Consider the following 53,811-nt stretch of genomic DNA (forward strand, 5'->3'; position numbering starts at 1 on the left):
GCAGGGAGACCTTCCCGGCGCGCTGTCATCCTATGAGGCGGGCCTTGCGATCGCAGAAGAGCTTGCCGGGCGTGACGCCGGGAACACGGAATGGCAGCGTGACCTGTCGGTCAGCCATAACAAGATCGGCGATGTCCGGAGAGCGCAGGGAGACCTTCCCGGCGCGCTGTCATCCTATGAGGCGGGCCTTGCGATCGCAGAAGAGCTTGCCGGGCGTGACGCCGGGAACACGGAATGGCAGCGTGACCTGTCGGTCAGCCATAACAAGATCGGCGATGTCCGGAGAACGCAGGGAGACCTTCCCGGCGCGCTGTCATCCTATGAGGCGGGCCTTGCGATCGCAGAAGAGCTTGCCGGGCGTGACGCCGGGAACACGGGATGGCAGCGTGACCTGTCGATTAGCCATGACAGGATCGGCGATGTCCGCGTGGCGCAGGGAGACCTTCCCGGCGCGCTGTCATCCTATGAGGCGGGCCTTGCGATCCGGGAAGAGCTTGCCGGGCGTGACGCCGGGAACACGGAATGGCAGCGTGACCTGTCGGTCAGCCATAACAAGATCGGCGATGTCCGCGTGGCGCAGGGAGACCTTCCCGGCGCGCTGTCATCCTATGAGGCGGGCCTTGCGATCCGGGAAGAGCTTGCCGGGCGTGACGCCGGGAAAACGGAATGGCAACAGGACATTTGGTTTGGTCTTATGAAACTGGCACTGCTGCCCCGAACGATAATACTTCGAGAGAAAGCCTTGGACTATGCCGAACGCGGGCTCGCCATTGGGAGAGTACTGGTTGATAGGGACCCTACGAACGTCGTTTGGGCGCGAGCGCTCGATTCCACAGTTCAGGTCCTCGAGGGTCTCAGGGCTGAATAGCCACCAACTTATCCCCGCTCCACCCCCATCCTCTAAAACACCATCCGTTGGCTGAAGGACGCGGGCTGAGCCGGTCGTTCCGTTTCTTGCTTCGGCTGCGGCGCCGGTGGGTGAGGGGGTGTCACGAGCCCTCGTGCCTGCTTGAGAGTTTGAAGTGCTTAGCCGCCGGGTCTCAAAGCCCCGCGGACATGGCCTCTCGCATAAAGCGCTGCCGGGCGCGGCTTTGGCCGTGTACCTACTAAACTTGCTGAGCACGGCCCAAACCGCGCCCGGACACCCGCATCCCCGCCGAGGCCCTGGCCCCGGGCGGCGATTATTCGTGCCTCAAACCAATCAGAAAACCCGCGTGCCTGCATCCACCGCAATGAAGGCCGCGACCAGCAGGATCATCCCTGCGAACAGCCGGCGCCCCAGCTGCTGCCGCCCTTCGAGCGCCGCTGAGAGCTTCATGCCGAGGAGGCCGCCCATCGCGCCGCCTGCCAGCATCAGCACGACGAGCCGAGCATCGACCAGCCCCGACACAGCATAGCTCGCCGACGTCGTCGCGCCGAACGCTGCCACCGAGACCAGCGACGCCGCCGCAGCATGGGTCAGCGTCATCCCTGCAGCAGCCATCAGCCCAGGTACGATCAGGAACCCCCCGCCAATCCCAAAGAACCCCGACGCTCCACCAACCACCCCGCCCACGGGAAGAAGCCGCGCAAGCCGGCCCTTGGTCATGGAAACCGAAGGATCACCAAGGCTCTTCGGCTTACGGAACATCGCGAGGGCCACCGCTGCCATCGCCCCTGAGAAAGCGAGCAGCAAAACATCATCCGCCGTCGCCTTGGCCAGCGAAGCTCCGATCAGTGCACCGCCCATCCCGGCAAGCGCAAAGGTCAAGGCACAGGCCCATTTTACCCTCCCCGCTCGCCAATGCCCTAAAAGACCAAAGAGAGCGATGGCAGCCACACCTGCTGCAGAAGTGCCAAGGGCGAGGTGCGTATCACCCACGCCCACCACATAGAGAAGGAGAGGAGCCGCCAGCACCGATCCTCCGCCCCCGAACGTTCCGAGCAGCACGCCAACCAGCGCGCCGCTCATCAGCGTCAGGAGCATCGCGGTGAGATCGAGGCTCAGCTCCATCAGGTCAGGCAGCCGCCGTCCGGTTCCAGGGCATCGCGCCCAAAAGCTTGGCCATGCCGCACCAGCCGCTGACGCCAGCAAAGGTCAGGCCAGCTCCGATGAAGGCCGACAGGCCAAAGAAGGCCGGGTTGACGAGGAAGCCGAGGATGACACCGAGAAGGGTGAGGCTGCCCGCTGTGATCTGCACCTGGCGCATGATCTCAAGGGGCGCACTCTCGTTCTTCTTTGTGGGAAGACCAGCGGCCTGCCAGCCCATGAGGCCGCCTTCGAGGATCATGGCATCGTCGCCGACCGCCGCTTCGAGCGCTGCGCAGTGCACGTCGGTGCGGTTGCCAGAGCGGCACATGAAGGCCACGCGTTCGCCATGCGGAAGGTCCGCCTCTCCCGACTGGATCTTAGTCAGCGGCACAGAGCGGGCACCCGCCACATGTTCTCGCGCGAACTCGTCAGGGTCGCGAATGTCGATCAGGGTGAGGCTGCCATCCGCCATGCGCGTCCTGGCTTCTTCGGCCTTGATTTTCGTGAGCGTCGTCATTTGAGCATCTCCGGACAATAGATCGAGGCAAGGGTCTCGATGATGGAAACAACCCCCGGGTTGGCAATCCTGTAGTACACTGATTGCCCCTGTTTGCGGGTGGCAACGAGGCCCTCCGCTCTCAAAACGGCCAAGTGCTGGGAAAGGGCAGATTGACTGAGGGGGAAACCCTCTCCCAGCGCCCCAACCGAGAGTTCCCCACCGCCGAGGCGGCAAAGGATCATCAGGCGGTTGGGGTTACCCATGGTTCGTAGGAGGCCAGCGGCGTCTGAAGCCTTGGCCGCGAAATCCTCCGGTAGTCGTTCGAGTACTGCGTTCATGAGATCAATATATAAGCCCTTGCTAATTTAGCAACCCCTAATATATAAGAGCTGCACACGGAGGCTCAGACCATGGCAAATCCTGACGTTCAGGCGTTCTTTGACGAGGTCACGAACACGATCAGCTACATCGTCTCAGACCCCGCCACGAAGAAAGCGGCGATCATCGACCCGGTGCTGGACTTTGATCTGGCGGCCGCCCGGACGTCGACGGAGAGTGCTTCCGAGATGCTGGGTGTGGTCGCAGAGCAGGGGCTGACCGTCGATTGGATCCTCGAGACCCACGCGCACGCTGACCATTTGACCTCTGCCAAGGTTCTTGCAGAGAAGACCGGCGCGAAGATCGGTATCGGCACGGATATCACCGAGGTCCAGACCAAGTTCGCGCCGCTCTTTGGTGTCGAAAGCGAGGAGGCAGCTGCGGATGTTTTCGACAAGCTGTTCGTGGACGGAGAGACTTTCCAGATCGGCTCATTGGACGTCCGCGTACTTCATACGCCGGGACATACACCCGCCTGCATCAGCTATCAGATCGGCGATGCGATCTTCGTGGGCGACACGCTCTTCATGCCGGACTTCGGGACGGCGCGATCGGACTTTCCGGGCGGCGATGCCCGGACGCTCTACCGCTCGATCCAAAAGATCCTCTCTCTCGCTGAGGAGACGCGGGTCTTCGTCGGACACGACTACCTGCCAAAGGGTCGTGAGACCTACCAGTGGGAGACGACTGTCGGAGAACAGAAACGCTCCAACATCCATGTTGGCGCGGGCAAGACGGAGGAGCAATTCGTCAGCATGCGTGAGACACGGGACAAGACCCTCGGCGCACCCAAGCTCATCCTGCCTTCGCTGCAGGTGAACATCCGCGGCGGTTCGATGCCCGAAGCCGATGATGACGGGACGGTCTACCTGCGCCTGCCCATCAACAAGATGGGCTGAGGTCAGATGATCTTGGTGGGGATCGAAAACCAGAACTCGTTCAGGCTGTCGCCGATCCGGTTGTAGCCAAGCTCTCCGCCCATCGACTCAGTCGTGGCGCGGGAGAGCGCGAGGCCGATGCCTGCGCCGTCTCTTTCTCTCGTGGAGGACATGTCGGCTTGGGTGAACGCTTCGAAGATGCTGGCCCGAAGCTCGCGAGGGATCTCAGCGCCGGGGCTCCTTACGGAGAAGAGGTACTCGTCGCGACCGGTCCAGTAGCGGCGCTCAACGCTCAGCGTGACTTGCGGCCTCGATCCGAACTTGAAGCCGTTTCCGATGAGATGGCGAAGGACCCGGCGAAGCTTCGTCATGTCTGCCTTAATGGTCTCAGGAACATCAGCCTCCGGAAGGAAGCGGACCTGCCCTGTCACTTCGCCAGCATGATCGATGCTCTCGACAACGTCATCCACGAGCTTGCTGAGCTCTACCGGTTCGAACGCGGAGCATTCATTGCCAGCTTCGAGGGCGGAATAATCCAGCACATCTTCAAGCAGGAACTGCAGACGCTGGGCGCATTTCAGCGCGATGGAGAGGCTGGCCTTGGCGGTTTCATCTTTGACCTGCTCAACGGCAAGGTCGACCGATCCGATGATGCCCGTCATTGGTGTACGGATCTCATGGGAGATCGCAGACAGGAAGCTCGACCGGGCGCGGTGCGCCATTTCGGCCTGCCGCGCTCTCTCGGTCAGCTCGCGGCGCAGGCGGATCTGGTCGGTGATGTCCTGAAACGATCCGTAGGCGGCCACGACCTGTCCATCGACAATCGAAGGCCTGCCAATGGCGCGCACCTGCTTCGGCCGACCGGTAGCATCGACCAGCGGCAGTTCGACTTCGTAGGGGACGCCTTCGTTGAGGCACCGCCCAACGGCCCGCGTGATCGTCTCGCGCGCCTCGGGAGCGTAGAAATCGATGGCACCGGAGAGATCGACATCGCCATTCGGATCGAGGCCGTGGATCACATAGGTCTCGCGCGTCCAGGTCAGGTCACCCGACGCCTTCTCGAGCCACCAGCCCCCGACATGCGCTGCCCGCGAGAGCGCATCGAGAAGTGCCTCCCGCTTGTCGCCCTCGGACGCGCCCGTTGCTTCGCTAGCAGTCTCGGCGGCAATCGACACACTTCCCCCGGCAATGATCCTCGCCGGGAGTTTTGCGCAGTAGGTTTGCTAAACGATGGACAGGCCGCACCGCTTTCTAGCGATGCTTTCACGATCCCGCGTGGCGGGAGCCTAGATCTTTTCGCTGACCTTGATGGCGACCTTGCAGCCAGCCGTGATCAGGCCGCGCAGGAGCGAATAGCCGGGTGCTTCCTCGGCGCCCTCGGCGATCGCAGTGTCATGGTGCCCGAGCTCGTCTTCGCGGAACTCGGCAAAGGTATCGCGGAGCTCGTCCTCGCCCTTGTTCTCGAGCTCGTCGACCTGCTCCTGGTAGTGTTTTTCGATGACGCTCTCGACCGCCGATGTGCAGGCCATGGCAGCCTTCTCGCCCATCAGTGCCGTGCCAGCTCCCAGAGCAAAGCCTGCGGCGTTCCAGAGAGGAGCGAAGAGCGTTGGCCTGACGCCTCGCTCGGTCAGCATTCGGTCGAAGGTTTCGAGGTGCTTCTCCTCGCCTTCTTCCATCTCGCGGAGGAGGTCGGTCATCCGCGCCTTGTGCTTGAGCTTCTCGAAGACCGCGCGCTGGCCCTTGTAGATCTGCACCGCGCCATACTCACCGGCATGATCGACACGCAGCATCTCCTCGGTCCTACGGCCGAGATGGGTCGGTTTCTTCGGCAGGGTTGCTGCTTCAGCCATGGCTACCTTCGGTGACGGCGGGGCCAGTCAGCCGATCTTGGCGGAGACCCTTCGCGATACGCATGCAGGAGAACCCTGTGATCATCGCGAGCGCAAGGGAAATCAGCGCGTTGTATCCGGCCATGGAAATGCCGAGCATCCGCCACGCCGCTTCGGAGCAGCTGGGACCTTCAGCGGGCCGTTCGAGTTCGGAGAGGAAATCCCCGGAGCTGATGGCTGTGGTATCAATGTTCCCGACGGCCGAGCATTGCTTGGGGCCTTCCCAGAAGCCCCATTCGACACCGGCATGATAGCCCGCGAGCCCGGTCGAGAAGACATAGAGGAGGCAGATCGCGCCGAGGGCGGCGGCAAGGATGCGGTCCACCTTCCCAAACGCAGCGACGAGGCCGAGAGTCATCACCGCGCCGGCAATCGCCGCCCAATGGGCTTCACGCTGGTCTAGGCAAAGGAGGCAAGGCGGCATACCGCCAACCCGCTCAAACAGATGCGCACCAACGATGAGCAGGCCGCTCGCGGCGAGGGCCGCGATGACTGCGTTGCGAGGCTCGATAAGGCGCGCAATCCGTTGATCCATGACTCAGACCTAGAAGCGTTCACGAGGCGAAGAAAGCGCTGCAAGCGCCACAGTGCGGGTAAGTCGCAGGCCCCTAGAGCCTTGAAACGATGAGGTCCTTCAACGCCGAAATCCCTTCGGCTCCCACGAAGATCAGAAGGAACACCCAGCAGACACTTGCCGTCAGCCCGAGGAGGATCAGGAACCCGTCGCGCTGGAGAAGGCCAACCGACGCAATTGCCACACCAATACCCGGAGGTGTGTTGGTCATGGGCAGAGGCACGAGAATTGACGCCGCAGGGATCAGCATCAGCGCCCCGATGATGCGCGCACCGACACCGTCTGAAAGAAAGGTCAGCCGAGGCGCTGAGAGGTTCTCAACGAACCCGATCGTCTTGCGCGCCCGGTCCACGACGTTCTTCAGCCCCTTCACGGAGATCTGCCGTTCGCCCAGTGCCTTGGGCAGCCAGGGATGCTCACGTCCCGCCGCCAGCTGCGCCGCAAGGGCGAGCATGGGCAGCGCCACGATCTGCGGAATGCCGTAGAGGAAAGGGATCGCACAGGGCAGGGCAAGGATCAGGATACCAAGACCAAACGCCCGCTCATCCAGCGCATCAATCAGCTCCGCCAGCGTGATCTTCTTCTCCTCACCCTCAGGCAGGGCCTCCTTCGGCTCGAAGCGCTCGAGCACGTTGGAGAGGAGAACAGTGACCCGCGGCGCGGCGCTGTCTGATGAGCTCATGGAAGGTCCCTTCGTCGAGACCCTTCGGTTAGCCCGCGTCCGTTAAGAAACCAAGCGGCTCTGACGGCTCTGGACATGCGCCGCAACGCGACTAAACCAAGGCTTCCGTGCGGGTATGGCGGAATTGGTAGACGCAGGGGATTCAAAATCCCCCGGTGGCAACACCTTGTCGGTTCGAGTCCGACTACCCGTACCATTTCTTTTATCTCACGGCGCGTGGCGCCTCCGATGGGGCGGGCCTGACCGGCCCGGACGCACGCTTGTGCGCCTTCCAGCGGAACCGTTGAGATGAAGGCACAGCGGCGCAACTTGCCCCTCCCTCTCCCTAGGGGAGAGGGACCGAGGGAGAGGGGCTTCTGTGCCACGCATTGGGCTCCTTCCCCTATCGCAGCATCGAAGATGCTAGTCTCTCCCAACGCAGAGACAGGCCCAGCGAACCATAGCTTGGATTTCCGCGTTCGCTCTCCACATCAGAACCAAGACTACTGGGAGCCAAGCCATGACCGAACAAGCCAAGGGCCTCGACAAGGCCGCTCTGCGCCGGATCATCGAATCGACCGTCGTTGCGGCTGGCGAGCCTGACCCCTCGACCCTCCCGCACCTCATTCGCCAGCGCCTCGAAGGCCAGGCGACGGGAGAGCTGGATCTCGACCAGTACATCCAGCAGGTGCTGCGCGAGATGAAGAAGGCCTGACGCTTCGGAACCCTCTCCTAACCGTATTCTCGGCCGCCTTGAGGTTGCCACACTCAAGGGGCAAAGAAGCGGCCATGCTGCGGACAGGGCTGATCATCGCATGGCTCTTCGGCGCGCTGCTTCCCGCAGCCGCGCAGGACGACGCGCCGCGTCCGCTCTGGTCGGGCAGCCAGACTCTCTCCGACGACAGCCTGTTTGAAGCCTTCCGCAGCTACCGCGACAAGACCCGCTTCATCAGTGAGCCGATCATCGAAGGCGAAGCGCTTCCAGACTTCCTCAAGCGCATGGGCGTGATGGACAGCGACGCTGAAGCTGCCAGCAAGGTTTTCTTTGAAGCGGCTGAGCTCGAGAGGCTTCCTGAAGGTACGACCGTCAGGGTCAAGTTCATGAACGGCCCCGCCACGGTCTATCAGGTGGCAGGCGGCCGCTACCCCCGTGCGCTCCTCGCCATGGAAGTCTTCCTCGGCACCGACCGCCAGATCGTCGTGGGACGGACGGCCGATGGCTTCGAAGCCCAGAGCCGCCCGGTTGAGCTTGAGACCCGCTACGCAGCTGCTGCTGGCGAGATCAACCGCTCGCTCTTCTCCGCTGCCTTCGGCGCCGACGTTCCAAGGGAAGTCATGCTGCGCTTCGCCGACGTCTTTGCCTTCGACGTCGACTTCGCGCGAGAGATCTTCCGCGGCGACCGCTTCGAAGTCGTCTACGAAATACTCCTCGACAGCGCAGGCAACGAGGTCGGCTATGGCGACATCGTCTTCGCAGCGCTGACCTGGCGCGGCGGGATCGAGGCGAAGGGCTATTACCGTTACAAGCCTGAGGGCGCAGAGGAAGCTTCTTACTACGACGCCACGGGCAGGGACCCGCGCACGCTTCTCATGAAGACCCCGATCAACGGCGCCCGCGTGACCTCGCGCTTCGGGCGCAGGCGGCACCCGGTCCTTGGCTTCGTGAAGGGCCATGCAGGCATCGACTTCGGCGCGCCCCGCGGCACGCCTGTGCTCGCCGCTGGCGACGGGGTCGTAAAGCTCGCAGGCCCACGGGGCACGTTCGGCAATTACGTCCGGCTTGAGCATTCAGGCGGCATCGAGACGGCCTATGCCCACCTCGACCGCTTTGCCCCGGGCCTCAAGGAAGGCGACAAGGTCAGGCAGGGCGAGGTCATCGCCTATGTCGGCTCCACGGGCCGCTCCACGGGGCCCCACCTCCATTACGAGGTCCTCCGCGACGGAGAGCAGCAGAACCCCGAAACCGTGAAGGTTGCCGTCGGTGAGACCTTGACCGGAGAGGGGAAGGCACGCTTCGAGGGCAGGAGAGAAGGGGCGGACAGCCTTCGCATCACGCCCTTCGCAGTTGCAGAGGCAAGACTTCCGTAACCATTTGCGGGCTGCTTCGGAGTTCAAAGTTTCAGGCAGGAGAACCAGCCATGTCGCAGCCCGTCGACGTCACCTTCGCATCGCTTCTCGCATCGCGGCTCTGCCACGACCTCATTAATCCAGCAGGCGCGCTCAATACCGGTCTCGACGTCCTGGCGACCGAGAGCGACCCTGAGATGCGTCAGCATGCGGAGAGCCTGGTCGCTGAATCGACCTCGCGGCTTCTTGCTACGATCGACTTCGCACGGACGGCTTACGGCGCATCGGGTGGAGCCGAGGGTTCTCTCGGTACGGACGACCTCAAGCGCCTGACGGAGAAGCTCTACGAGCACCTGAAGCCGACGCTGGTCTGGGCGCTCGATACGGGTGCAGTCTCCAAGCTCGAGGGCAGGGCGCTCCTCAACATGCTGCTGCTGGGTGAGCGGCTGGTCCCCCGCAATGGCTCTGAAGTCAGGGTCGAGCGTGAGGGTGATGCCATCCTGCTCGTCGCCACCGGACCTCGCGCGCGCCTGCCCGAAGACATCGACGCTGCCCTCAAAGGCGAGACCGTCGAGGAAGAGCCGAAGATCATGCCGGCGCGCCTGGCGCACAGCCTTGCAACGTCAGCTGGCAAGACGATCACCACTTCCGTTGGCGAAGAAGTCATAACCCTCAGACTTTCCTAAACTTTGTCCCTTATCCTTAAACGCGGGTTGAGCCTGTTTGGCTGACAACCGGCGAGAACAGGGAGAGGGCAAAATGAGCAAGTGTCTGGTCATCGAGGATTCCGAACGCGTCCGTGAGGTGCTGTCGGATATCGTCGGCAAGCTCGGCCTCGACGTGGAGACCGCGTCGAGCGCTGCCGAGGGGCTCGAGACGATTGCGGTGGATGAGCCGGACGTGATCCTCCTCGACTGGGACCTGCCAAAGCTTGGTGCGCTGGACCTGCTCGCAGGGCTCGCGGACCGCGGCGCTTCGCGGAGGCCTGCGGTCATCCTTCTGGCGACAGAGAATGAGCCCAAGCAATTCGCGCTCGCGCGGGCGGCAGGGGCCAGCCACTATGTCCTCAAGCCTTATGACCTCGACACCATTGCAGGCGCGCTGCAGGGCTGCGGCTTCGAGGTGAAGCGCGCCGCTTAGACCGAAAGCTCAATGCCGCGGAGGATCAGCCTCAGCGCTGTCCTCGCGGCCTGCATACGGATGAAATCGCGCGAGCCTGCGGGGAAGACCCGACGCTCGGTGATCGTGCCGAAGCTTCCCGACAGGCCAAACCAGACGAGGCCCACGGGCTTCTCATCCGTTCCGCCGCCGGGGCCAGCGACGCCTGTGACCGAGACTGCGATGTCAGCCGAGGCCCGCTGCCGTGCGCCGAAGGCCATGTCGAAGGCCACCTCGCGGCTGACCGCTCCGTGCTCATCCAGAATGTCCTCCGAAACGCCGAGCAGGCTCGTCTTGGCTCCATTTGCGTAGGTGACGAAGCCGAAGGTGAAGGCTGCTGACGATCCGGGTACGGAGGTGAGGGCGGAGGAAATCATCCCGCCCGTGCAGCTTTCGGCTGTCGCGATCGTCAGTCCCTCCGTACTGGCGCGGGCGATGATCTCGTCGACGAGGGCGATGCTCTGGCGGTCGGTCATGCGGGGAGTGCCACGCTCGCCACGGCCTGCGCCGCGATGCCTTCGCCCCGGCCGGTGAAGCCCAGCTTCTCCGTGGTCGTTGCTTTCACCGCGACCCGGCTAAGGTCGATGCCCATGATCTCAGCCAGCGCGGCGCGCATGGCTTCACGGTGCGGGCCGACCTTGGGCGCCTCGCACATGATAGTTATGTCGCAATGGATGATCTTCCCGCCGCGCTTCTTCACGAGCTCTGCCGCGTGGTTGAGGAAGACGTGGCTCTTCGCGCCCCGCCACTGCTCGTCCGAAGGCGGAAAATGTTGGCCTATATCGCCGTCAGCCAACGCGCCGTAGATGGCGTCGGTCAGGGCGTGCATTCCGACATCAGCGTCGGAATGGCCTTTCAGCTTGTGCGTATGCGGAATGCGTACACCGCAGAGGGTCACATGATCGCCTTCCTCAAAGGCATGCACGTCAAAGCCAGAGCCGGTGCGGGTCTCCATGGCGCTCTCCAGTAGCCGGGCCGCCAGGACGAAGTCCTTGGGCCGGGTGATCTTGATGTTGCTGGGGTCGTCCTCGACCAGAGCGACGTCTCGGCCTGCCGCCTCGAAGAGGGAGGCGTCGTCGGTCATGTCCTCACGCTCGGCATACTGACGATGGACGTCGTGTATGTCGGAATAGCGGAAGCCTTGGGGCGTCTGCGCTCGCCAGAGGCCAGCGCGGGGGACGGTCTCCTCGATCGTGCCCCCATCCTTCTCGCGCTTCAGCGTGTCGGCGAGGGGAAGGGCAGCGATGGCCCCGCCTTTCTCGCTCGCGGCTGAGATGACGTCGTCGATGACCCGCGCGCTGACGAGCGGTCTCGCGCCGTCATGGATCAGGACGATGTCTGCGCCTTCGCCTTCGAGAGCCTTCAGCCCACGGAGGACGGAAGACTGCCGCTCAGCGCCGCCCCGAACCGGCGGCAGGACGCCTTCGAGACCCTCAGCAGCAGCGGCGAACAGCTCCTCATGCCCTTCTCCAATCACACAGAGGACGGCGCTCACGGCAGGGTGCTGAGCAAACGCACGGAGCGTCCGGCGAAGCACGGGCTCTCCGCCCAGTTCCTGGTACTGTTTGGGAATCTCGCCCCCTGCACGGAGGCCTTTCCCGGCGGCGACGATGAGCGCGACTGACTTCATGGCCCGCCCTTCGCAGAAACCGCGGGGAGGGGGTAGTCTTTGTTGTTTCGGAAATGGCATCACCTCTCCCTGCGGGAGAGGTCGAAATCTCCGATTTCGGGTGAGGGCGGGCAGCGCCTGGCGACAAAACACCCTCACTCGGCATCACAGATGCCGATCTCTCCCACAGGGAGAGATGAAGCCTGGCTCAGCGCTCCTTCCTCCCGACTCGCTTCGGAACCCTGCAAATGTTAAACTGCTCGTCGGTGTCGAAACGATGCCGATGGAAGGGGAGCCTGATGGGGCTGATTGGCAACATTCTGCGCGGGATCGTCTTGGCGGTCATTATCGCTGTGATCGCTGGACTTGGCGGCGCTATGGCAGCGAAGTTTCTCTGCGCCAATGGCTGCGCCTGGGCCGTCCCGCCTGCCGATCTCGTAGCCCAGCCTGCGCCGGGTGCCGGCGGCGGGCTGACCATGGCCATGCTGTTCGGCGGCCTGTCGGCTCTTGGCCTTGCCATTGCGCTGATCCCTCAGGAGTCGGTCAAATCGCTCGCCACGGTCTTCACAGCGGCCATCGCCTTTCTCGCCTTCCTTGTCTGGCTGCCCCGTGCCGAAGCGGAAGCTGAGCCCGAGCCAGAACCCATTCTTGAAGAGCCTGAGGTCGAGCCTGACCCCGTGGCGCAAGTCGCATCCTGCTCTACCGGAGAATTCCAGCGCGCTGGCAACTGCGTGCCCTGCTATGTCACCGACACGGTCGAGGAACCTGCCAAGCTTGCCTTCGAGTCGATCGATACCGGCGCCTACTGGCAGTACGCCAAGGACGACCGCGTGATGATGAGCGGCAGTGGCCGCACAGTCGGCAGCGCCGCCTCGTACCTTGCCAGTGATACGGCCCTCTGCAGCGCCGAAGCGCTTCTCGTCTACGGTTCGGCATCCGCCGATGGCTCCCGTGAGCGGAACGTCCGCCGGGCCCGCGACCGGGCCGAGAACCTCGCGGAAGCCATCCGCCGGGCCTGTACGGGCAGGGCAAGTGGCCTCCGCATCTACGCCCTCAGCCTCGGCCAGTCCGAGGCTCCTGAGGACGTCCCGGAGGACAGGGCGCTGGCCGTCTCCCTGATCCAGAAGCTCGACACTGACGCAGAGCTCTCGGGCAGCCTGATCCTCGACGAGCTTGGCTACGCCGTGGCGAGCGGTGGCCTGAACGCCCCGCTCATCGAGCGACGCGAGCGCTTCCCGCGCCCTTGGGCCGGTCCCAATGGTAACTCGTCGGCGCTCGATGTCAGGGCGCGCCCGATGACCTCGGTCAGGCGACTTGCCGACGGCGCGCCTGCTTCCTGCACGGCCGATCGGCAGCAGGGGCTTGACCCGCGGACATCTCTGCGGCAGTAGCCCGGGCTCGCGCAGGTGAGCTGCGCCACGTCGAAGACCGCAGGCACACCATAAGCCCTGCCGAGACGGCTGATAGCCTTCCCGGGCGCGTCCCCTCTGCCAAGCAGAGACTCGCGCCGATCTCCGCCGCGGTGTTTCTTCATCTGCCCAATGCGGAGACCTCTATGCCCCTTACAAGGGATCAGAAATCGGATCAGGTCGGTTGGTTCGAAAATGTCCTCAACGACAACGAAGTCGTTGTGGTCATGAAGAACGCCGGCATGACCGTCGCCCAGGTCACCGACCTGCGGAACAAGATGCGTGAAGCGGGTGGCGGCGTGAAAGTCGTCAAGAACCGCCTTGCGAAAATCGCCATCGGCGATCGTCCGGGTTCGGACGTCAAACAGTACTTCTCCGGTCCGACCTTCGTTGCCTATTCGGAAGATCCCGTCACGGCTCCGAAAGTCATCGTCAAATGGGCCAAGGACAATGAGAAGCTCGAAGTTCTCGAGATCCTCGGCGGCCTGATGGGTGAGACCGCTCTTGATGCCGCTGGCATCGACAGCCTTTCGAAAATGCCCTCGCGCGAAGAAGTCCTCTCTCAAATCTCCGGCAGCCTCACCGCTCCGTGGACGAACATTTCCGGTGCCATCGGCGCTCCGGCTGCCAACATTGCTGGCTGCCTGAAGACGATGACCGAAAAAGAAGACGCCTAACCCAATCCTCTTTCTACTGACTACCTAAGGAAACAAAACCATGGCAGACATCAAAGCTCTCGCTGACCAGCTCGTTGGCCTCACCCTCCTCGAAGCCAAAGAACTCCAGGACTACCTCAAAGACGAACACGGCATCGAGCCGGCCGCTGGCGGCGGCGTCGTGATGGCTGGCCCGGCTGGCGGCGACGGTGGCGGCGCAGCTGAAGAGAAGACCGAGTTCGACGTCATTCTCACTTCGGCTGGCGACAAGAAAATCAACGTCATCAAAGAAGTTCGCGGCATCACCGGCCTGGGCCTCAAAGAAGCCAAGGAGCTCGTCGAAGGCGCTCCGAAGCCGGTCAAAGAAGCCGTTTCGAAAGAAGAAGCCGAAGAGCTCAAAGGCAAGCTCGAAGCTGCTGGCGCTGGCGTCGAGGTCAAGTAACCTCGCTGCGCATAAGCGTTTTATTGAGAGCCCCGCGGCAGCGATGCCGCGGGGTTTTCTTTTGTCCTGAGGGTTCCTCTCAGGCTGGTCACTTGCGCCGGGGCCCGGCGCGGGGTTCCCTTCCGTAAGAACTGTCCGGGGAGGGATGGGATGAAGCGTTTTCTGATCGCCGCTGCTGTGCTTGGTATCGCCGCTTGCCAAGAGCAGGGGGTCCAAGAGGTCATCGAGGCCGAGCCGATGATGGTGGCCGACGAGGCTATCCCTGTGAGCGGAGCCCGCAAGCGCAGTGCCGCAGCTGCGCCGCCGCCTTCCTCCGGTGAGGCGGAAGCTCCCGTCGGGCAATATCTCGCCTACAGCTATCGCGCGGAACTGCGCCTCCCGGTGGAAGTCGTGAAGCCCATGGTGAGCGTCCACGAGCAGGCGTGCCGCGAAGCGGGGCCATCCGTCTGTCAGGTGCTCAACAGCTCCGTGGGCGGAAGGGTCGAGGACAGCGTCTACGGCCAGCTCTCCTTCCGGGCGAGCAAGCCCTTCATGGAAGCCTTCCGGAGCGGTCTCGCTGCGGAAGTGAATGCCGCCGAAGGGGAGGTGATCTCTGAATCCTCCTCCGTCGAGGACCTGACGCGACAGATCACTGACACCTCCGCGCGTCTCGATGCCCAGAAGAAGTTGCGCGACCGGCTGCTGCTCCTCCTTGAGAAGGACACGGACGATATCGGCGACCTCCTGCAGGTCGAGCGCGAGCTAGCGCGGGTGCAGGGCGAGATTGAGAGCACTGAGAGCTATCTGAAGGCTCTTGAGGCGCGGGTCTCGATGGACCGGATGGACCTGCGCTACCAGTCGATCCGCAAGGCGGTTGCGCCAAGCACCGGTGAGCCGCTCACCCGCGCTTTCCGGGACTTCTTTGGCATCGTCGCCGAGAGCCTCGCATCGGTGATCACGTTCGTCGCCGCCGCGCTGCCTTGGCTGATCGTCGCGATCCCGGGCTTCTTCATCGCCCGGCGATTCCTCCGCGCTGTGTTCCGGCGGGGGTAGGATGCCGACAAAACAAGCGTCTATCGACCTGTAGATCTTCGGCGAAATGCGCCTTTCCGCCGGATGTTCCTGTGCTAAGCTTTGAAGCCGGGTAAGGGTAGGGCGCTATGTTATTGGTATTTGGGGACGGCACGCAGCAGGCTGACGTGTCGGAAGAGGGCATTCGTCAGGCCGTGGCGAAGCTCCATCACTACCGGCTTCGGATGCTGACGCTCGTGAAGACGCAGACCGAATGGCTAATCGTGATCGCGTTCGAGGACTCGTTCGATCTCTACTATCTCGACGAGCCGAGCGTGGATTACCGGCGTCTCGATAATCTCACGGCCGTCGATGACGTGGTGCGGGTCCTTCGAGACTTTGCCGAGGGAGGTGACGCTTGGTCGACCGGCTTCAAGTCGATCACGCCGATGGAGTTCGACGAGGCGCTCGAGGATGAGCCCAATGAAGCCCTGACGGGGATCGCGAATGTTCCGTTCATGGCGACGATCGTCGCTGCCTTCGCTGTGAGGACCGACCTCGGATTCAACGGTTTCGTTGACGGCGCTATCGAGGGCGGTGTGGCAGGCCTGATCGGGGCGCTCTGCTCTGCGGTGGCAGGAGCGATGTTCAACGCGCGGCTACCGATCGTTCTCGGATTGCTGGTCACCGGCTTTGCGACCGTCGCGAGTATAGCGATCTTCCTTGGCGTCCGCTGGCTGGCGCTCGGCCTTCTCGGTTAGTCGCTCTTGCTAGCCTGCATCTCGGCGATGAGTGCTGCGTCCCGTGCTTTGGCTTTCTTGAAGGCGTCTCGGTTGGCGAGGCGTTCGATGTAGGCCGTAAAGACATCCTCCTTCGGGAGGGTGCCGAACTGCGTGCCGAAACCGATCTGGCTGCCGAGATAGACGTCAGCCATCGCGAAGCGTTCGCCGCAGGCATAGCTGTCCCGCGAGAGCTTCTCCTTCACCACGTCGAGGATCATCTCGTAGCTGCCAAAGCCAAAGGTCGCGGTTTGCTCCTTGGTGGGCTTGAAGCCCGCGGAGTGAAACGAGATCGCGCTCTCCATCGGCCCAGCGGCAAAGAACATCCACCGGTGATAGTCAGCGCTTTCCTCTGCCGACGGCGCGAGACCTGACTGAGGAAAGGCACTGGCGAGGTAGGCGCATATCGCGGCAGCCTCTGTCACCACCGCGCCATTGTGTTTGAGGGCAGGCACTTTCCCCATCGGGTTGATGGCGAGGTAGGCCTCGCCTTTCATCTCCGGGCCGTAGCTGATGATATGCTCGTTGTAGGGAGCGCCGGTCTCTTCCAGAGCCCAACGCGCGATCTGCCCGCGGGACATTGGGTTCGTGTAGAAATCGAGGGTCATGGCGCTCTCCTGTTCGCACGGGAACCCTCTAGAACATAGAAAGAACGAAGCAAGCGGCGCCTGCAGTTGCGGTGACCCTGCGCCGGTCCTTTCTGGGAGGAACCGGCGCGTGCCGCCTGTCCACGGGGGGCCAGGCGGCGGGGCTGGCGGGGCTGGGCCCGGTCTCTATGCGGCAGGGCCGCCCGGACTCAGCTTACCGCCACGCCTGATGGTCGGGCCTGACAGGGGGCCGGCCCGGAGGACACCCTCAGGCGTTTTGCTCTTCCCGAACGAGGGCAGCGAAGGCCGGGCTGTCGAAGCTCTCAGCCGCCGAGGTCATGATCTCCACTTCGCAGGCCCTCTTCCGGGGCGCGAAGGTCTGGGTCGGAGCGGTGCTGCGGCAGTAGTGGTGGGCCGCGACGCGCAGGCGCTCATAAAGAGCCGTCCGGCCATCGGCGGTGAGAAGCTCTTCCTTCTCGTAGGAGAAGGAGAAATCACCTGCGTGGGCACCTGCGGTCAGACCCGCGGTAGCGACGGCGATGGCGGCTGCGATGGTTTTGAAGTTGGTCATGTGTCAGTCCTCTGTTGCGACAGGGAATGACCTGGGAAACGGCGGCGCTGGTGACCCGATGGAAAGAAGATGGATAGGCGAGGTCGCACTGATCATCGCCTGAGGTGGCGTAAAAACAGGGGCTTAGAGGGTGTCTTCAGCCCCATCCTCAGGTAATCATCAGGTCGCTATCACACCTTTTCTGCGTTGGGCGGCTGGCATTAGGGTGTCTGCATCCACAGTTTTGCCCTGAGGGCAGGAGGAATGAAGCGTTGGATCAAGTCGGCGGGCAAACAGACGAAGCGACAGGCACTTTCCAGATCGGTGCCTTCACCTTTGAACGTGACCGGAACCTTCTCATCGGGGAAGGCGGGGAAACCACGCTTGAGCCCAAGGTGGCGGACCTTCTCGCGCGCTTCGTCAGGAGCCCGGGAGAAGTTCTGTCGCGCGGCGCGCTGCTCGATGATGTCTGGGGCACTCGGATCGGCTCGGACGAAAGCCTGACGCGGGCGGTCTCGCTCCTCAGGAAGGCGTTCAAGTCGGACAGCGACACTCTCTATATCGAGACGGTCCCGAAGCGTGGCTATTGCCTGAGCGCACCCGTCAGCCTGGCGGAGAGCGCCGAGCCTGAAGCTGAGGCGGAAGAGATTGCAGAGGCGCCTCTCGATACCCCTCCGGCGGAAAGCTCCACGTCGGCCGATCTTCCATCGCCGGTTTCTTCGGACGACCTCACCGAAGCGGGCCATCAAGAAGCGATCGTTCTCGACCAAGCTCCGCAAGAACGGACAACGGCGCAGGAATGGCCCCTTGGCCGGGTCATCGCCTACGCGAGCAGCAGCCTTTTCAAGATGGTCGGCGTCATCTCCGTTGCCACACTGATCATCGGATCGATCTTCGTGGTCATGCTCGTCCGGCAGGAGGGCACCGGGATCGGCGGCGCGTCTGGTATCGCCATCGGTGAGATCGCTTTCGGCGAAGGAGAGGGCGATCAACAGGTCATCGCTGATCTCACCCGCGGGCTCCCGGCGATCCTGATGGCCAACAATATCGACTACCGAAGCGATGCGCAGCGCGCGGCACTCATCCTCGACGTGGAGATGACCGAGGCCAGCGACGGCGCGCTGTCAGCTGCGATTGAGCTAAGGCACAATGGCTCGGACGGGCTCGTCTGGTACGACACGATCGTCCATCAAGGGGGTGATGTGGACGCTTTCGAGGCCGATGTACTCGGCGATGTCGGCCACACGATCGGATGCGCGATCAGGGGCTTCGATGTCTGGGACATGGGCTCACGCTTCCTACCCGTAGCCATGAAGTACTGCGCCAAGGCGCGGAACTTCCCGACGGGGATCGAGCAGGTCGAGGCGGCGGAGCTCTTGCTCGACGTGGCTTCCGACAATGCCTCGGTCTGGGCTGTCCATGCCGTGGCTCATGCCCGCTGGGCTTTCTCGCAAGGCGCGACGGAGCCGCCAGCTGTAGCGCTCGCTTCGCTCGAACAGGCTCTCAGTATGGAGAATGACAAGGACGAGGCGACCGTGGACCTGGCGGAGATGCTGTTGGGAGAGATGCAGCTGTCCGAGAAGGGGCGAGAGAATGCGCTTCGCAAGATCACCCATAAGAACGGACCGCTCAGGAACCTCGCTCGGCAGATGCTGGCAGAAGAACTGACTGAGCAGGGGAGACTCGCCGAGGCAGCAACGGTGCGGCAACGGCTGGGTCTTTCGGATCCCGGTCACCCTGCCTATCTGGAGCAGAGGTCTGATGCTCCGGGACCACCGCCGCCGCCTGGTGAGGTGAGGGCGGTTCCATCCAACCGGTAGCTGTAAGCCCCTGACGGGATTCACAGATGCGGGAAAAAAGCGCTTGTCAACAGGTTAGGTTTGGCTTAACGGGCGCGTTCCCGGGGTCGGCGGCCTTCCCGGGATTGGCTGTGCACGTGCGAACGGATTTCGTTTTAAACATTTGATTTTGTGAGCGCTTTTCACCCCGCTCGCCCGATGGGCGCGGGGCTTTGGCGCTTTTCCAGCCGCTGCGCTCCGCCGGGCGCAGCTCGTGACGCCGCGAGGCGTTGAGAATTCTGCCAGTGGCCCGCCGGCCCTGGCACCAGACAACAGGCCCCAACGGGGGCCAGGGTAAGGGCGATTTATGGCTCAGAGTTTTGTCGAGAAAAAACGTATCCGCAAGGGTTTCGGTCGCATCGGCGACGCGGTGACCATGCCGAACCTGATCCAGGTTCAGAGGGAATCCTACGAGGCATTCCTGCAGCGTTATGTGAAGGCGGACGAACGTAAGCGCGACGGGCTCGAAGCCGTTTTCAAGTCGGTCTTCCCGATCTCTGACTTCACCGAGACCGCGTACCTCCAGTACGTCTCCTACGAGTTCGAAGACCCCAAGTTCGATACCGAAGAGTGCATGCAGCGCGACATGACCTATTCGGCGCCGCTGAAGGTCAAGCTCCAGCTCGCCGTATTCGAGGTCGATGAGGACACCGGCTCCAAGTCCGTCAAGGACATCAAGGAGCAGGAAGTCTACATGGGCGAACTGCCGCTCATGACCGACAATGGTACCTTCATCATCAACGGCACCGAGCGGGTGATCGTCTCCCAGATGCACCGTTCGCCGGGCGTCTTCTTCGACCACGACAAGGGCAAGACCCACTCCTCGGGCAAGCTGCTCTTCGCTGCACGGATCATTCCGTACCGCGGCTCTTGGCTCGACTTCGAGTTCGACCCCAAGGACATCGTCAACGTCCGCATCGACCGTCGCCGGAAGCTGCCCGCGACGACGCTTCTCTATGCCCTCGGCATGGATCAGGAAGACATTCTCGAGATCTTCTACGGTCGCGTGGAGCACAAGGCCCAGGGCCACGGCTTCACCATGCCGCTCGACAAGGAGAAGCTGCAGGGCTCCAAGCCTGACCGCGATCTCGTCGACGCCGAGACCGGCGAAGTCGCCATCGAAGGCGGCAAGAAGATCACCGCACGGACCATCAAGAAGCTCGAAGAGGACGGCGTCAAAGCCTTCTTCCTGACCCGCGAGCAGATGCTGGGCCGCTACTTCGCCCGCGACCTCGTCAACCGCGAGACGGGTGAGCTCTACGCAGAAGCTGGTGACGAGGTGGACGAGGATGCGCTCGAGCGCCTCGAAGAGGCTGGCATCTCGGAGTTCGAGACGCTGGACATCGACCACGTCAACATCGGCGCCTACATGCGCAACACGCTGGCAGCCGATAAGAACAATGGCCGCGAGACTGCGCTGATCGACGTTTACCGCGTCATGCGTCCGGGCGAACCGCCGACACTCGACACCGCAGAAGCTCTCTTCTCGGGCCTCTTCTTCGATGAAGAGCGCTATGACCTCTCCGCCGTTGGCCGCGTGAAGATGAACATGCGCCTCGGGTTCTCCAACGATGACGTCACCGACGAGCAGCGTACGCTGCGCAAGGAAGACATCATCTCGGTCCTGAAGACCCTCAACGACCTCCGCGATGGCCGCGGCGAGATCGACGACATCGACAATCTCGGCAACCGCCGGGTGCGCTCGGTCGGCGAGCTCATGGAGAACCAGTACCGTATCGGCCTTCTCCGCATGGAGCGGGCGATCAAGGAGCGCATGTCGTCGGTCGAGATCGACAACATCATGCCGAACGACCTGATCAACGCGAAACCGGCCGCCGCCGCAGTTCGCGAGTTCTTCGGCTCGTCGCAGCTCAGCCAGTTCATGGACCAGACGAACCCGCTCAGCGAGATCACCCACAAGCGCCGCATGTCCGCGCTTGGGCCGGGTGGTCTGACGCGTGAACGTGCAGGCTTCGAGGTCCGCGACGTTCACCCGACCCACTATGGCCGGATCTGCCCGATTGAGACGCCGGAAGGCCCGAACATCGGTCTCATCAACTCGCTCGCAACTCACGCCCAAGTGAACAAGTACGGGTTCATCGAAAGCCCGTACCGCCGCGTCGTGGACGGTAAGGTGACCGGCGAGGTCGTCTACCTCTCCGCCATGGAAGAGCAGCGCCACGCCATCGCTCAGGCCAACGCCGACCTCAACGAAGACGGCTCCTTCGCCAACGAGTTCGTCAACGCCCGTTGGCGCGGTGAAGCGATGCTCGTCCCGCGCGAAGAGATCCAGTTCATCGATGTCTCGCCGAAGCAGCTCGTCTCGGTCGCCGCAGCGCTCATCCCGTTCCTCGAGAACGATGACGCCAACCGCGCACTCATGGGTTCGAACATGCAGAGGCAGGCTGTGCCGCTCCTGCAGGCTGAAGCGCCCTACGTCGGTACCGGCATGGAAAGCGTCGTGGCCCGGGACTCTGGTGCTGCCATGGCTGCCCGCCGTGCAGGCTTCGTGGAGCAGGTCGATGCCCAGCGCATCGTGATCCGCGCCACCAAGGAGCAGGACAGCTCCAAGCCTGGCGTCGACATCTACAACCTGCGCAAGTTCCAGCGCTCGAACCAGAACACCTGTATCAACCAGCGCCCGCTGGTGAAGATCGGTGACGAGGTCGAGGCAGGGGACATCATTGCTGACGGTCCGTCCACGGACCTTGGTGAACTCGCCCTCGGCAAGAACGTGCTCGTCGCGTTCATGCCCTGGAACGGCTACAACTTCGAAGACTCGATCCTCATCAGTGAGCGGATCGTGCGCGACGACGTCTTCACCTCGATCCACCTTGAGGAATTCGAAGTCGCCGCCCGTGACACGAAGCTTGGCCCGGAAGAGATCACCCGCGACATCCCGAACGTCTCCGAGGAAGCCCTGCGCAACCTAGACGAGGCGGGCATCGTGGCGATCGGTGCGGAAGTGCACCCTGGCGACATCCTCGTCGGCAAGATCACGCCGAAGGGCGAAAGCCCGATGACGCCGGAGGAGAAACTCCTGCGCGCCATCTTCGGTGAGAAGGCTGCTGACGTGCGCGACACCTCGCTCAAGCTGCCGCCGGGCGTTGCCGGTACGGTGGTCGAGGTCCGAGTCTTCAACCGCCACGGTGTCGAGAAAGACGAGCGTGCTCAGCAGATCGAACGTGACGAGATCGAACGTCTCGCCATTGACCGTGACGCAGAGCAGGCGATCCTTGACCGGAACATCTTCGGCCGCCTCGAAGACCTGCTGTTCGGCGAGGAGGCTGTTTCGGGTCCGAAGGGCTTCGGCAAGGGTGAGATCACCCGCGACAAGCTCAAAGAGACCCAGCGTGGCCTGTGGTGGAAGATCGCCATCGCCGACGACGCCAAGATGGGCGAGATCGAGGGCCTGAAGAAGCAGTATGACGAGAGCCGTGAGCGCCTCGAAGACCGCTTCAAGGACAAGGTCGAGAAGCTCCAGCGCGGCGACGAGCTGCCTCCGGGCGTGATGAAGATGGTCAAGGTCTTCGTGGCCGTGAAGCGCAAGCTTCAGCCCGGCGACAAGATGGCCGGCCGTCACGGCAACAAGGGTGTCATCTCGAAGATCGCGCCGATGGAAGACATGCCGTTCCTCGAAGACGGCACGCCTGTCGACATCGTCCTGAACCCGCTCGGCGTTCCCTCGCGGATGAACGTCGGCCAGATCCTCGAAACGCACCTCGGCTTTGCCTGCCGTGGCCTCGGCCGCGACATTCAGGAAGCCTGGGAAGCGTGGCAGCAGGGTCGTTCGGGTAAGGACGATTACATCGCCAAGCTGCGTGACGTGTACGGCGAGGACCAGGAGCTTCCGACCGACGAGGAAGACCTCAAGGAGCTCGGCAAGAACCTCTTCAAGGGCGTGCCGATCGGCACCCCGGTCTTCGACGGTGCCCGCGAAAGCGAGATCGTCGAGCACCTGAAGAAAGCAGGCATCTCCGAAACGGGTCAGGTGACGCTTTACGATGGCCGTACCGGCGACAGCTTCGCGCGTCCGGTGACGGTGGGGTACAAGTACCTCCTGAAGCTGCACCACCTTGTCGACGACAAGATCCACGCCCGCTCGATCGGCCCATACTCGCTCGTCACCCAGCAGCCGCTGGGCGGTAAGGCGCAGTTCGGCGGTCAGCGCTTCGGCGAGATGGAAGTCTGGGCTCTTGAGGCTTACGGTGCCGCCTACACCCTCCAGGAAATGCTCACCGTGAAGTCGGACGACGTCGCGGGCCGGACCAAGGTCTATGAAGCGATCGTCCGCGGCGACGACAGCTTCGAAGCCGGTATCCCGGAGAGCTTCAACGTCCTCGTCAAAGAGATGCGTTCGCTCGGTCTGAACGTCGAGCTTCAGAACCGATAAGCCTTCGGCCGGAGGAGAGATCCTCCGGCCACGTCAGTTTTTTCGGGGCCTGCCCCCGACCCGAATTGAGAGGAGAGACTCCATGTCTCAGGAACTAGCAAACGTCTTCAATCCGCTGGCTCAGCCGCAGACGTTCAACCAGATCCGCATCTCGCTGGCTTCGCCCGAGAAGATCCTGTCGTGGTCCTACGGCGAGATCAAAAAGCCGGAGACCATCAACTACCGGACCTTCAAGCCGGAGCGTGACGGCCTGTTCTGTGCACGGATCTTCGGTCCGGTGAAGGACTATGAGTGCCTGTGCGGCAAGTACAAGCGCATGAAGTACAAAGGCGTCGTCTGCGAAAAGTGCGGCGTTGAAGTTACCCTTTCCAAGGTGCGTCGTGAGCGCATGGGCCACATCGAGCTCGCAGCTCCGGTCGCCCACATCTGGTTCCTGAAGTCGCTCCCGTCCCGGATTTCGATGTTCCTCGACATGACCCTCAAGGATGTCGAGCGGGTCCTCTACTTCGAGCAGTACATCGTCATCGAGCCCGGCATCACGCCGCTCGAGCCGATGCAGATGCTCACAGAGGAAGAGTTTATCGAAGCCCAGGAGCAGTACGGCGAAGATCAGTTCACGGCCGGTATCGGCGCGGAAGCCATCCGCGAGATCCTCGCCAACATGGACCTTGAGGCTGTCACCGAACAGCTCCGTATCGAGATCGCCGAGTCGACCTCCGAGCTGAAGCCGAAGAAGCTCGCTAAGCGCCTCAAGCTGATCGAGAACTTCATGGCGTCGGGCAACAAGCCTGAGTGGATGATCATGACGGTCATTCCGGTCATTCCGCCGGAACTGCGTCCGCTCGTGCCGCTGGACGGTGGCCGCTTCGCGACCTCGGACCTCAACGATCTCTACCGCCGGGTCATCAACCGCAACAACCGCCTCAAGCGCCTCATCGAGCTGCGCGCGCCGGATATCATTGTCCGCAACGAGAAGCGGATGCTGCAGGAGTCGGTTGACGCACTCTTCGACAATGGCCGCCGCGGCCGCGTCATCACGGGTACGAACAAACGCCCGCTGAAGTCGCTGTCGGACATGCTCAAAGGTAAGCAGGGCCGCTTCCGTCAGAACCTGCTCGGTAAGCGCGTCGACTATTCGGGCCGTTCGGTCATCGTGGTCGGCCCGGACCTCAAGCTGCACGAGTGCGGGTTGCCGAAGAAAATGGCGCTCGAGCTCTTCAAGCCGTTCATCTATTCGCGCCTCGACGCGATGGGTCTCTCCGCCACGGTCAAGCAGGCGAAGAAGCTCGTCGAGAAAGAGCGTCCGGAAGTCTGGGACATCCTCGATGAGGTGATCCGGGAGCATCCGGTCATGCTCAACCGGGCGCCGACGCTTCACCGTCTCGGCATCCAGGCGTTTGAGCCGAAGCTGATCGAGGGCAAGGCCATCCAGCTTCACCCGCTGGTCTGTACCGCCTTCAACGCCGACTTTGACGGCGACCAGATGGCCGTGCACGTGCCGCTGTCGCTCGAAGCACAGCTTGAAGCCCGTGTGCTGATGATGTCGACCAACAACATCCTCAGCCCTGCGAACGGTAAGCCGATCATCGTTCCGTCCCAGGACATTGTTCTTGGCCTCTACTACATCACCCTCGAGAAGGATGGTGAGCCAGGCGAAGGCATGGTCTTCTCGGACATTAACGAGATCGAGCACGCGCTGAACGCTGGCGTCGTGTCGATGCACTCGAAGATCAAGGCCATCTGGCGCTCGGTCGATGCCGAAGGCAATGAGACGTCTGAAGTCGTGGATACCACGCCGGGCCGGATGAAGGTCGCTGCCGTTCTTCCGAAGGACCAGAACGTCCCCTTCGAGGTCGTCAACACGCTCCTCCGTAAGAAGACGATTCAGGGTCTCATCGACACCGTCTATCGTCACTGCGGCCAGAAGAAGACCGTCATCTTCGCTGACCAGGTCATGGACCTCGGCTTCAAGGAAGCCTGTAAGGCGGGCATCTCGTTCGGTAAGGACGACATGGTCATCCCCGACACGAAAGCCGGCATCGTCGAAGAGACGCGCCAGCTCGCTTCGGAGTACGAACAGCAGTATGCTGACGGTCTCATCACCCGTGGTGAGAAGTACAACAAGGTCGTCGACGCCTGGGCGAAGTGTACGGACCGTGTCGCCGACGAGATGATGAAAGAGATCTCGACGACGAAGTTCGACCCTGAGACCAAGAAACAGCTCGAGCCGAACTCGGTCTTCATGATGAGCCACTCGGGTGCGCGTGGTTCGCCCACCCAGATGCGCCAGCTCGCCGCCATGCGCGGCCTGATGGCGAAGCCGTCGGGTGAGATTATCGAGACGCCGATTGTCTCGAACTTCAAAGAGGGCCTGACGGTGCTCGAGTACTTTAACTCGACCCACGGCGCCCGTAAGGGTCTTGCGGACACCGCGCTCAAGACGGCGAACTCGGGTTACCTGACCCGCCGTCTCGTCGACGTGGCGCAGGACTGCATCGTCAAGGATGTCGATTGCGGCACCGAGACCGGCATAACGCTGGAGGCCATCGTGGACTCCGGTGAGATCGTCCTCAGCCTCTCCGAGCGTCTCCTCGGCCGGACACTCCTCAACGACGTCAACGATCCGGATTCCGGTGAGCTGATGTTCGCTGCGGGCACCCAGCTCGATGAGAACCAGGCGGAAGCTGTCGAGAAAGCCGGCATCCAGAAGGTGAAAGTCCGCTCGCCGCTGACCTGTGAGACCCCGATCGGCGTCTGCGCCACCTGCTACGGCCGTGACCTTGCGCGCGGTGAGCCGGTGAACGTCGGCGAAGCCATCGGCGTCATCGCGGCTCAGTCGATTGGTGAGCCGGGTACCCAGCTGACCATGCGGACGTTCCACGTCGGCGGTACGGCACAGGTTGGCGACACCTCGCTGATCGAAGCCAGCCACGAGGGCACCGTGACCCTCGAGAACCGCAACGTGGCGAAGGACTCCGCTGGCGACCTCGTCGTGATGGGCCGGAACACGCTCATCAAGATCGTTGGCAAGGAAGGCGAGGACCTCGCTTCCTTCAAGGTCAGCTACGGCACCAAGCTCCGCGTTGACGAAGGCGACAAGGTCGAGCGCGGCCAGCGCCTCGCTGACTGGGACCCCTACACCCTGCCGATCATGACCGAAGGCAAGGGCAAGGTCCGCTACGAAGACCTGGTCGAGAGCGTCTCGGTCCAGCTCGTGGCCGACGAGGACACGGGTCTCGCAAGCCGCGTCGTCACCGACTGGCGTTCGAACCCGCGTGGCGGCGACCTCCGTCCGGCGATCGCGATCGTCGACGAAGAGGGCGAAGTCATGAAGCTCGCCGACGGCAAAGAAGCCCGTACGCTTCTGCCCGTCGAGGCCATTCTCTCCGTCAATGACGGCGACACGGTCGGGCCGGGGGACGTGCTCGCACGTATCCCTACCGAAGGCGCGAAGACGAAGGACATTACCGGTGGTCTGCCGCGTGTGGCCGAGCTCTTCGAGGCTCGCCGTCCGAAAGATCACGCCATCATCGCTGAGATCGATGGCCGTGTGGAATTCGGTCGCGACTACAAAAACAAGCGCCGGATCTCGATCGTCCCGACGGACGAAGAGGCAGAAACGCGGGAATATCTCGTCCCGAAAGGCAAGCACCTTGCCGTTCAGGAAGGCGACTTCATCGCCAAGGGCGAGTACCTGCTCGACGGCAACCCGGCGCCGCACGACATTCTCGACGTCATGGGTATCGAGGCACTCGCCGACTACCTCATCAACGAGATCCAAGAAGTCTACCGACTTCAGGGCGTGCCGATCAACGACAAGCACATCGAGGTGATCGTTCGCCAGATGCTGCAAAAGGTCGAGGTCAAGAACCCTGGCGACAGCCCGTTCCTCAAGGACGAGCAGGTCGACAAGGTCGAGTTCGACGAGGTCAACGCACAGCTCGAAGAGAACGGCTCCACGCCTGCGACCGGCGATCCGGTTCTCCTCGGCATCACCAAGGCGTCGCTCCAGACCCGGAGCTTCATCTCGGCGGCTTCGTTCCAGGAGACGACCCGCGTCCTCACCGAGGCGGCGACCCAGGGCAAAGTCGACACGCTCGAAGGCCTGAAAGAAAATGTCATTGTCGGCCGCCTCATCCCGGCTGGTACTGGCGGTCAGATGGCCAAGCACCAGATCGAGGCCGACAAGCGCGACCAGAAGCTCATCGAAGAGCGCGAGGTCCGTCAGGCAGCAGCGCTTCCGGCGCCCGACCAGTCGGGTGGCGAGGGCGAGCCCGCCGCGGCCGAGTAAAACGACTTCCGGAAAGGCGGGCCTCGGCCCGCCTTTTCTTTAGGATAAGAACTGCCTGCTAGCGTTCCGCCATCGCGAGGGGCCTATCCGTGCTTGAAGACCTTGGCATTGTCGTCATTGGCAGGAACGAAGGCGAGCGCCTGAAGCGCTCGATTGCCTCGTTCCCCGAAGGCGTGCCTGTCGTTTACGTCGACTCTGGCTCCACCGACGGCTCGCCTGAGTGGGTGCGAGAGCAGGGTGGATCAGTTGTCGAACTGGACACCAGCAAACCCTTCTCCGCTGCACGCGCCCGAAACGAGGGAACCGATCGTCTGCTCGCAGAGCATCCCGGCACCCATTTCATCCAGTTTGTCGACGGCGATTGCGAGCTGATGGATGGCTGGATCGAGGCTGGCCTTGTTCGCTTGAAAGAGGACGAAACACTCGCAGTGGTCGCTGGCCAACGGCTTGAGCGCTTCCCTGATGCCAGCTGGTACAACGCCCTCTGCCACATCGAATGGAATACACCCGTCGGAGAAGCGGCCGCTGTCGGTGGTGACGCGATCTACCGCTTAGAGGCCTTCCGCAAGGTGGGCGGCTTCGACCCGATGATGATGGCCGGCGAGGAGCCCGAGCTCTGCCTCCGCCTCCGCCGCGAAGGCTACCGGGTCGAGCGGCTCGATCATCCCATGACGCTCCACGACGCCGCGATTCATACCTTCGACGCCTGGTGGAAGAGGGCGGTCCGTTCTGGCTACGCCTATACACTCGGCGCCCTGAAGCATGGCCGACAGGGCTATAATGTCCGCGAAGTGATCCGCTCGCTCCTCTGGGGAGCAGGGCTTCCGGTCCTTGCAGTGGTGCTCCTGATCGGCGGCCTGTGGTGGCTCGGCCTCGCAGTCCTCGCGCTTTACCCGCTCAAGTGGATCCGCATGCGCCGCGCCGTCGCCTACCGGACGGACAAGCCTGGAAAGTACGCCTACTACCTCATGCTCACCAACGTCGCCGAGGTCCGCGGCATCATCCGCGCGCTGATCGAAACGGTGAAGCAGGAGCGCAGCATCCTCGAATACAAGTCCGCCTCATGAGTGACCTTATGGACAAGCTGCAGAAGCTCTACACGGTGGACAGGCACGCTCCGCACGTCGTCATCTGCGGCAGCCTGCGTGCAGGTACGACGTTGCTTCGTCTCCTCCTATCAGGTCACAGCGAGCTATTCGAGCTGGGCGAAGCGGATTTCCTTTTCGACAAGCGACCCGCTGATGATGCCGGGCCTGAAGAGGTTGAGGCATGGCGCAAGCGGGTTGCCGCTGAGCGCTCGGCGAAGCTTCAGAAGTTCGAGGCTCCCAAGGGCGACAGCTATGCCGAGATGCTCGACGATCTCCTCGGCCAGTATCCAATGGACAAGCCGAGGCTGATCCTCACCCTTCACCGTCACTATGATGACGCCGCGAAGATGCTGCCCAATGCCATCTTCATCAGGCTTCAGCGCGATCCGCGCGATGTCGCGCTCAGCTCAGTGGCGATGGGGTGGGGCGGCGTTCCCTACTTCGGCGTCTGGCCTTGGATTGAGGCGGAACGGGACTGGCTTGCAGCGAGGGATCATATCGCGCCGGAGCGTCAGCACTTTGTCCGCTATGAAGACTTCGTGGCGAACCCACGCGAGGAGCTTGGCCGGATCCTCGAGGTTTCTGGCCTTCCTTTCGAGGAGAGCGTTCTCGATCCGGGTGAGGGGAGCTCCTACTCTCCGCCCAAGGCCCGTGAGAAGGAAGCCTTCCGCAAGCGGCTTTCCCTGCGCGAGATCGCTGAGATCAACAGCCGCGTGAATTTCTCGCCAGAGGACTACGGCTACAACCTGACCCCGGCGGTTCCGCCGAGGGGTTTTCGCAAGCTCCAGCTGACAGTCGCGGGCAAGCTGAAGCGGCAGCAGTTCCGAATCAATCGCCACGGCCTTCCGCTTGTTCTCAAGGCATTCGCTGGCAAATGGCTCGGAATGCGCAAAATGGGGGCGGATGCAGCCGTTCGCATTGAGGAAAACAACCTCAAGCACCTCAAATGATCCTGCGCTAAGACCCCGGCAGGCCCCAAAACAAAAGGGCGCTTGACGTTCCCGTGTAGCTTCGCTAGCCGCACCGAACGCCAGATAGGGCGCTGTCGGGCGACCGAAACAACCCTAGGCACACCGTCATTGTGGTTCCCAGAGGGCCGCGCAGGCTTATTGCTTGGCGCGGCAGGTCCTTTGTGTTTCGCGCGGCGGTCCTGGTCCAAGTTTTACGAACGAAAAAGGGCTTCGATGCCGACGATTCAACAGCTGATCCGCAAGCCGCGGAACCCGAAGCGGAAGATCAACAAGGTTCCGCACCTGCAGGGCAACCCGCAGAAGAGGGGTGTCTGCACCCGGGTTTACACCACCACGCCGAAGAAGCCGAACTCGGCGCTTCGTAAGGTCGCCAAGGTGCGCCTGACGAACGGCTACGAGGTCATCAGCTACATTCCTGGTGAGGGCCACAACCTTCAGGAGCACTCCGTGGTTCTTATCCGCGGTGGCCGCGTGAAGGACCTTCCGGGTGTCCGCTATCACATCCTTCGCGGTGTCCTCGACACGCAAGGCGTCAAAGACCGCAAGCAGCGCCGTTCGAAGTACGGCGCCAAGCGTCCCAAGTAAGAGGTTAGGCGAGCATGTCGCGCAGAAGACGCGCCGAAAAACGGCACATCGATCCGGATCCGAAGTTTCACGACGTCCAGATCTCCAAATTCATGAACTACGTGATGCTCGACGGCAAAAAGTCCGCCGCCGAGAAGATCGTGTACGGCGCTCTCGACCGTATGGAAGAGAAGCTCCGCCGTCCGCCGCTCGAGACCTTCCGCGATGCCATGGAAAACGTGGTGCCTGCGGTTGAAGTGCGCTCGCGCCGGGTTGGTGGTGCGACCTACCAGGTCCCCGTTGAGGTCCGTCCGGACCGCAAGAACGCCCTTGCCATGCGCTGGCTCATCGGTGCTGCTCGCAAGCGGAACGAAACGACCATGATCGACCGTCTCTCGGGCGAGCTCATGGACGCTGCCCAGAACCGCGGTGCTGCCGTCAAGAAGCGTGAAGACACGCACAAGATGGCCGAAGCCAACCGCGCGTTCTCGCATTACCGCTGGTAGTTACGTCATGAAGCTGTTCCGCCTCGCTCCCATCGCCGCGCTCGTTCTTGCAGCCTGCTCGACGTCCGTTCCGGAGGAGCCGGCGGTCCAGCGCGCAGCGGCCGCACCTCGTGCGACCCTCAACACTGTCAGTGTCGGCGGCATGTCCGTCCGTACACTGGCCGACCCTTCCTCGGCTCGTGAAATCGAGCGTCGTGCACGGCTTTCCGCCGCCGCAGCCTTCGAGGGCGACAACAAGGGCAACGCCTGCTTCCAGGACCCGCAGTTCCGCGGTGTCGTCGGCGGCGAACTCAATTCGGCACAAACGCGCCGTCGCGAATTCTGGACCTACTCGGTCTGCGGCGAAGCATATGAAGTGCCGGTCACTGTGAACAAACGATCAGGCTCGACCACGGTTGATTTTTCCGTCGGTTCCGGGCGAGAGGCGCGCTGAGCCACTGGCTTCGGCAAGGATAACGAGATGACACGCGAATACGCTATCGAGGATTATCGCAACTTCGGGATCATGGCCCACATTGATGCGGGCAAGACGACGACGACCGAGCGGATTCTCTACTACACCGGTAAGTCCTACAAGATCGGCGAAGTCCACGACGGCGCCGCAACGATGGATTGGATGGAGCAAGAGCAGGAGCGGGGTATCACCATTACCTCGGCTGCGACGACGACCTTCTGGGAAGGACGTGACGGCAAGAAGCGCCGCTTCAACATCATCGACACCCCGGGCCACGTTGACTTCACCATTGAAGTCGAGCGTTCGCTCCGCGTTCTCGACGGCGCTATCGCGCTGCTCGACGGCAACGCAGGTGTTGAGCCGCAGACCGAAACTGTCTGGCGCCAGGGCGACAAGTACCAGGTCCCCCGGATGTTCTTCATCAACAAGATGGATAAGCTGGGCGCGAACTTCTACACCTCGGTCGACTCGATCCACGAGCGCCTCGGTTGTAAGACTGTCGTCCTTCAGCTGCCGATCGGTGAAGAAAGCGATTTCTCCGGTGTGGTCGATCTCATCGAGATGGACGCCATCATCTGGAAGGAAGAGAGCCTCGGTGCTGCGTTCGACCGCGTCGAGATCCCTGACGACCTGAAAGACAAAGCTGCTGAGTATCGCGAGAAGCTCATCGAAACCGTCGTCGAACTCGACGAAGAGGCGATGGAAGCTTACCTCGAGGGCAACGAGCCGGACAATGACAAGATCCGTGCACTGATCCGTCAGGGCACCATCAATGTCGACTTCCACCCGGTCATGCTCGGCACCGCGTTCAAGAACAAGGGCGTCCAGCCGCTTCTCGACGCCGTCATCGACTTCCTGCCGTCGCCGGTCGACGTCCCTTCGATCAAGGGCGTCCATCCTGACACGGAAGAAGAGCTGACCCGTCCGTCTTCGGACGACGAGCCGCTCTCGATGCTCGCGTTCAAGATCATGAACGACCCTTTCGTCGGTACGCTTACTTTCTGCCGCATCTACTCGGGCCACCTCGAGCAGGGCACCTCGGTCCTGAACACCGTGAAGGGCAAGAAAGAGCGCGTCGGCCGTATGCTGCTGATGCACTCGAACCAGCAGGAAGAGATCAAGAACGCTTACGCTGGCGACATCGTCGCGATCGCGGGCCTCAAGGACACGACCACCGGTGACACGCTCTGCGTGACCACCAAGCCGGTCATCCTTGAGCGCATGGAGTTCCCTGAGCCGGTCATCTCGCTCGCAGTCGAGCCGAAGACGAAGGCTGACCAGGAGAAGATGGGCATAGCCCTCAACCGTCTCGCCGCTGAGGACCCGTCCTTCCGCGTGCACACGGACGAAGAGAGCGGCCAGACCATTATCGCTGGTATGGGCGAGCTTCACCTCGACATCCTCGTCGACCGCATGAAGCGTGAGTTCAAAGTCGAAGCTAACGTTGGTGCTCCGCAGGTTGCCTACCGCGAGACCATCACCAAGGCTGCCGACATCGACTACACGCACAAGAAGCAGTCGGGCGGTACCGGTCAGTTCGCACGCATCAAGTTCAAAATCGGCCCGGGCGAGCCTGGCACTGGTTTTGTCTTCGGCAACTCGATCGTCGGTGGTGCTATTCCGAAGGAGTACATCCCGGGCGTGGAGAAGGGCCTCAAGTCGGTCCAGGAAGCTGGCCTCCTGGTTGGCTTCCCGATCCTCGACTTCGAAGTCGACCTCTATGACGGCGGCTTCCACGACGTTGACTCGTCGGTTCTTGCCTTCGAAATCGCCGCTCGCGGCGCGATGAAGGAGCACAAGAGCGACCTCGGCCTCGCACTGCTCGAGCCGGTTATGAAAGTCGAAGTCGTGACCCCGGACGAGTACACGGGCACCGTCATTGGTGACCTCAACTCCCGCCGTGGTCAGATCTCCGGTCAGGAGATCCGCGGCAACGCAACGGTCGTCAATGCGATGGTCCCGCTTGCTAATATGTTCGGCTACGTGAACAACCTGCGCTCGGCGACTCAGGGTCGTGCTCAGTACACCATGCAATTCGATCACTACGAGCGCGTTCCCAACGCGGTCGCAGATGAAGTCAAGGCGAAGATCGCCGGTTAAATCGGTCAGAATACGGAGATAGGATTATGGCCAAGGAAAAGTTCGAGCGGACAAAACCGCACGCCAACATCGGTACCATCGGTCACGTCGACCATGGTAAAACCACGCTGACCGCAGCAATCACCAAGTACTTCGGTGATTTCCGTGCATACGACGAGATCGACGGTGCACCGGAAGAGCGTGAGCGCGGCATCACCATTTCGACCGCACACGTCGAATATGAGACCGACAACCGCCACTACGCGCACGTCGACTGCCCGGGTCACGCTGACTACGTCAAAAACATGATCACCGGTGCTGCTCAGATGGACGGCGCAATCCTCGTGGTGAACGCTGCTGACGGCCCGATGCCCCAGACCCGTGAGCACATCCTGCTCGCTCGTCAGGTTGGCGTTCCGGCTCTCGTCGTGTTCCTCAACAAGGTTGACCAGGTCGACGACGAAGAGCTCCTCGAGCTCGTCGAAATGGAAGTCCGTGAGCTTCTCTCGTCCTACGAGTTCCCGGGCGACGACATTCCGATCATCGCTGGTTCGGCTCTCGCCGCTATGGAAGGCAACAACCCTGAGATCGGCGAAGAGAAGATCAAAGAGCTGATGGCTCAGGTTGACGAGTACATTCCGACCCCGGAACGTCCTGTCGACCAGACCTTCCTCATGCCGATCGAAGACGTCTTCTCGATCTCGGGTCGTGGTACGGTTGTCACCGGTCGCGTCGAGCGCGGTGTTGTCAACGTCGGCGACGAACTCGAAATCGTCGGCATCCGCGACACAGCCAAGACGACCTGTACGGGCGTCGAGATGTTCCGCAAGCTGCTTGACCGCGGTGAAGCAGGCGACAACGTCGGTGTTCTCCTCCGCGGTATCGACCGTGAAGGCGTTGAGCGCGGCCAGGTTCTCTGCAAGCCGGGTTCGGTTACGCCGCACACGAAGTTTGTTGCTGAAGCCTACATCCTGACCAAGGAAGAGGGTGGCCGTCACACGCCGTTCTTCAACAACTACCGCCCGCAGTTCTACTTCCGCACCACGGACGTGACCGGCATCTGCACCCTTCCTGAGGGTACCGAGATGGTCATGCCGGGCGACAACGTGAACATTAACGTCGAGCTGATCGTCCCGATCGCCATGGAAGAGAAGCTCCGCTTCGCTATCCGTGAAGGTGGCCGTACCGTCGGCGCCGGCATCGTTTCCTCGATCATCGAGTAAATTAGGCCTTTTCATCGGCGGGCTGCTGCTTCATAGCGGCCCGCCGTTTTCTATTTTTTTGCTCCTCTGAGGTCACCGAAGGCCGACCTTACGAGCCCAGTTGGAAGGACTGGTAGTGCAACAGAATATCAGGATTAGGCTCAAAGCCTTCGATCACCGCGTGCTCGATACGAGCGCGAAGGAGATCGTCAACACGGCGAAGCGCACCGGTGCGCAGGTTCGTGGACCGATTCCCCTCCCGACGCACATTGACCGCTACACCGTGCTGCGCTCGCCCCACGTGAACAAGAAGTCGCGTGAGCAATTCGAGATGCGCACCCACAAGCGGATGCTCGATATCGTCGAACCGACCCCGCAGACCATCGACGCACTGATGAAGCTCGACCTCTCGGCCGGCGTCGACGTCGAGATCAAGCTCGGAGCGTAAGATGTCCGCCACGGAACGTCAGATCGATCCGCAGCTCCAGCAGATGCGGAAGACCCAACACCGCCCGCAGCCGCTTCCCGCCCAGCACCAGGCCCGTACTGGTCTGATTGGCAAGAAGCTCGGCATGACCCGTCTCTACACGGCTGAAGGCACCCACGTGCCCGTTACGGTCGTGAGCCTTGAGAACTGCCAGGTCGTGAGCCATCGCACGGTCGAGAGAGACGGTTACACCGCTCTCCAGCTCGGCGCAGGCACTGCGAAGCTTAAGCGCGTCACCAATCCGATGCGCGGTCACTTCGCGAAGGCCAAGGTTGAGCCCAAGCGCAAGCTTGTCGAATTCCGCGTGCCGGAAGACGCCATGATTGAAGTCGGCTCGACCATGACGGCCGATCACTTCATCGCAGGTCAGCGTGTCGACGTCGTCGGCACCTCGATCGGTAAGGGCTTCGCCGGCGGCATGAAGCGCCACAACTTCGGCGGCCTTCGCGCCTCGCACGGTGTCTCGATTTCGCACCGCTCGCACGGTTCGACCGGTCAGTGCCAGGACCCCGGGAAGGTGTTCAAGGGCAAGAAGATGGCCGGCCACATGGGCGACGTCCGCGTCACGACCCAGAACCTCGAGATCGTCAAGACTGACGTTGCTCGCGGTCTGGTCATGATCAAGGGCGCTGTCCCGGGTTCCGCGGGTTCGTGGATCCTGATCAAGGACGCTATCAAGAAGCCGCTTCCTGAAGACGCTCCTAAGCCGGGCGCCTTCGCTGCTCCGAACGCAGAAGTCGAAGCCCCCGAAGAGGAGTCCATGCTCGCCGAAGCCGGTGAAAAGACCCCCGTCGGTGCATTCGACGCTCCGGTCCCGGAAGATAGCGACGAAGCAAAAGAAGCCAAGGCGGCTGAAGAGGGCGGCGACGCTCCGGCTGCTGACGAAGGAGAGAAGAGCTGATGGAAGTCGACGTCCTCAAGCTCGGCGCGGACAAATCCGGCGCGGCCTCGCTGAACGAAGAAGTCTTCGGTCTCGAGCCCCGCAAGGATCTCCTGCACCGTTATGTCGTCTGGCAGCTCGCAAGGCGTCAGGCTGGCACGCACAAAACCAAAGAGCGCGGTGAAGTCGCTGGCTCGACGAAGAAGATCGTCCGCCAGAAAGGCTCCGGCGGCGCTCGTCACGGCAACAAGAAAGCTCCGCAGTTCCGCGGCGGCGGCAAGGCCCATGGCCCCCGCGTCCGCAGCCACGCCTTCGACCTGCCGAAGAAGGTCCGCCGTCTCGCTCTGCGTCACGCCCTCTCGGCGAAGCAGGGTGCCGGCGAACTGATTGTCATCGACGAAGCGAAGCTCGATGCACCGAAGACTTCAGAGCTCGCGAGCAAGCTGAAGGCCCACGACCTGAAGAGCGCGCTCATCATGGACGTGTCCTTCGACGAGAACTTCTCGAAAGCCGCCAAGAACCTGGACGGGATCGACATCCTCCCGGTTGCAGGTACCAACGTTTACGACATCCTCAAGCACGACAAGCTCGTGCTGACGAAGGCTGCCGTGGAAGGTCTCGAAGCGCGTCTTCTCGGGACTGCTAAAGAGGGAGCCGCGGCATGACCGAAGCGACCGCAAAGCACTACGACACGATCACCCAGCCGATCATCACCGAAAAGGCGACGATCGCAGCTGAGCATAACCAGTACGTGTTCAAGGTGCCGCTGAAAGCTACCAAGCCTGAGATCGCTGAAGCGGTCGAGGCCCTGTTCGACGTCAAGGTGAAAGCGGTGAACACGCTGATCACCAAGGGCAAGAGCAAGCGTTTCCGCGGCCGTCCGTATACGCGTTCTGATGTCAAAAAAGCGATGGTGACCCTTGAAGAGGGCCACTCCATCGACGTGACGACGGGGCTCTAAGACCATGGCATTGAAGACTTACAATCCGACGTCGCCGGGTCGCCGGACGCTCGTCACGGTGGACCGCAAGGGCCTCCACAAGGGCAAGCCTGAGAAGACGCTCACCGAGGGTCTGACCAACAAGGGTGGCCGCAACAACAACGGCCGGATCACTGCTCGTCGTCAGGGCGGCGGTGCCAAGCGTCTCTACCGCGTCATCGACTTCAAGCGTCAGCGTTACGACGCGATCGCCGAAGTCCTTCGCCTCGAGTACGACCCGAACCGGTCGGCGTTCATCGCACTCATTCAGTACGGTGACGGCGTGAAGGCCTATATCCTCGCGCCCCAGCGTCTGCAGGCTGGCGACAAGGTCGTCTCCGGCGACCGCGTCGACGTGAAGCCGGGCAACGCGATGCCGCTCAAGAACGTGCCGGTCGGTACGATCGTGCACAATGTCGAGCTCAAGCCCAAGAAGGGCGGTCAGCTGGCTCGTTCGGCCGGTGCTTATGTCCAGCTCGTCGGTCGCGATGGCGACTACGCGCAGGTCCGTCTCAAGTCGGGCGAAGTTCGCCTGGTCCACGGTGAATGCCGCGCCACCATCGGTGCGGTGTCGAACCCAGACCACTCGAACCGCGTCCTCGGCAAAGCAGGCATCAAGCGTCACCTGGGCAAGCGCCCGGCTGTTCGCGGTGTCGCCATGAACCCGATCGATCACCCGCACGGCGGCGGCGAAGGCCGTACCTCCGGTGGTCGTCACCCAGTCACCCCGTGGGGCAAACCCACCAAAGGCAAACGCACGCGCAGCAACAAAGAGACCGACCGTCTCATCATTCGCTCGCGCCACGCGAAACGGAAAGGACGCTAATCGATGCCGCGTTCCGTATGGAAAGGACCTTTCGTCGATCGGTACCTCCTCAAGAAGGCGGCTGAGGCCGGCGAGGGGCAACATAAGGGTGGGATCAAGACCTGGTCCCGCCGTTCGACGATCCTGCCGAACTTCGTTGGTCTGACGTTCAATGTCTACAACGGCCAGAAGTTCATCCCGGTGCACGTCACTGAGGACATGGTTGGCCACAAGCTCGGCGAGTTCAGCCCGACCCGTACCTACTACGGTCACGGTGCTGACAAGAAAGCGAAGCGGAAATAATCATGGGTCAGATGAAAAATCCGTCCCGGCGTGAAGAGGATCAGGCGGTCGCCAAAGGCCGCATGATCAAGACGTCGCCGCAGAAGCTCAACCTCGTTGCCCAGATGATCCGGGGCAAGTCGGTCGAGCGCGCCAAGAACGAGCTCGAGTTCAGCCGCAAGCGCGTCGCGCGCGAAGTGCTGACCGTCCTCGAGAGCGCGATCGCCAACGCTGAGAACAACCACGACCTCGACATCGACAGCCTCGTCGTCGAGGAGGCGTTCGTCGGCAAGAACCTCGTCATGAAGCGTTTCCGTCCGCGTGCCCGTGGCCGCGTCGGTCGCATCAAGAAGCCGTTTGCCGAGATCACCATCAAACTCCGCGAGAAGGAGACTGCATAATGGGTCAGAAAGTAAACCCGATCGGTCTCCGTCTGGGGATCAACCGTACTTGGGACAGCCGCTGGTATGCTCCGAAGGCCGCTTACGGCGATCTTCTGCATGAAGACCTTCAGATCAGGAACTACCTGCTCAAAAAGCTCGCCAACGCCGGTGTCTCGAAGATCGTCATCGAGCGTCCGCACAAGAAGTGCCGCGTCACCATCTACTCGGCGCGTCCGGGTGTCGTGATCGGTAAGAAGGGTGCTGACATCGAGAAGCTCCGTCAGGAACTCTCGCGCATGTCGAGCTCGGAAACGGTCCTCAACATCGTTGAGATCCGCAAGCCGGAAACCGACGCAACGCTCGTTGCCGAGAACATCGCTCAGCAGCTCGAGCGCCGGGCTTCGTTCCGCCGCGCGATGAAGCGTGCGATGCAGACCGCCATGCGCATGGGTGCCCTCGGTATCCGCGTGAACTGTGCTGGTCGTCTCGGCGGTGCGGAAATCGCACGTACGGAATGGTATCGCGAAGGCCGCGTTCCGCTTCACACGCTGCGCGCCGACATCGACTACGGTACCGCGACTGCCCGCACCACCTACGGTGCAATCGGCATCAAGGTTTGGATCTTCAAAGGCGAGATCCTCGAGCACGATCCGATGGCGCACGAGCGTCGCGTGATCGAGGCTCAGACCGGCGGTCCGCAAATGAACCGTGAGCGTCGTCCGCGTCGCCGCGAAAACGCATAAGAGGTCACCATGCTTCAGCCGAAACGGACCAAGTTCCGTAAACAGCATAAAGGCCGGATCAAGGGCACCGCGAAGGGCGGCACTTCGCTCAACTTCGGCTCGTTCGGTCTCAAGGCCGTCGAGCCTGAGCGTGTCACGTCGCGCCAGATCGAAGCCACCCGTCGTGCCATCACCCGCCACATGAAGCGGGCAGGGCGCGTCTGGATCCGCATCTTCCCGGACGTCCCGGTCACGGCAAAGCCGACCGAAGTCCGGATGGGTAAAGGTAAGGGCTCTGTCGACCGTTGGGTCGCCAAGGTGAAGCCCGGCCGTGTCATGTTCGAGATCGATGGTGTTCCCGAGAACGTCGCGCGTGAAGCGCTTCAGCTCGGCGCCGCCAAGCTCCCGATCAAGACGCGCATCGTCAAACGGATTGGGGAATAAGCATGAACGCCCAGGAAGTTCGCGATCTCTCGGACGATGAGCTCAACACGAAGCTCATCGACCTGAAGAAAGAGCAGTTCAATCTGCGTTTCCAACGCGCATCGGGACAGCTCGAGAAAACCGATCGTGTGCAGGAAGTCCGCCGCACGATCGCCCGCATCAAGACGCTCCAGTCCGAGCGTCGCAAGAACGCTGACGCCCCGGCTCGCTCGAAGCCGGAAGAAGTGAAAGAGGACGGCAATGCCTAAGCGCATCCTGCAAGGACCTGTCGTTTCCGATAAGGGCGACAAAACTGTTGTGGTTCGTATTGACCGCAGCTATCCGCACCCGCTCCTGAAGAAGATCGTGCGGCGCTCGAAGCGCTACCACGCTCATGACGAGACCAACTCCGCAAAGGTTGGCGACGTCGTTCAGATCATCGAATGTGCGCCGAAGTCGAAACTGAAGCGCTGGGAACTCTTCACCGGATCCGCTGACGCGGCTTCTGCTGAAGGCTAATTTTTTGAGGTTGCACCCGGTTTCCCCGGGGCAAATTGGAGGATCCCCAAATGATCCAGATGCAGACGAACCTCGACGTCGCCGATAACTCCGGCGCCAAGAGGGTGCAGTGCATCAAGGTCCTGGGCGGATCGAAGCGGAAATACGCTTCCGTGGGCGACATCATCGTGGTGTCGGTCAAGGAAGCCATGCCGCGCGGTCGCGTCAAAAAGGGCCAGGTGATGAAGGCGGTTGTCGTCCGCACGGCGAAGGACATCAAGCGCCGTGACGGTTCGGTCATCCGCTTCGATGGCAATGCTGCTGTCATCGTCAACAACAACAAAGAGCCGATCGGTACGCGTATCTTTGGCCCGGTGACGCGCGAGCTGCGCCGTTCTGGCCACATGAAGATCGTGTCCCTGGCACCGGAGGTGCTGTAATGGCCGCACGCATCAAGAAGGGTGACAAGGTCGTTGTCCTGACGGGCAAGGACAAAGGCGCCGAGGGAGAAGTCCTCAAGGTCTTTCCGAAGGACGACAAGGTTCTCGTCCAGGGCTGCCAGATGATCACCAAGCACGTGAAACCAAGCCAGCAGAGCCAAGGCGGCCTGCAGCGCACCGAGGCACCTATCCATGTCTCGAACGTCGCGCTGAAGGACCCCAAGGACGGCAAGCCGACCCGCGTTGGCTTCAAGATCGTGGGCGAGGGCGACGACGCCAAGAAAGTGCGTTTCGCCAAACGCTCGGGAGAGGTCATCGATGTCTGAGACCAAAGACTACACGCCTCGCCTGAAGGCGAAGTACAATGATGAAATCCGGGCTAAGCTCAAGGAAGAGCTCGGCCTGTCTAACGTCATGATGATCCCTAAGCTCGAGAAGGTCGTCCTGAATATGGGCGTCGGCGACGCGGTCAACGACCGTAAGTCGATCGAGAACGCTCTGAACGAAATGGAAGCGATCGCCGGTCAGAAGCCGGTCGTGACCAAGGCCAAGAAGTCGATTGCAGGCTTCAAGGTCCGTGAAGAGATGGCCCTCGGTGTGAAGGTCACGCTCCGTAAGGATCGTATGTACGAGTTCGTCGATCGCCTGACGACCATCGCGATGCCCCGCATCCGGGACTTCCGTGGTCTGAACGCCAAGAGCTTCGACGGCCGTGGCAATTTCGCCATGGGCCTGAAGGAGCACATCGTGTTCCCCGAGATCGACTACGACAAGGTTGAGACGCAACGCGGCATGGACATCATCGTCTGTACGACGACCGATAATGATGACCACGCAAGGGCGCTGCTCAAAGAGTTTAACTTCCCCTTCCGCAAGTAGGGGACCGTCTTCGGTACTTCCGCCCCTGATCCTCAGTGGGCGGAAAAGGCCGGAAAAGGAGAAAGACATGGCCAAGAAAGCTATGGTCGAGCGGGACCTCAAGCGTCGCCGCATGGCCAAGAAGTGGGACGCTCGCCGCGAGCGCCTCAAGGCGATCATGAAGGACGAGGCTGCTAGCCCGGAAGACAAGTTCAAGGCTGCGATGCAGCTTGCCGAGATTCCGCGCAACGCTTCGAAGACCCGCATTCGCAACCGCTGCCTCGTGACCGGCCGTCCGCGCGGTTACTACCGCAAGCTGAAGATGTCCCGTATCGCGCTGCGTGAGCTTGGCTCGCTCGGCAAGATCCCGGGCCTCGTCAAATCGAGCTGGTAAGGATCAGGTAGAATGACGATCAGTGATCCTCTCGGTGATATGCTCACCCGCATCCGCAACGCTCAAATGCGTGGGATGTCCAAGACCAAGACCCCTGCGTCCAAGCTTCGCCAGCGCGTCCTCGACGTTCTGCAGGCTGAGGGCTTCATCCGCGGCTACTCCCGCGTGGAGCACGAGGGCAACAAGGCCGACCTCGAGATCGAGCTGAAGTACTTCGACGGTGACCCTGTCATCTCGAAGATCCGCCGCATCTCGAAGCCCGGCCGTCGTGTCTATAGCTCGGTCAAGGAAATCACCCCGGTCCGTAACGGCCTGGGTATCTCCATCCTTTCCACCCCCAAAGGCGTGATGTCTGACGCGGTTGCCCGCGAAGAGAACGTCGGCGGGGAAGTCCTCTGCCAGGTGTACTGATTATGTCGCGCATTGGTAAGAAACCCGTTCCCGTGCCGAAAGGCGTCGAGGCCAAAGTCAATGGCCAGACCGTCTCGGCTAAAGGCTCGAAGGGTCAGATGGAGTTCGTGGTCAACGAGCTTTGCCTGGTCGAACTGGGCGATGATGGCGTTCAGGTGACCCCGGTCAACAAGACCAAGGAAGCCCGCTCCATGTGGGGCATGAGCCGCACACGGATCGCCAACATCTTCGAAGGCGTCACCGAGGGCTTCAAGAAAGACCTCGAGCTCGTCGGCGTTGGTTACCGTGCACAGATGAAGGGCAAGACCCTCGTCCTCGCGCTCGGCTACAGCCACGACGTTGAGTACAACGCCCCTGACGGCATCGAGATCAAAGTTGGCAAGCCAACCGAAATCTCGATCTCCGGTATGGACAAGCAGGTCGTCGGAGAAGTCGCCGCGAAGATCCGCAGCTTCCGTCCGCCAGAGCCCTACAAGGGCAAAGGCGTGAAGTATGCGGGCGAGTACATTTTCCGCAAAGAAGGGAAGAAGAAGTAAGCCATGCCTCTCACCCGGATTGCAAAACTCAAGAAGCGCGCCGGCCGGACCCGTACCGCCGTCGCCAAACGTGCGGGCGGTCGTCCGCGTCTCAGCGTCTATCGCTCGGGCCGCAACATCACCGCGCAGATCATCGACGATGCAGCAGGCAAGACGCTTGCTTCGGCTTCGTCGCTCGAAAAAGACTTCCGCGAGGGCTCCAAGGGCTCGACCACGGATGCTGCCGCCAAGGTTGGCGCACTCGTGGCTGAGCGTGCCAAGGCTGCGGGCGTCGAGAACGTCGTGTTCGACCGCGGCGGTTACCTGTTCCATGGCCGGGTGAAAGCCCTCGCCGAAGCCGCTCGCGAGGGCGGTCTGAACTTCTAAGGACTGAAACGATGGCAAGAGAACCCAGACAAGGTGGTGACCGCCGTCGTCGCGGCAATCGCGATGAGGAGCGGGACGAGTTCCAGGACCGCCTCGTAGCGATCAACCGCGTCGCAAAGACGGTGAAGGGCGGCAAGAACTTCGGTTTCGCCGCGCTCGTCGTCGTCGGTGATCAGAAGGGCCGCGTCGGCTTCGGCAAGGGCAAGGCCCGCGAAGTGCCCGAGGCGATCCGCAAGGCTTCCCAGGAAGCCAAGCGCAACATGATCAAGGTCCCGATGCGTGACGGCCGGACGCTGCACCACGACGCCCAAGGCCGTCACGGTGCCGGTAAAGTCGTCATCCGCACGGCTCCTCCGGGTACCGGCGTCATTGCCGGTGGTCCGATGCGTGCTGTCTTCGAGATGCTCGGCATTCAGGACGTTGTCGCGAAGTCGATCGGCACCTCGAACCCTTACAACATGGTCCGTGCGACCATCGACGCTCTCAAAGAGCAGTCGAACCCGCGTTCGATCGCGGCCAAGCGCGGCCTGAAAGTGTCGGACCTCATCGCCCGCCGCGCGGCGGTGCAGGCTGACGCCACCACCGTGGATGCTGGCTAATGGCTGACTACGAAAAGAAAACGACCGGCCGCGGCCGCGTGGTTGAAAAAAACCACGGCGCTGAGAAGGCCAAGAAGGAAGGCCGCGGTGTCATCACCGTGCGCCAGTACGGCTCACCAATCCGCCGCGAAGCTTCTCAGGAAGCCACGCTGAAAGGCCTTGGCCTTGGCAAGATCGGCCGTGAGCGCGAGCTTGAGGATACCCCGGCCGTTCGCGGCATGGTCCGTAAAGTCCGCCACATGGTCGAGATCGTCGGCGAAGAACGCCAGCCGTAAGCTCTGGGCTCTCCTTGGGGAGGGGCACACGGCAACAAGATTTAGGGAGAGGGGCTCTTGCTTCCTCTCCCTTTTTGGCGTCATAGACGCCGCTCTCTCCTAGCTTGGAGAGGTCACATCAAAGGCGAGGGGCCCTTCGCCCCGCATAGTCGAAAGGACAGTATAATGAGCATTCGTCTCACCGATCTCGCCGATAACCCCGGCGCCCGCAAAACCCGTAAGCGTGTCGGCCGTGGTATCGGCTCTGGCATGGGCAAGACCGGCGGCCGCGGTGTCAAAGGTCAGAAATCCCGCTCGGGCGTTGCCATCAAGGGCTTCGAGGGCGGTCAGATGCCGCTTCACATGCGTCTTCCGAAGCGCGGCTTCAACAAGCCGAACGCCAAGGACTTCGTGGAAGTGAGCCTCGCGCACCTGCAAGCTTCGGCTGACGATGGTGTCGACACGATCACCGAAGACAGCCTGGTCGAGTCCGGCTTCCTCCGCTCGAAGAAAGACGGCGTCCGCGTTCTCGGCACCGGCGAGCTGAGCGCAAAGGTCAACGTCACCGTGACCTACGCGACCAAATCGGCTCGCGAAGCCATCGAGAAGGCTGGCGGCTCGGTCACCATGACCCGTCCGGAGAAGCACAAGCGTCTCCGCGGCAAAGAGCGCGAAGAGGCCAAGAAGGCCAAGAAGTAAGGCCTTTCAGGTTGAGGGGCGCTCCAATCCTCCTATCGCTCCTGATCGGAGTGGCCGCCTGCGCGGAGCCTTCCACGTGGCAGCCACTCTTTGACGGGAAGACTCTTGGGGGTTGGACACCCAAGATCGCTGGAGAGGAGGCGGGGGCGGATAGCCGCCGCACCTTCCGCGCCGAGTATGGTGTGATCCGGGTCGACTATTCCGGCTACGATCAGTTCTCGGAGAACTTCGGTCACCTTTTCGCCAAGCTCGGGACAGACCGCTACAGGCTGCGCCTTGAGTACAGGTTCATTGGAGAAGCTGTGGAGGGGGCTCCTGCTTGGGCTCGTCTCAACAGCGGGGTCATGATCCACTCAGGATCAGCGGACGAGATGTCTCTCGATCAAGACTTCCCGGTCTCGCTCGAGATCCAGTTCCTCGCAGCTGGTGCTGCGCACCCCAGCCAGTCGACTGCGAACGTGTGCTCTCCTGAGACCAGCATCGCCATTGATGGCGAGCGGCGGGAGCAGCACTGCATCTATTCGGACGTGCCCTCGAAGCCTTTAGGTGAATGGGTCTCCGTGGAGATCGTCGTCGACGGGGCTGACCGGATTGTTCCCTATGTCGACGGCGTCCAGTCGATTGTCATTGAGGATGTGCTCCGCGACTCAAGGGAGCCCCTCGGGACCGGCTATCTGGCGCTTCAGTCAGAAGGCCACCCCGTGGAGTTCAGGAATATCGCGTGGCAGCCGCTGCCCGCAAAAGAAGAGTAGAGCCCAGTCATTCCGTGGCCCTCAGGGTGCTGCGGCGCAACAGATTGGACCTTTGTCGGGGCAAGTTCAGCCTTGACCCAGGCCGCGTAGGATTTAGCAGGAACGCATGACTTCAGCCGCAGAACAAATGGCTTCGAACTTCAGCCTCGGCAATTTTGCCAAGGCCGATGAGCTTCGTAAGCGGATCCTCTTCACCCTTGGTGCCCTCATCGTCTACCGGCTGGGTACTTTCATCCCGATCCCGGGCATCAACCCCGATGCCTTCGCGGACCTGTTCCAGACGCAGACCGGCGGTCTTCTCGGCACGTTCAACCTGTTCTCAGGCGGCGCGACGGAGCGGATGGCGATCCTCGCGCTGAACATCATGCCGTACATCTCGGCGTCGATCATCATGCAGATGATGTCGGCCATCGTTCCCTCGCTTGAGGCCATCAAGAAAGAGGGCGAATCAGGTCGGCGCCAGATCAACCAGTACACCCGCTACCTGACAGTCTTCCTCGCCACGGTGCAGGGCTACTTCATCGCTGCGACGATTGCGGGTCAGACCAGCCCGTCCGGGATCCCTGTCGTCTACGACGCTGGCCCGCTATTCGTTCCGGCCACGGTCATCACCCTTGTTGGCGGCGTGATGTTCCTCGTCTGGCTTGGTGAGCAGATCACCGCCCGCGGTATCGGCAACGGTATCTCGCTGATCATCTTCGCTGGCATCATCGCAGAGCTTCCGCGCGCTGCGGCAGGCCTGCTGACCTCGGGTCAGACCGGTGCGCTTCCGGCGTTTGTCGTGATCATCGTCATCTTGCTCGCCGTTTCGCTCATCGCCTTCGTGGTCTTTATGGAGCGGTCCCAGCGCAGGCTGCTGGTCCAGTACCCACGCCGCCAGCAGGGCAACAAGATGAGCCAGGGCGAGAAGAGCCACCTTCCGCTGAAGCTCAATACTGCGGGCGTCATCCCGCCGATCTTCGCAAGCTCGCTCCTCTTCCTGCCCGCCACCGCGCAGGGCGCCATCGGCACCGACGCGCCGCTCTGGCTGCAGGATGTCGTCGGCATGATCACGCCGGGCAGCTGGCTCTACATCCTGATCTACGGGGCGGGGATCATCTTCTTCTGCTTCCTCTACACCTCGATCGTCTTCAACCCAGAGGACACGGCCGACACGCTCAAGCAGTATGGCGGCTATATTCAGGGCTACCGCCCAGGCAAGAAGACGGCCGAGTATATCGACTACGTCCTCACCAGGATCACGGTCATCGGTGCTGCGTATCTGACCTTTGTCTGCCTTATGCCGGAGTTCCTGAGGATGCAGTATTCGGCGATCCCTGTGTATTTGGGCGGCACGTCTCTCTTGATCGTCTGTACGGTTACGCTTGATACGGTCCAGCAAATTCAGGGTCACCTGCTCGCGCAGCAGTATGAGTCGCTGATCAAGAAGTCCAAGTTGAGGGGAGCTCGCCGTTGATCGTCATTTTTCTCGGACCGCCCGGAGCCGGTAAAGGCACGCAGGCCAAGATGATTGCGGCACGCCGCGGCATCCCGCAGCTCTCGACCGGTGACATGCTCCGCGCGGCCATCGCCGCGGGGACCGAGCTCGGCAAGAAGTGCAAGGCCACGATGGATGCGGGTGATCTCGTCTCCGATGATCTCGTCACGGGCATCATCGGCGAACGTATCGATATGGAAGATTGCAAGCCGGGCTTCCTCCTCGATGGCTTCCCCCGCACGGTCCGTCAGGCCGAGCTGCTCGACGAGATCCTCGAGAAGAAGGGCCGCATTATTGACGTGGTCCTTGAGCTCTCCGTTGACGACGAGGAACTGGTCAACAGGCTCAACAGCCGGGTGGCCGAGACCAAGGCCAAGGGCGGCGAAGTTCGCTCCGACGACAATGAAGAGACGTTCCGCAAGCGCCTCGGCGTTTACAATGAACAGACCGCGCCTCTGGTGCCTTTCTACAAGGACAAGGGGCTCGTGAAGACCATCGACGGCATGAAATCCATCGATGACGTCACGGCACAGATCGAAGCTGCTCTTTCCTGAGGGAAAAGCCCCGAAACTGCGCTTGACATGGAGAGGGCAGGGTTTAGACCCCCACTTTCCGCTAAATCGGACAAGGTCGCGCCTTGCCTTGTGGTAGGGCCGATGGAAATTTTTAAAGCGCTCCCTGAGGGGCGCGCCCGCAAGAGAGGAACACGATGGCCCGCATCGCCGGTGTGAACATCCCTAATAACAAGCGCGTCCACGTCGCGCTGACCTATATTCACGGCATCGGCCCGGCCAAGGCGATGGAGATTGTTGAGAAGACCAATCTCGACACGACCCGCCGTGTGCAGGACCTGACGGACGCCGAGATCCTCCGCATCCGCGAAGCGATCGACGCTGACTACACCGTCGAAGGCGACCTCCGTCGTGAGAACGCGCAGAACATCAAGCGCCTCATGGATCTCGGCTGCTATCGCGGCCTGCGTCACCGCCGCGGTCTTCCGGTCCGTGGCCAGCGTACCCACACCAACGCACGGACCCGCAAAGGCCCAGCACGGCCGATCGCCGGGAAGAAGAAGTAACCCATGGCACGTACTCCGACCCGTCAGGCTCCCCGCCGCCGCGAGCGCAAGAACATTCACTCCGGCGTCGTCCATGTGAACGCCTCGTTCAACAACACCCACGTCACCATCGCTGACGCCCAGGGCAACACCATCAGCTGGTCCACTGCGGGCCACATGGGCTTCAAGGGTTCGCGTAAGTCGACCCCGTTCGCTGCCCAGATGGCTGCTGAAGACGCTGCCAAGAAGGCCATGGAGCACGGTCTCCGTTCGGTTGACGTGCTCGTCCGTGGTCCGGGTTCGGGTCGTGAGAGCGCCCTCCGCGCGCTGCAGGCCGCGGGTCTGACGGTCACTACCATCAAGGACGTGACCCCCATCCCGCACAATGGCGTCCGCCCGCGTAAGCGCCGCCGCGTCTAACGACTCACTGCAAGGGTAGGAGGTCCACCTTCAAGGGCCTCACGGAGAAATCTATGCTCGAAAAGAACTGGCAGGAGCTCATCAAGCCGCAAAAGCTTGAAGTGCAGCCGGGTTTCGACCCGCAGCGTAAGGCAACCATCGTTGCCCAACCGCTCGAGCGCGGCTTTGGCCTGACGCTCGGCAACTCGCTCCGCCGTATCCTGATGTCGTCGCTCCAGGGCGCCGCCGTCACCTCGATCCAGATCGACGGTGTCGTGCACGAGTTCAGCTCGATCCCTGGTGTCCGCGAGGACGTCACTGTCATCATCCTGAACGTCAAGCAGCTTGCTCTTCGCATGCATGTCGACGGTCCGAAGCGTCTTGTGCTGCACAAGAAGGGCCCGGGCGTCGTCACTGCTGCTGACATCCAGGAAACCGCCGATATCGAGATCCTCGACAAGGATCACGTGATCTGCACCCTCGACGAGGGCGCTGATCTGCGTATCGAGTTCACGGTCCAGACCGGCAAGGGCTACGTCCCTGCTGACCGCAACCGTCCGGAAGATGCTCCGATCGGCCTTATTCCGATCGACAGCCTCTACTCACCGGTTCGTCGCGTGTCGTACCGTGTCGAGAACACCCGTGAGGGCCAGGTTCTCGACTATGACCGCTTGATCCTCGACATCGAGACCAACGGTGCTGTCAGCCCTGAGGACGCCGCTGCTTACGCTGCGCGTATCCTTCAGGACCAGCTGCAGATCTTCGTAAACTTCGACGAGCCGAAGGCGGAAGCCGGCCAGGAGAAGGAAGAAGAGCTTCTCTTCAACGCCGCTCTCCTCAAGAAGGTCGACGAGCTTGAGCTGTCGGTCCGTTCGGCGAACTGCCTCAAGAACGACAACATCGTCTACATCGGCGATCTCATTCAGAAGACCGAAGGCGAGATGCTCCGTACTCCGAACTTCGGTCGCAAGTCGCTGAACGAGATCAAGGAAGTTCTGGCTTCCCTCGGCCTCCATCTCGGTATGGATGTGCCGGACTGGCCGCCGGACAATATCGAAGAGCTGGCCCGCAAGTTCGAGGACCAGAGCTAAACTGTTCTGAAGCCGCCTTCGGGCGGCTTCCCTTTTCTGCCTGATTGTGCCAATGGCGCGCGTTCAGGATCAGACCCAAACCATCCGGCCCCTGCGCCGGAGTAGTGGAGAGTAGACCATGCGCCACGGCGTTGCGCACCGCAAACTGAACCGCACGGCGAGCCACCGGAAGGCGATGTTCGCCAACATGGCCGCCTCGCTCATCAAGCACGAGCAGATCGTCACCACGCTTCCGAAAGCGAAAGAGCTGAAGCCCATCGCTGACAAGCTCATCACCCTCGCGAAAAAGGGCGACCTGCACGCCCGTCGTCAGGCGATCTCCAAGATCCGCGACGTCGAGATGGTCGGCAAGCTCTTCGAGACGCTTGGCCCGCGCTACAAGGACCGCAACGGTGGCTACACCCGCGTGATGAAGGCTGGCTTCCGCTTTGGCGACAACGCCCCGCGCGCTGTCATCGAGTTCGTCGACCGCGACGAGACTGCCAAGGGCGCTGACAGCGGCCCGACCATGAAACTGGTCGAAGACGAAGCGTAAGCGCTCCTGATCTCAGGTTTTTGAAAGCCGCCGTGGCAATCGCCCGGCGGCTTCTTCTTTGGCTCAAGGATCTCATTCGCTGCCTAACCTCACTGGACCCGCGCGGAGTTCCAAGGCAGCTTCCTCCCATGAGAAGTCTCGTAACAGCCGTTTCCGCCCTCGCCCTTTCCGTCAGCTCTGCACTCGCAGCTGATGTCACCGTCCTCAGGACGGACGCGCTCGTCGCTGTTCCGGGGGAGGGGCGCCCGAGCGAGGCAACCATTCTCATCGAAGACAACCGGATCCTCGAAGTTCGTGCCGGATCGGTGAGTGACAGCGCCATCGAAGCCGATGGCCATGACATCGTGGCCAGCCACGACCTCTCAGGTCACACCGTCATTCCGGGACTCATCGACGGGCACGTCCACATCACCTCTGAAAACAATCCGCGCGGCCGCCTGCAGCGTGTCGAGCTTTCTTCCGCTGACAGAGCGCTCATGGGCGCCGGTTATGCCAGGAAGACTCTCATGGCAGGGTTTACGACTGTCAGGGACGTGGGCGCCGACGGCCAAGCCGTCTTTGCACTGAGGGGCGCTATTGCACGGGGCGACGTCCCAGGGCCGAGGATCCTCGCGGCTGGCAACACGGTCTCGATCACCGGTGGTCATGGTGATGGGACACAGGGCTATAACCTCCACGTGGCGGAGGTTCTGAAGAGCCCTGCCGTTTGCGATGGTCCTGACGACTGCCGCCGCGCGGTGCGCGAGCAGATCCGTCGCGGTGCTGACCATATCAAGATCACGGCCACGGGCGGCGTCCTTTCCAACACCCGCACGGGGACCGAGCAACAGTTCACCAGCGAAGAGATGGAAGCCATCGTCGACGCTGCCACCAAAATGGGCCGCGACGTCACCGCTCACGCTCACGGCAAGACCGGCATCGAAGCAGCGCTCGAAGCGGGTGTACGGACGATCGAGCACGGCACCTACCTCGACGACCGGACCATCCGCGCGTTCCGCCGCAACGAGGCGTTCCTCGTGCCGACGCTTCTTGCGGGGGCAACGGTGGCGGAGTGGGCGGCGGACCCGAGCACCTTCCTGACACCTGCCCAGCGCGCCAAGTCCGCTGAGGTTGGCCCGCTGATGCAGGAGATGGGACGCCGCGCACACGAGGGCGGCGTGAAGATTGCCTTCGGCACGGACTCAGGTGTCTCCAAGCACGGCGAGAACGCCCGTGAGTTTGCCCTGATGGTTAGCGCCGGAATGACCCCTGCGGAGGCAATCCGCTCGGCAACTGTCGTCGGGTCCAAGAACATCCGCATGGAGAACGACCTCGGCACCATCGAGACTGGCAAATTCGCGGACATCATCGCGGTGAAGGGCAACCCGTTCGAAAATGTCGAGCTTCTCGAGGATCAGGTCGTCTTCGTGATGAAGGGCGGCGAGGTCTTCAAGGCCGCCGACTAAGTGTCGCTTTGGTCCCTGGGGGTCCGGGTCCACGTCTTGGTGGAGTCGCGCCCTTTCTTTCCGTAGACGGAGAGCTTTGACATAAGGAAGGATGGCAGCCCGCCAATCTCGGCGGGCGTCAGCACCTTCCTGCCGTCGCGCCACCAGGCAATCGTGACGGCCACGGCGAACAGCAGACCTGCGACGAACGCGAGAGCGAAGGGCAGGGTGATCCCGAAGATCAGCGGCAGGAGCGCGTAGGCGCCCGCTGCTACGATCGACACCGCGAACAGCACGAGCGGCGGCAGCGCCACATCGAGGCCGAGCAGGAAGAGCCACGGCTTGCCGAAGCCCTTCGCGAAGAGGCCCGGCACCTTCGCCTGCGCCATGCGCATGGAGCCATGCTCCCACCGGGCCCGCTGAACGGTGGCTGCGGCTTCGGCGTCGGGGAAAGTGCTGGAGACCAGCGCATCCGGCACGAAGCCTACGCGGGTCCCGTCCTCGGCGAGGGTCAGGGTGAGGCCGAGATCTTCAACAATCTCGCCGGAGCCAAGTTGAAGCTTCTCCGCAATCGCCCAGGGGAAGGCGGCGCCTGCCCCTGTCAGCTTCACGGTCTTTGCGAGCGCCCAGAGGCCCTCGGCGCGGACCTTGTTCATCACGAGCCAGGCGAAGGCTGACACCTTGCGGGCTGGTGGGGCGTCAGGGTTCGCGCCCATCAGATAGAGCGCCTGTGCCGGAGCGTGCGAGGCCTCTGCCGCTGCCGCAACGCGGGCCACGAGGCCGGGTGAGTGAAGGCAGTCAGCATCGGTGAAGAGAACGGTCGACGGCGGCGAAGCCTTCAAATGATCGAGCGCATGCTGGAGCGCATACCCCTTGCCGCGGAGCTCGCGGTTTTCCCGCACGAGAATTTCAGCGCCCGCAGCCTCGGCCAAGTCGGCAGTCCCGTCGGAGCAATTGTCGGCTACGACGATGATCCGGTCCTGAGGCCGCACCTGCGCTTTGAGGTCCTCGACGGTGGCGGCAATCCCGGCTTCCTCGTCATGGGCAGGGATGACAATCGCGATAGGCCCCGGCTCGCCGGAGCTCTCGACGCCCTTCCGTCTCGGCACCGTCACTTCAGCGAACAAGAGCCCCGCCAGCGCCAGCACACCTGCCGCCGGGAGGCTCAAAAGTGCGGTGAGGAGGAGAGCGGTCATCAGGACTTCCCTTTGCAGGCGGGCAGCGCGGGTCCACATGAAGGCTTCCGGCCTTGCCACCAAGGCCCTAACGACCCATCCCTGTTCCCGTAAACAGGTATCCTGGAGGCTAGAACATGCGCGCTTTCGCCATCGTTACCACGCTCCTCATCGCAGCGATCGGCACCGCCGATGCGCAGACCCGCCAGCCGCGCACCGATATTGAGCTGCGCGCGACCTACGCGCCCCTCGTCGAGGCGACAGCGCCTGCGGTGGTCAACATCTTCACGAGCCGGACCGTGCAGACGCGGTCGGTGTTTGACGATCCCTTCTTCAGCCAGTTCTTCGGGCAAAGGCCGGGCGGACGGACGCGCCAGCAGACCTCGCTCGGTTCGGGGGTCATCCTCGCGTCCGACGGTATCATCGTGACCAACAACCACGTCATTGATGGCATGGACGAGATCAAGGTCGTCCTCGCCGACCGCCGCGAGTTCGAGGCGACGCTCCTCCTCGCCGACGAGCAGACCGACCTTGCGATCCTGAAGGTTGAGACGCCTGATCCGTTGCCGACGCTCCGCTTTGCGGACAGCGACGAGGCGAAGGTGGGCGACATCGTGCTGGCCATCGGCAACCCCTTCGGGGTCGGACAGACGGTGACCTCGGGCATCGTCTCGGCGCTCAGCCGGACGAATGTGTCCATGTCCGACTTTCAGTTCTTCATCCAGACCGACGCGGCCATCAATCCGGGCAATTCAGGTGGCGCGCTGATCGATGTCGATGGCAATCTTCTGGGCGTGAATACCGCGATCTATTCGCGCTCTGGCGGATCGAACGGAGTCGGCTTCGCCATCCCCGGCAGCGTTGTGCAGCGCGTTCTGGCCTCGGCCGTGGGCGGGGAAACGGTCGTCAGGCGGCCGTGGATCGGCGTTCTCGGTTCCGACGTGAACGCATCGATTGCGACGGCGCTCGGCCTCGACAGGCCGCGTGGTGCGCTGATCAACCGGCTCTTCGACGGGGGACCTGCTGAGCGGGCGGGCTTGGAGGAGGGCGACGTGATCCTCTCGATTGCTGGGCAGGACGTGCAGGATGCCGATGCGCTCCGCTATCGCCCTGCGACCCGTGAGGTTGGTGAGACAGTTGAGATCCGCTACCTGCGCGAAGGCAAGGAACGCCGCTCACGTGTGAAGCTTGCTCTGCCCCCGGAGGATCCCAAGCGTGACCTGACGCTCCTCAGAGGCGAGCATATCCTGACCGGCGTGACCATCGCGAACCTCTCGCCAGCTCTCAACGAAGAGCTTGGGCGCAATCCCTTCGACCGTGGCGTCGTGGTGACCAGCCTCGACCGCAGGGTGGTGAACCGCC

The 53,811-nt window shown here is 62.2% G+C and carries 63 protein-coding genes and 1 tRNA gene (1 of these 64 only partly in view); 52 read left to right on the plus strand and 12 right to left on the minus strand.

What is annotated here, in order from left to right; all coding sequences use genetic code 11:
- Positions 1-868, plus strand: an 868-nt coding sequence (locus tag HK107_RS00500; RefSeq protein WP_173195745.1) for a tetratricopeptide repeat protein, incomplete at its 5' end; no start/stop codon positions are given.
- Positions 869-1,201: 333 nt separating this feature from the next.
- Here the strand turns inward: HK107_RS00500 and HK107_RS00505 are convergent.
- Genes HK107_RS00505 through HK107_RS00515 form a run of 3 tightly spaced genes read right to left on the minus strand, consistent with a single transcriptional unit; the run spans position 1,202 to position 2,848 of the window.
- Positions 1,202-1,993 carry a sulfite exporter TauE/SafE family protein gene (locus HK107_RS00505; protein WP_173195747.1) on the minus strand — a complete coding sequence of 264 codons (792 nt, stop codon included), beginning with the start codon at positions 1,991-1,993 and terminating at the stop codon, positions 1,202-1,204.
- Positions 1,994-1,997: 4 nt separating this feature from the next.
- The gene (locus tag HK107_RS00510; RefSeq protein ID WP_173195749.1) at positions 1,998-2,528 is read right to left on the minus strand and encodes a rhodanese family protein; all 531 of its coding nucleotides are present in this window, start codon (positions 2,526-2,528) and stop codon (positions 1,998-2,000) included.
- Positions 2,525-2,848 (minus strand): ArsR/SmtB family transcription factor, encoded by a 324-nt coding sequence (locus HK107_RS00515; protein ID WP_173195751.1) that lies wholly within the window; start codon positions 2,846-2,848, stop codon positions 2,525-2,527. Before HK107_RS00515 ends, HK107_RS00510 begins: the two co-directional genes overlap by 4 nt.
- Before the next feature lie 72 nt (positions 2,849-2,920).
- On the opposite strand from HK107_RS00515, the gene HK107_RS00520 reads away from it, so the two are divergent.
- A complete protein-coding gene (locus HK107_RS00520; RefSeq protein WP_173195753.1) occupies positions 2,921-3,787 on the plus strand; it encodes an MBL fold metallo-hydrolase in 867 nt (288 codons plus the stop codon).
- 2 nt (positions 3,788-3,789) lie between these two features.
- Here HK107_RS00520 and HK107_RS15910 read toward each other — a convergent pair whose 3' ends face one another.
- The 4 genes from HK107_RS15910 to HK107_RS00540 form a co-directional block, all read right to left on the minus strand.
- Positions 3,790-4,941 carry a PAS domain-containing sensor histidine kinase gene (locus HK107_RS15910; protein WP_173195755.1) on the minus strand — a complete coding sequence of 384 codons (1,152 nt, stop codon included), beginning with the start codon at positions 4,939-4,941 and terminating at the stop codon, positions 3,790-3,792.
- 111 nt (positions 4,942-5,052) lie between these two features.
- On the minus strand, positions 5,053-5,616 hold the full coding sequence (locus HK107_RS00530; RefSeq protein WP_173195757.1) for a demethoxyubiquinone hydroxylase family protein: 564 nt from the start codon (positions 5,614-5,616) through the stop codon (positions 5,053-5,055).
- A complete protein-coding gene (locus tag HK107_RS00535) occupies positions 5,609-6,190 on the minus strand; it encodes a disulfide bond formation protein B (protein ID WP_173195759.1) in 582 nt (193 codons plus the stop codon). The genes HK107_RS00530 and HK107_RS00535 overlap by 8 nt, the downstream gene beginning before the upstream one ends.
- Positions 6,191-6,263: 73 nt before the next feature.
- On the minus strand, positions 6,264-6,911 hold the full coding sequence (locus tag HK107_RS00540; protein ID WP_173195762.1) for an exopolysaccharide biosynthesis protein: 648 nt from the start codon (positions 6,909-6,911) through the stop codon (positions 6,264-6,266).
- Between the two features lie 109 nt (positions 6,912-7,020).
- Here HK107_RS00540 and HK107_RS00545 point away from each other — a divergent pair.
- The 5 genes from HK107_RS00545 to HK107_RS00565 all read left to right on the plus strand — a co-directional run bounded on the left by HK107_RS00545 (position 7,021) and on the right by HK107_RS00565 (position 10,097).
- Positions 7,021-7,107: transfer RNA gene (locus HK107_RS00545), tRNA-Leu, on the plus strand.
- A gap of 303 nt (positions 7,108-7,410) precedes the next feature.
- Complete coding sequence (locus HK107_RS00550; protein WP_173195764.1) at positions 7,411-7,605, plus strand: hypothetical protein; 195 nt, start codon at positions 7,411-7,413, stop codon at positions 7,603-7,605.
- A gap of 74 nt (positions 7,606-7,679) precedes the next feature.
- Positions 7,680-8,978 carry a M23 family metallopeptidase gene (locus tag HK107_RS00555; protein WP_173195766.1) on the plus strand — a complete coding sequence of 433 codons (1,299 nt, stop codon included), beginning with the start codon at positions 7,680-7,682 and terminating at the stop codon, positions 8,976-8,978.
- Between the two features lie 50 nt (positions 8,979-9,028).
- A complete protein-coding gene (locus HK107_RS00560) occupies positions 9,029-9,643 on the plus strand; it encodes a histidine phosphotransferase family protein (RefSeq protein WP_173195768.1) in 615 nt (204 codons plus the stop codon).
- A 73-nt stretch (positions 9,644-9,716) separates the two neighbouring features.
- The gene (locus HK107_RS00565) at positions 9,717-10,097 is read left to right on the plus strand and encodes a response regulator (protein WP_173195770.1); all 381 of its coding nucleotides are present in this window, start codon (positions 9,717-9,719) and stop codon (positions 10,095-10,097) included.
- On the opposite strand, the gene HK107_RS00570 is transcribed toward HK107_RS00565, so the two are convergent.
- Both HK107_RS00570 and HK107_RS00575 read right to left on the minus strand, forming a co-directional pair.
- On the minus strand, positions 10,094-10,591 hold the full coding sequence (locus tag HK107_RS00570; protein WP_173195772.1) for a CinA family protein: 498 nt from the start codon (positions 10,589-10,591) through the stop codon (positions 10,094-10,096). The two genes, HK107_RS00565 and HK107_RS00570, sit on opposite strands and share 4 nt — an antisense overlap.
- On the minus strand, positions 10,588-11,745 hold the full coding sequence (locus HK107_RS00575) for a bifunctional 2-C-methyl-D-erythritol 4-phosphate cytidylyltransferase/2-C-methyl-D-erythritol 2,4-cyclodiphosphate synthase (RefSeq protein ID WP_173195775.1): 1,158 nt from the start codon (positions 11,743-11,745) through the stop codon (positions 10,588-10,590). The genes HK107_RS00570 and HK107_RS00575 overlap by 4 nt, the downstream gene beginning before the upstream one ends.
- A 278-nt stretch (positions 11,746-12,023) precedes the next feature.
- On the opposite strand from HK107_RS00575, the gene HK107_RS00580 reads away from it, so the two are divergent.
- From HK107_RS00580 to HK107_RS00600, 5 genes are all read left to right on the plus strand, one after another.
- Positions 12,024-13,115 carry a hypothetical protein gene (locus HK107_RS00580; RefSeq protein ID WP_173195777.1) on the plus strand — a complete coding sequence of 364 codons (1,092 nt, stop codon included), beginning with the start codon at positions 12,024-12,026 and terminating at the stop codon, positions 13,113-13,115.
- Positions 13,116-13,279: 164 nt separating this feature from the next.
- The gene (rplJ, locus tag HK107_RS00585; protein ID WP_173195779.1) at positions 13,280-13,810 is read left to right on the plus strand and encodes a 50S ribosomal protein L10; all 531 of its coding nucleotides are present in this window, start codon (positions 13,280-13,282) and stop codon (positions 13,808-13,810) included.
- A 40-nt stretch (positions 13,811-13,850) separates the two neighbouring features.
- Positions 13,851-14,231: a 50S ribosomal protein L7/L12 gene (gene rplL / locus HK107_RS00590; RefSeq protein ID WP_173195781.1), complete on the plus strand. Its 381-nt coding sequence runs from the start codon at positions 13,851-13,853 to the stop codon at positions 14,229-14,231.
- A gap of 150 nt (positions 14,232-14,381) precedes the next feature.
- Positions 14,382-15,263 (plus strand): DUF4349 domain-containing protein, encoded by an 882-nt coding sequence (locus HK107_RS00595; protein WP_173195783.1) that lies wholly within the window; start codon positions 14,382-14,384, stop codon positions 15,261-15,263.
- 107 nt (positions 15,264-15,370) lie between these two features.
- Complete coding sequence (locus tag HK107_RS00600; protein WP_173195785.1) at positions 15,371-15,982, plus strand: hypothetical protein; 612 nt, start codon at positions 15,371-15,373, stop codon at positions 15,980-15,982.
- Here HK107_RS00600 and HK107_RS00605 read toward each other — a convergent pair.
- Both HK107_RS00605 and HK107_RS00610 read right to left on the minus strand, forming a co-directional pair.
- On the minus strand, positions 15,979-16,608 hold the full coding sequence (locus HK107_RS00605; protein WP_173195787.1) for a glutathione S-transferase family protein: 630 nt from the start codon (positions 16,606-16,608) through the stop codon (positions 15,979-15,981). The two genes, HK107_RS00600 and HK107_RS00605, sit on opposite strands and share 4 nt — an antisense overlap.
- Positions 16,609-16,855: 247 nt before the next feature.
- Entirely contained in the window at positions 16,856-17,158 is a 303-nt protein-coding gene (locus tag HK107_RS00610; protein WP_173195789.1) for a UrcA family protein, read from the minus strand.
- A gap of 251 nt (positions 17,159-17,409) precedes the next feature.
- Here HK107_RS00610 and HK107_RS00615 point away from each other — a divergent pair, with 251 nt between their 5' ends.
- From HK107_RS00615 to HK107_RS00805, 39 genes are all read left to right on the plus strand, one after another.
- On the plus strand, positions 17,410-18,957 hold the full coding sequence (locus tag HK107_RS00615) for a winged helix-turn-helix domain-containing protein (protein WP_173195791.1): 1,548 nt from the start codon (positions 17,410-17,412) through the stop codon (positions 18,955-18,957).
- A 325-nt stretch (positions 18,958-19,282) separates the two neighbouring features.
- The gene (gene rpoB / locus HK107_RS00620; RefSeq protein ID WP_173195793.1) at positions 19,283-23,368 is read left to right on the plus strand and encodes a DNA-directed RNA polymerase subunit beta; all 4,086 of its coding nucleotides are present in this window, start codon (positions 19,283-19,285) and stop codon (positions 23,366-23,368) included.
- Between the two features lie 82 nt (positions 23,369-23,450).
- Positions 23,451-27,659: a DNA-directed RNA polymerase subunit beta' gene (gene rpoC, locus HK107_RS00625; RefSeq protein WP_173195796.1), complete on the plus strand. Its 4,209-nt coding sequence runs from the start codon at positions 23,451-23,453 to the stop codon at positions 27,657-27,659.
- Positions 27,660-27,748: 89 nt separating this feature from the next.
- Positions 27,749-28,726 carry a glycosyltransferase gene (locus HK107_RS00630; RefSeq protein WP_198912251.1) on the plus strand — a complete coding sequence of 326 codons (978 nt, stop codon included), beginning with the start codon at positions 27,749-27,751 and terminating at the stop codon, positions 28,724-28,726.
- Entirely contained in the window at positions 28,723-29,697 is a 975-nt protein-coding gene (locus HK107_RS00635) for a sulfotransferase family protein (protein WP_173195798.1), read from the plus strand. The genes HK107_RS00630 and HK107_RS00635 overlap by 4 nt, the downstream gene beginning before the upstream one ends.
- Positions 29,698-29,931: 234 nt before the next feature.
- Entirely contained in the window at positions 29,932-30,303 is a 372-nt protein-coding gene (rpsL, locus tag HK107_RS00640; protein ID WP_173195799.1) for a 30S ribosomal protein S12, read from the plus strand.
- A 14-nt stretch (positions 30,304-30,317) separates the two neighbouring features.
- Positions 30,318-30,788: a 30S ribosomal protein S7 gene (rpsG, locus tag HK107_RS00645; RefSeq protein WP_173195801.1), complete on the plus strand. Its 471-nt coding sequence runs from the start codon at positions 30,318-30,320 to the stop codon at positions 30,786-30,788.
- Positions 30,789-30,795: 7 nt separating this feature from the next.
- The gene (locus HK107_RS00650) at positions 30,796-31,221 is read left to right on the plus strand and encodes a hypothetical protein (RefSeq protein WP_173195803.1); all 426 of its coding nucleotides are present in this window, start codon (positions 30,796-30,798) and stop codon (positions 31,219-31,221) included.
- Between the two features lie 27 nt (positions 31,222-31,248).
- Positions 31,249-33,342: an elongation factor G gene (fusA, locus tag HK107_RS00655; RefSeq protein ID WP_173195805.1), complete on the plus strand. Its 2,094-nt coding sequence runs from the start codon at positions 31,249-31,251 to the stop codon at positions 33,340-33,342.
- 26 nt (positions 33,343-33,368) lie between these two features.
- A complete protein-coding gene (gene tuf, locus HK107_RS00660; RefSeq protein WP_173195807.1) occupies positions 33,369-34,544 on the plus strand; it encodes an elongation factor Tu in 1,176 nt (391 codons plus the stop codon).
- 115 nt (positions 34,545-34,659) lie between these two features.
- Positions 34,660-34,971 (plus strand): 30S ribosomal protein S10, encoded by a 312-nt coding sequence (gene rpsJ, locus HK107_RS00665; RefSeq protein WP_408636602.1) that lies wholly within the window; start codon positions 34,660-34,662, stop codon positions 34,969-34,971.
- A 124-nt stretch (positions 34,972-35,095) separates the two neighbouring features.
- Positions 35,096-35,911: a 50S ribosomal protein L3 gene (gene rplC / locus HK107_RS00670; RefSeq protein ID WP_408636650.1), complete on the plus strand. Its 816-nt coding sequence runs from the start codon at positions 35,096-35,098 to the stop codon at positions 35,909-35,911.
- Positions 35,911-36,555 (plus strand): 50S ribosomal protein L4, encoded by a 645-nt coding sequence (gene rplD, locus HK107_RS00675; RefSeq protein WP_173195809.1) that lies wholly within the window; start codon positions 35,911-35,913, stop codon positions 36,553-36,555. The genes rplC and rplD overlap by 1 nt, the downstream gene beginning before the upstream one ends.
- Positions 36,552-36,851: a 50S ribosomal protein L23 gene (locus HK107_RS00680; RefSeq protein WP_173195811.1), complete on the plus strand. Its 300-nt coding sequence runs from the start codon at positions 36,552-36,554 to the stop codon at positions 36,849-36,851. Before rplD ends, HK107_RS00680 begins: the two co-directional genes overlap by 4 nt.
- A gap of 4 nt (positions 36,852-36,855) precedes the next feature.
- Positions 36,856-37,695, plus strand: coding sequence for a 50S ribosomal protein L2 (gene rplB / locus HK107_RS00685; protein WP_173195813.1), 840 nt, complete (start codon positions 36,856-36,858; stop codon positions 37,693-37,695).
- Positions 37,696-37,698: 3 nt separating this feature from the next.
- A complete protein-coding gene (gene rpsS / locus HK107_RS00690; protein WP_173195815.1) occupies positions 37,699-37,977 on the plus strand; it encodes a 30S ribosomal protein S19 in 279 nt (92 codons plus the stop codon).
- Between the two features lie 2 nt (positions 37,978-37,979).
- A complete protein-coding gene (gene rplV, locus HK107_RS00695; protein WP_173195817.1) occupies positions 37,980-38,357 on the plus strand; it encodes a 50S ribosomal protein L22 in 378 nt (125 codons plus the stop codon).
- A complete protein-coding gene (rpsC, locus tag HK107_RS00700) occupies positions 38,357-39,082 on the plus strand; it encodes a 30S ribosomal protein S3 (RefSeq protein WP_173195819.1) in 726 nt (241 codons plus the stop codon). Before rplV ends, rpsC begins: the two co-directional genes overlap by 1 nt.
- 9 nt (positions 39,083-39,091) lie before the next feature.
- Positions 39,092-39,505 (plus strand): 50S ribosomal protein L16, encoded by a 414-nt coding sequence (rplP, locus tag HK107_RS00705; protein ID WP_173195821.1) that lies wholly within the window; start codon positions 39,092-39,094, stop codon positions 39,503-39,505.
- A gap of 2 nt (positions 39,506-39,507) precedes the next feature.
- Positions 39,508-39,753, plus strand: a complete 246-nt coding sequence (gene rpmC, locus HK107_RS00710; protein ID WP_173195824.1) for a 50S ribosomal protein L29 — start codon at positions 39,508-39,510, stop codon at positions 39,751-39,753.
- Positions 39,746-40,003: a 30S ribosomal protein S17 gene (gene rpsQ, locus HK107_RS00715; protein WP_173195826.1), complete on the plus strand. Its 258-nt coding sequence runs from the start codon at positions 39,746-39,748 to the stop codon at positions 40,001-40,003. The genes rpmC and rpsQ overlap by 8 nt, the downstream gene beginning before the upstream one ends.
- A 50-nt stretch (positions 40,004-40,053) precedes the next feature.
- The gene (gene rplN / locus HK107_RS00720; RefSeq protein ID WP_173195828.1) at positions 40,054-40,422 is read left to right on the plus strand and encodes a 50S ribosomal protein L14; all 369 of its coding nucleotides are present in this window, start codon (positions 40,054-40,056) and stop codon (positions 40,420-40,422) included.
- Entirely contained in the window at positions 40,422-40,748 is a 327-nt protein-coding gene (gene rplX / locus HK107_RS00725; protein WP_173195830.1) for a 50S ribosomal protein L24, read from the plus strand. The genes rplN and rplX overlap by 1 nt, the downstream gene beginning before the upstream one ends.
- On the plus strand, positions 40,741-41,301 hold the full coding sequence (gene rplE, locus HK107_RS00730; RefSeq protein WP_173195832.1) for a 50S ribosomal protein L5: 561 nt from the start codon (positions 40,741-40,743) through the stop codon (positions 41,299-41,301). The genes rplX and rplE overlap by 8 nt, the downstream gene beginning before the upstream one ends.
- 67 nt (positions 41,302-41,368) lie before the next feature.
- Positions 41,369-41,674, plus strand: coding sequence for a 30S ribosomal protein S14 (rpsN, locus tag HK107_RS00735; RefSeq protein ID WP_173195834.1), 306 nt, complete (start codon positions 41,369-41,371; stop codon positions 41,672-41,674).
- 12 nt (positions 41,675-41,686) lie between these two features.
- A complete protein-coding gene (gene rpsH, locus HK107_RS00740; protein ID WP_173195836.1) occupies positions 41,687-42,085 on the plus strand; it encodes a 30S ribosomal protein S8 in 399 nt (132 codons plus the stop codon).
- A 2-nt stretch (positions 42,086-42,087) separates the two neighbouring features.
- Complete coding sequence (rplF, locus tag HK107_RS00745; RefSeq protein ID WP_173195838.1) at positions 42,088-42,621, plus strand: 50S ribosomal protein L6; 534 nt, start codon at positions 42,088-42,090, stop codon at positions 42,619-42,621.
- Positions 42,622-42,624: 3 nt separating this feature from the next.
- Positions 42,625-42,987, plus strand: coding sequence for a 50S ribosomal protein L18 (gene rplR / locus HK107_RS00750; protein ID WP_173195840.1), 363 nt, complete (start codon positions 42,625-42,627; stop codon positions 42,985-42,987).
- A gap of 11 nt (positions 42,988-42,998) precedes the next feature.
- Positions 42,999-43,586, plus strand: a complete 588-nt coding sequence (gene rpsE, locus HK107_RS00755) for a 30S ribosomal protein S5 (protein ID WP_173195842.1) — start codon at positions 42,999-43,001, stop codon at positions 43,584-43,586.
- 92 nt (positions 43,587-43,678) lie between these two features.
- Positions 43,679-43,861, plus strand: coding sequence for a 50S ribosomal protein L30 (gene rpmD / locus HK107_RS15545; protein ID WP_332871534.1), 183 nt, complete (start codon positions 43,679-43,681; stop codon positions 43,859-43,861).
- 171 nt (positions 43,862-44,032) lie between these two features.
- The gene (gene rplO, locus HK107_RS00765) at positions 44,033-44,539 is read left to right on the plus strand and encodes a 50S ribosomal protein L15 (RefSeq protein ID WP_173198665.1); all 507 of its coding nucleotides are present in this window, start codon (positions 44,033-44,035) and stop codon (positions 44,537-44,539) included.
- Between the two features lie 11 nt (positions 44,540-44,550).
- Positions 44,551-45,291, plus strand: coding sequence for a 3-keto-disaccharide hydrolase (locus tag HK107_RS00770; RefSeq protein ID WP_233061101.1), 741 nt, complete (start codon positions 44,551-44,553; stop codon positions 45,289-45,291).
- 106 nt (positions 45,292-45,397) lie between these two features.
- Positions 45,398-46,747: a preprotein translocase subunit SecY gene (gene secY, locus HK107_RS00775; protein WP_173195848.1), complete on the plus strand. Its 1,350-nt coding sequence runs from the start codon at positions 45,398-45,400 to the stop codon at positions 46,745-46,747.
- Positions 46,744-47,322 carry an adenylate kinase gene (locus HK107_RS00780; RefSeq protein ID WP_173195850.1) on the plus strand — a complete coding sequence of 193 codons (579 nt, stop codon included), beginning with the start codon at positions 46,744-46,746 and terminating at the stop codon, positions 47,320-47,322. Before secY ends, HK107_RS00780 begins: the two co-directional genes overlap by 4 nt.
- Positions 47,323-47,477: 155 nt before the next feature.
- A complete protein-coding gene (rpsM, locus tag HK107_RS00785; protein WP_173195853.1) occupies positions 47,478-47,846 on the plus strand; it encodes a 30S ribosomal protein S13 in 369 nt (122 codons plus the stop codon).
- Positions 47,847-47,849: 3 nt separating this feature from the next.
- The gene (rpsK, locus tag HK107_RS00790; RefSeq protein WP_173195854.1) at positions 47,850-48,245 is read left to right on the plus strand and encodes a 30S ribosomal protein S11; all 396 of its coding nucleotides are present in this window, start codon (positions 47,850-47,852) and stop codon (positions 48,243-48,245) included.
- 53 nt (positions 48,246-48,298) lie between these two features.
- On the plus strand, positions 48,299-49,315 hold the full coding sequence (locus HK107_RS00795) for a DNA-directed RNA polymerase subunit alpha (protein WP_173195855.1): 1,017 nt from the start codon (positions 48,299-48,301) through the stop codon (positions 49,313-49,315).
- A gap of 118 nt (positions 49,316-49,433) precedes the next feature.
- Positions 49,434-49,850: a 50S ribosomal protein L17 gene (rplQ, locus tag HK107_RS00800; protein ID WP_173195856.1), complete on the plus strand. Its 417-nt coding sequence runs from the start codon at positions 49,434-49,436 to the stop codon at positions 49,848-49,850.
- A 128-nt stretch (positions 49,851-49,978) separates the two neighbouring features.
- A complete protein-coding gene (locus HK107_RS00805) occupies positions 49,979-51,295 on the plus strand; it encodes a metal-dependent hydrolase family protein (RefSeq protein WP_173195857.1) in 1,317 nt (438 codons plus the stop codon).
- Here HK107_RS00805 and HK107_RS00810 read toward each other — a convergent pair.
- A complete protein-coding gene (locus HK107_RS00810) occupies positions 51,292-52,470 on the minus strand; it encodes a glycosyltransferase family 2 protein (protein ID WP_173195858.1) in 1,179 nt (392 codons plus the stop codon). The two genes, HK107_RS00805 and HK107_RS00810, sit on opposite strands and share 4 nt — an antisense overlap.
- 116 nt (positions 52,471-52,586) lie before the next feature.
- Here HK107_RS00810 and HK107_RS00815 point away from each other — a divergent pair, with 116 nt between their 5' ends.
- Positions 52,587-53,811 carry the 5' portion of a Do family serine endopeptidase gene (locus HK107_RS00815; RefSeq protein WP_173195860.1) on the plus strand. The gene runs 152 nt beyond the window's last position, so only the first 1,225 of its 1,377 coding nucleotides appear in the window; its start codon is at positions 52,587-52,589; its stop codon lies off the right edge, out of view.

The organism is Parvularcula mediterranea (genome assembly GCF_013085255.1).
Taxonomy (GTDB): domain Bacteria; phylum Pseudomonadota; class Alphaproteobacteria; order Caulobacterales; family Parvularculaceae; genus Parvularcula; species Parvularcula mediterranea.

What these genes read in the sequence shown, in the direction of transcription:
- HK107_RS00505 (WP_173195747.1), bottom strand. Translation starts at nt 1,993, where the DNA reads ATGGAGCTGAGCCTCGATCTCACCGCGATGCTCCTGACGCTGATGAGC.
- HK107_RS00510 (WP_173195749.1), bottom strand. Translation starts at nt 2,528, where the DNA reads ATGACGACGCTCACGAAAATCAAGGCCGAAGAAGCCAGGACGCGCATG.
- HK107_RS00515 (WP_173195751.1), bottom strand. Translation starts at nt 2,848, where the DNA reads ATGAACGCAGTACTCGAACGACTACCGGAGGATTTCGCGGCCAAGGCT.
- HK107_RS00520 (WP_173195753.1), top strand. Translation starts at nt 2,921, where the DNA reads ATGGCAAATCCTGACGTTCAGGCGTTCTTTGACGAGGTCACGAACACG.
- HK107_RS00530 (WP_173195757.1), bottom strand. Translation starts at nt 5,616, where the DNA reads ATGGCTGAAGCAGCAACCCTGCCGAAGAAACCGACCCATCTCGGCCGT.
- HK107_RS00535 (WP_173195759.1), bottom strand. Translation starts at nt 6,190, where the DNA reads ATGGATCAACGGATTGCGCGCCTTATCGAGCCTCGCAACGCAGTCATC.
- HK107_RS00540 (WP_173195762.1), bottom strand. Translation starts at nt 6,911, where the DNA reads ATGAGCTCATCAGACAGCGCCGCGCCGCGGGTCACTGTTCTCCTCTCC.
- HK107_RS00550 (WP_173195764.1), top strand. Translation starts at nt 7,411, where the DNA reads ATGACCGAACAAGCCAAGGGCCTCGACAAGGCCGCTCTGCGCCGGATC.
- HK107_RS00555 (WP_173195766.1), top strand. Translation starts at nt 7,680, where the DNA reads ATGCTGCGGACAGGGCTGATCATCGCATGGCTCTTCGGCGCGCTGCTT.
- HK107_RS00560 (WP_173195768.1), top strand. Translation starts at nt 9,029, where the DNA reads ATGTCGCAGCCCGTCGACGTCACCTTCGCATCGCTTCTCGCATCGCGG.
- HK107_RS00565 (WP_173195770.1), top strand. Translation starts at nt 9,717, where the DNA reads ATGAGCAAGTGTCTGGTCATCGAGGATTCCGAACGCGTCCGTGAGGTG.
- HK107_RS00570 (WP_173195772.1), bottom strand. Translation starts at nt 10,591, where the DNA reads ATGACCGACCGCCAGAGCATCGCCCTCGTCGACGAGATCATCGCCCGC.
- HK107_RS00575 (WP_173195775.1), bottom strand. Translation starts at nt 11,745, where the DNA reads ATGAAGTCAGTCGCGCTCATCGTCGCCGCCGGGAAAGGCCTCCGTGCA.
- HK107_RS00580 (WP_173195777.1), top strand. Translation starts at nt 12,024, where the DNA reads ATGGGGCTGATTGGCAACATTCTGCGCGGGATCGTCTTGGCGGTCATT.
- rplJ (WP_173195779.1), top strand. Translation starts at nt 13,280, where the DNA reads ATGCCCCTTACAAGGGATCAGAAATCGGATCAGGTCGGTTGGTTCGAA.
- rplL (WP_173195781.1), top strand. Translation starts at nt 13,851, where the DNA reads ATGGCAGACATCAAAGCTCTCGCTGACCAGCTCGTTGGCCTCACCCTC.
- HK107_RS00595 (WP_173195783.1), top strand. Translation starts at nt 14,382, where the DNA reads ATGAAGCGTTTTCTGATCGCCGCTGCTGTGCTTGGTATCGCCGCTTGC.
- HK107_RS00600 (WP_173195785.1), top strand. Translation starts at nt 15,371, where the DNA reads ATGTTATTGGTATTTGGGGACGGCACGCAGCAGGCTGACGTGTCGGAA.
- HK107_RS00605 (WP_173195787.1), bottom strand. Translation starts at nt 16,608, where the DNA reads ATGACCCTCGATTTCTACACGAACCCAATGTCCCGCGGGCAGATCGCG.
- HK107_RS00610 (WP_173195789.1), bottom strand. Translation starts at nt 17,158, where the DNA reads ATGACCAACTTCAAAACCATCGCAGCCGCCATCGCCGTCGCTACCGCG.
- rpoB (WP_173195793.1), top strand. Translation starts at nt 19,283, where the DNA reads ATGGCTCAGAGTTTTGTCGAGAAAAAACGTATCCGCAAGGGTTTCGGT.
- rpoC (WP_173195796.1), top strand. Translation starts at nt 23,451, where the DNA reads ATGTCTCAGGAACTAGCAAACGTCTTCAATCCGCTGGCTCAGCCGCAG.
- HK107_RS00635 (WP_173195798.1), top strand. Translation starts at nt 28,723, where the DNA reads ATGAGTGACCTTATGGACAAGCTGCAGAAGCTCTACACGGTGGACAGG.
- rpsL (WP_173195799.1), top strand. Translation starts at nt 29,932, where the DNA reads ATGCCGACGATTCAACAGCTGATCCGCAAGCCGCGGAACCCGAAGCGG.
- rpsG (WP_173195801.1), top strand. Translation starts at nt 30,318, where the DNA reads ATGTCGCGCAGAAGACGCGCCGAAAAACGGCACATCGATCCGGATCCG.
- HK107_RS00650 (WP_173195803.1), top strand. Translation starts at nt 30,796, where the DNA reads ATGAAGCTGTTCCGCCTCGCTCCCATCGCCGCGCTCGTTCTTGCAGCC.
- fusA (WP_173195805.1), top strand. Translation starts at nt 31,249, where the DNA reads ATGACACGCGAATACGCTATCGAGGATTATCGCAACTTCGGGATCATG.
- tuf (WP_173195807.1), top strand. Translation starts at nt 33,369, where the DNA reads ATGGCCAAGGAAAAGTTCGAGCGGACAAAACCGCACGCCAACATCGGT.
- rplC (WP_408636650.1), top strand. Translation starts at nt 35,096, where the DNA reads ATGACCCGTCTCTACACGGCTGAAGGCACCCACGTGCCCGTTACGGTC.
- rplD (WP_173195809.1), top strand. Translation starts at nt 35,911, where the DNA reads ATGGAAGTCGACGTCCTCAAGCTCGGCGCGGACAAATCCGGCGCGGCC.
- HK107_RS00680 (WP_173195811.1), top strand. Translation starts at nt 36,552, where the DNA reads ATGACCGAAGCGACCGCAAAGCACTACGACACGATCACCCAGCCGATC.
- rplB (WP_173195813.1), top strand. Translation starts at nt 36,856, where the DNA reads ATGGCATTGAAGACTTACAATCCGACGTCGCCGGGTCGCCGGACGCTC.
- rpsS (WP_173195815.1), top strand. Translation starts at nt 37,699, where the DNA reads ATGCCGCGTTCCGTATGGAAAGGACCTTTCGTCGATCGGTACCTCCTC.
- rplV (WP_173195817.1), top strand. Translation starts at nt 37,980, where the DNA reads ATGGGTCAGATGAAAAATCCGTCCCGGCGTGAAGAGGATCAGGCGGTC.
- rpsC (WP_173195819.1), top strand. Translation starts at nt 38,357, where the DNA reads ATGGGTCAGAAAGTAAACCCGATCGGTCTCCGTCTGGGGATCAACCGT.
- rplP (WP_173195821.1), top strand. Translation starts at nt 39,092, where the DNA reads ATGCTTCAGCCGAAACGGACCAAGTTCCGTAAACAGCATAAAGGCCGG.
- rpmC (WP_173195824.1), top strand. Translation starts at nt 39,508, where the DNA reads ATGAACGCCCAGGAAGTTCGCGATCTCTCGGACGATGAGCTCAACACG.
- rpsQ (WP_173195826.1), top strand. Translation starts at nt 39,746, where the DNA reads ATGCCTAAGCGCATCCTGCAAGGACCTGTCGTTTCCGATAAGGGCGAC.
- rplN (WP_173195828.1), top strand. Translation starts at nt 40,054, where the DNA reads ATGATCCAGATGCAGACGAACCTCGACGTCGCCGATAACTCCGGCGCC.
- rplX (WP_173195830.1), top strand. Translation starts at nt 40,422, where the DNA reads ATGGCCGCACGCATCAAGAAGGGTGACAAGGTCGTTGTCCTGACGGGC.
- rplE (WP_173195832.1), top strand. Translation starts at nt 40,741, where the DNA reads ATGTCTGAGACCAAAGACTACACGCCTCGCCTGAAGGCGAAGTACAAT.
- rpsN (WP_173195834.1), top strand. Translation starts at nt 41,369, where the DNA reads ATGGCCAAGAAAGCTATGGTCGAGCGGGACCTCAAGCGTCGCCGCATG.
- rpsH (WP_173195836.1), top strand. Translation starts at nt 41,687, where the DNA reads ATGACGATCAGTGATCCTCTCGGTGATATGCTCACCCGCATCCGCAAC.
- rplF (WP_173195838.1), top strand. Translation starts at nt 42,088, where the DNA reads ATGTCGCGCATTGGTAAGAAACCCGTTCCCGTGCCGAAAGGCGTCGAG.
- rplR (WP_173195840.1), top strand. Translation starts at nt 42,625, where the DNA reads ATGCCTCTCACCCGGATTGCAAAACTCAAGAAGCGCGCCGGCCGGACC.
- rpsE (WP_173195842.1), top strand. Translation starts at nt 42,999, where the DNA reads ATGGCAAGAGAACCCAGACAAGGTGGTGACCGCCGTCGTCGCGGCAAT.
- secY (WP_173195848.1), top strand. Translation starts at nt 45,398, where the DNA reads ATGACTTCAGCCGCAGAACAAATGGCTTCGAACTTCAGCCTCGGCAAT.
- rpsM (WP_173195853.1), top strand. Translation starts at nt 47,478, where the DNA reads ATGGCCCGCATCGCCGGTGTGAACATCCCTAATAACAAGCGCGTCCAC.
- rpsK (WP_173195854.1), top strand. Translation starts at nt 47,850, where the DNA reads ATGGCACGTACTCCGACCCGTCAGGCTCCCCGCCGCCGCGAGCGCAAG.
- HK107_RS00795 (WP_173195855.1), top strand. Translation starts at nt 48,299, where the DNA reads ATGCTCGAAAAGAACTGGCAGGAGCTCATCAAGCCGCAAAAGCTTGAA.
- rplQ (WP_173195856.1), top strand. Translation starts at nt 49,434, where the DNA reads ATGCGCCACGGCGTTGCGCACCGCAAACTGAACCGCACGGCGAGCCAC.
- HK107_RS00805 (WP_173195857.1), top strand. Translation starts at nt 49,979, where the DNA reads ATGAGAAGTCTCGTAACAGCCGTTTCCGCCCTCGCCCTTTCCGTCAGC.
- HK107_RS00810 (WP_173195858.1), bottom strand. Translation starts at nt 52,470, where the DNA reads ATGACCGCTCTCCTCCTCACCGCACTTTTGAGCCTCCCGGCGGCAGGT.